We start from the raw sequence: 55,597 nt of genomic DNA, 5'->3' as shown, positions 1-55,597 counted from the left end.
GTACTGGCTCTACAGCTTCGGCTCGCTGATCGCGGTCGCCGGCTTCATCACCCCGCAGGGCGCCGCGTCCTTCGGCTGGTTCGCCTACGCGCCACTCTCGAGCACGACGTTCTCGCCAGGGCTCGGCGGCAATCTCTGGGTCTTCGGCCTGGCACTGTCCGGCTTCGGCACGATCCTCGGTGCGGTGAACTTCATCACCACGATCATCACGATGCGCGCCCCCGGCATGACGATGTTCCGCATGCCGATCTTCACCTGGAACATCCTGGTGACGTCGATCCTCGTGCTGCTGGCCTTCCCGGTCCTCGCGGCGGCGATGTTCGCCCTCGGTGCCGACCGCGTGTTCGATGCGCACATCTACGACGCGGCCAACGGCGGCGTGCTGCTCTGGCAGCACCTGTTCTGGTTCTTCGGCCACCCTGAGGTGTACATCATCGCGCTGCCGTTCTTCGGCATCGTCTCCGAGGTCTTCCCGGTCTTCAGCCGCAAGCCGATCTTCGGCTACAAGACGCTGATCTACGCGACCATCGCGATCGCCGCCCTGTCCGTGACCGTGTGGGCGCACCACATGTACGTCACCGGCTCGGTCCTGCTGCCGTTCTTCTCGCTGATGACGATGCTCATCGCGGTCCCGACCGGCGTGAAGATCTTCAACTGGATCGGCACCATGTGGCGCGGATCGGTGACGTTCGAGACCCCGATGATCTGGGCGATCGGCTTCCTGATCACCTTCACCTTCGGTGGCCTCACCGGCGTCATCCTCGCCTCGCCGCCGCTGGACTTCCACGTGTCCGACTCGTACTTCGTCGTCGCGCACTTCCACTACGTGGTGTTCGGCACCGTCGTGTTCGCGATGTTCTCGGGCTTCTACTTCTGGTGGCCCAAGTGGACCGGCAAGATGCTGAACGAGACCCTGGGCAAGTGGCACTTCTGGCTGCTGTTCATCGGCTTCCACACCACCTTCCTCATCCAGCACTGGCTCGGAGTCGTGGGCATGCCCCGCCGCTACGCGAGCTACCTGCCCGAGGACGGCTTCACCTGGATGAACCAGCTGTCGACGATCGGCGCGATGATCCTCGCGGTCTCGCTCATCCCGTTCTTCCTCAACGTGTACATCACGGCCCGCAAGGCGCCGAAGGTCACCGTGAACGACCCGTGGGGCTTCTCTCGCTCGCTCGAGTGGGCGACCTCCTGCCCGCCGCCCCGGCACAACTTCACCTCCATCCCGCGCATCCGCAGCGAGGCTCCGGCCTTCGACCTCAACCACCCCGAGGCCGGCATCCCCGTCGGCATCGGCCCGGCGAAGGACGCTCCGGACGCCCCCACGTACGACAAGTCCGAAGGCACGGTGAAGTAGGGCCATGCGCGCCAACGTCAATCTGTTCTGGCTGCTCGCCGGGTTCTTCCTCCTCGCGGACGTCACCTACATCCTCTGGTCGCTGATCGACACCGGCCAGGTCGAGTGGGTCGGCACCGTGGGCATCGCGCTCTCGTCGGTGCTGGGCGGCTTCATCGCCTTCTACGTCGGCCGGGTGCACAAGGCCCAGGGCGCCGAGCTGCCCGAGGACCGCCTCGACGCCGACATCGACGACGGAGACCCCGAGCTGGGCTTCTTCAGCCCGTGGAGCTGGTGGCCGCTGATCCTCGGCGGCTCCGCCGCGCTGGCCTTCCTCGGCCTCGCGGTCGGCTTCTGGATCACCTACATCGCGGTCGGCCTCTTCCTGGTCGCCATCGCCGGCTGGGTGTACGAGTACTACCGCGGGTACTTCGCCCGCTAGGCGGACTGCACGGCTCCGAGGGCCGGGTGCAGGAGGTTTCGACCTCCGGCACCCGGCCCTTTCGCGTGGGGCGAGGGCGCCCGCGGGGCGGGTGCGGGCGTCTGTGGTCTGCCTCGGGCGTCCCGACACCGCGAACGGGCGTGAAACGGGCTCTGAAGGGCCCCCTGAGGCCGCCCCGAGTCCACTCGTGCTATCGCTGGGCCGCGAACGGACCCGTCACGGGCCTCAGCCGACTGCCTGCGTCCGTTCCGGAGAGTCTCGAAGGGCGGAGCACCCTTCATGCTGGTCGAGTAGCCCCGCAGCGGCGTATCGAGACCCGGCTTCCTCAGGAGGGCGGGTCTGCAGAGTCGTGTTCTGACGGTGGTGGATCTCGATACGCCCGCTGTGCGGGCTACTCGATCAGCATGAGGGCGGCGGTGCTGTCCATGCTGGTCGAGTAGCCCCGCAGGGGTGTATCGAGACCCGGGGTCCTCAGGAGGGCGGGTCTGCAGAGTCGTGTTCTGACGGTGGTGGATCTCGATACGCCCGCTGTGCGGGCTACTCGATCAGCAGGAGCGCGGCGGTGCTGTTCTTGCTGGTCGAGTAGCCCCGCAGGGGCGTATCGAGACCCGGCGACCTCAGGAGGGCGGGTCTGCAGACTCGCGTTCTGACGATGGTGGACCTCGATACGCCCGCTGTGCGGGCGACTCGATCAGCATGAGGGCGGCCGTGCTCTCCATGCTGGTCGAGTAGCCCCGTAGGGGCGTATCGAGACCAGGGGTCCTCAGGAGGGCGGGTCTGCAGACTCGCGTTCTGACGGTGGTGGATCTCGATACGCCCGCTGTGCGGGCTACTCGATCAGCAGGAGGGGGCGGGCTCTGCTGTGCGGGGGTGCCGCTCGATCGGTGGTGTTCTGCGCTCTGTGAGGGGTGGTCGAACTGGGGACGACGAAGGGCCCGGACGCTGTGCGTCCGGGCCCTTCGGGAGAGGGAGTCAGTGCTCGCTGTGCGAGCTCGCGAGCTCCTTCTGGGTGACGGGGGTGATCCGGTCCTCGAAGAACCAGCGGGAGAGGCCGGCGCGCACGCGCTCCGGGGCGGTGATGCGACCACGGGAGTCCGGGCGGATCATGAGGGGCTCGTACTCCTCCTGGCCGACCAGCTTCCAGCGCTCGTACGCGTCGAGCTGCTGGTGCACCTCGATGAACTCGCCGCCGGGAAGGCGGACGATGCGACCGGACTCGAAGCCGTGCAGGGCGATCTCACGGTCCTTCTTCTGCAGGGCGAGGCAGATGCGCTTCGTGACGAAGTACGCGATGACCGGACCGGCGAAGAGGAGGAACTGCAGGGCGTGGATGACGCCCTCCATCGTGAGGTGGAAGTGCGTCGCGATGATGTCGGAGGACGCCGCAGCCCAGAGGACGGCGTAGAACGTGACTCCGGCGGCACCGATCGCGGTGCGGGTCGCGGCGTTGCGCGGGCGGTCGAGCAGGTGGTGCTCGCGCTTGTCACCGGTGATCCAGGCCTCGAGGAACGGGTAGAGCAGGACGACGACGATGAACAGCCCGACCACGGAGAGCGGCAGGAGGATGTTGAACGAGATCGTGCCGAGGCCCGGGATCGCCCACTCGAGTCCCGGCGGGACCAGACGCAGGGCACCGTCGGCGAAGCCGATGTACCAGTCGGGCTGGGTGCCGGCGGAGACGGGGGAGGGGTCGTACGGGCCGTAGTTCCAGATCGGGTTGATCGTGAACAGCGAGGCGATGAGGACGACGACACCGAAGACGATGAAGAAGAATCCACCGGCCTTGGCGGCGTAGACCGGGAGCACCGGGTAGCCGACGACGTTCTGCTCGGTCTTGCCCGCACCGGGGAACTGGGTGTGCTTGTGGACGACCACGAACACGAGGTGCAGGGCGATGAACGCGAGCACCAGCGCCGGCAGCAGCAGGATGTGCAGGGTGTACAGGCGGCCGACGATGTCCGTGCCGGGGAACTCGCCGCCGAAGAGGAGGAACGAGACCCAGGTGCCGACGATCGGGATGCCCTTGACCATGCCGTCGATGATGCGGAGGCCGTTGCCCGAGAGCAGGTCGTCCGGGAGGGAGTAGCCGGTGAAGCCCTCGGCCATCGCGAGGATGAAGAGGACGAAGCCGATGACCCAGTTGATCTCGCGAGGCTTGCGGAACGCACCGGTGAAGAAGATGCGGAGCATGTGCAGGCCGATCGAGGCCACGAACAGCAGGGCCGCCCAGTGGTGGATCTGGCGCATCAGCAGGCCGCCGCGGATGTCGAACGAGATGTCGAGCGACGAGGCCATCGCCGCGGACATCTCGATGCCCTTGAGCGGCAGGTAGCTGCCCTCGTAGTGCGTCTCGACCATGGAGGCCTGGAAGAAGAAGGTGAGGAAGGTGCCCGAGAGCAGGATGATCACGAAGCTGTAGAGCGCGACCTCGCCGAGGAGGAACGACCAGTGGTCCGGGAAGATCTTGCGGCCGAACTCCTTGACGACCGCCGAGATGCTCGTGCGCTCGTCGATGTAGTTGGAGGCCTTGCCGACGTATCCCTTCTGCAGCTTGCCGCTGCCGAGGATGACGCCGTCGCCGGGCTCCGCGGGCGACGCCGCGGGGCGGGAAGGTGTGGTGGTGGACATGTGTGTCATCGCTCCCAGAAGGATGGTCCGACCGGCTCCGTGAAGTCGCTGCGAGCGACCAGGTATCCGTCGGCGTCGATGGTGATGGGGAGCTGCGGAAGCGGGCGCTTCGCAGGACCGAAGATGACCTCGGCCTCGCGCTTGATGTCGAACTGCGACTGGTGGCACGGGCACAGGAGGTGGTGGGTCTGCTGCTCGTACAGCGCCACGGGGCAGCCGACGTGCGTGCAGATCTTGGAGTAGGCGACGATGCCGTCGTAGTTCCAGGTCTCGCGACCCTCGCTGACGGTCAGGTCCTCGGGCTTCAGGCGCATCAGGAGGACGGCGGCCTTGGCCTTCTCCTCCAGCTTGCCCTCGACCTCGTCGAGTCCCTCGGGGATGACGTGGAAGGCGGAGCCCAGCGTGACGTCCGATGCGAGGATCGGCGCTCCGGAGGGGTCCAGGGTGAGCCGCGTGCCCTCGCGCCACATCGTGGTCTTGAGGAGGGCGACGGGGTTCTGGTCCTGCGGTCCGAGGCCTCGGAACAGGATCACGGCGGGCAGGGGGAAGACGATCAGCGAGCCGATGAGGCTGTTGCGGATCAGCGAGCGCCGGCCGAAGCCGGACTCCTTGTCGGACTGGTCGAAGATCTCGAGCGCGCGGGCACGGGTGTCCTCCGCGCTGCGGACGGGGTGGCGGATGTCGATGCCCTCGTGGTCGGACATCAGCTGCTTGCCCCAGTGGACGGCGGCGATGCCGATGCCCAGGAGTGCCAGCGACATGCCGAGGCCGATGAACAGCGTGTTCAGCCGGACCGACTCGATGTTCTCCGTGATCGGGAACGCCATGTAGGCGGCCACCGCGAAGATCGAGCCCGCGAAGGAGAGGTAGAAGAGCGTGTAGACCGTGCGCTCGGCCCGCTTCGCGACCTTGGGGTCGACGTCGGTCATCCGGGGGCGGTGCGGCGGGAGGCCCGGGTCCTGGACGCGGTCCCGCGTCACGACCGCGGTGCCGGCCGGAGCACTCCCGTGCCCGGTGGCCGACGAGGTGGCGAGGTCGGTGCCACCCTCATCGTGCTCTGCCATGGTTCTCCTTTTCACGCCGTGTCGACGCCGCTCGGCGTCGTGGGGGTCGAGCGCCCGCCAGGGCGCCGGTGTCTGCTAGTTGGATCGTGCGGTGATCCACACCGTCAGGGCGACGATGGAACCGAGTCCGAAGATCCAGAGGAAGAGGCCTTCGGCGACGGGGCCGAGGGAGCCCAGGGCGAATCCGCCCGGGGAGGGGTTGGCCTCGATGTACTTGAGGTAGGAGATGATGTCGCGCTTGTCTTCCGGCGAGATGTTGAGGTCGTTGAAGACCGGCATGTTCTGCGGGCCGGTGACCATCGCCTCGTAGATGTGCGCCTCGGTGACGCCGCCCAGCGGGGGAGCGAACTTGCCCTCGGTCAGGGCGCCGCCGGCGCCGGCGACGTTGTGGCACATCGCGCAGTTGATCCGGAAGAGCTCGGCGCCGTTGGCCGAGTCGCCCTGGGCGTCGAGGACCTCGCCGCTGGGGATGGCGGGGCCGGGCGCCAGCGAGGCGACGTAGGCCGCCAGCTCGGCGACCTGGTCGTCGGTGAACTGCACCGGCTTCTCGAGGGCCTGCGGGCCGTGCATCTGCATCGGCATGCGGCCGGTGCCGACCTGGAAGTCGACCGAGGCGGCGCCGACGCCGATCAGCGACGGGGCGTTGTCGGTGCCCGCGGCGTCGAGGCCGTGGCAGGTGGCGCAGTTGGCGGCGAAGAGCTTCGAGCCCTCGTCGATCGTCTGCTGGCTGGTGGCCGAGGTCTCCGCGGAGGCGGAGGTCGCGACGCCGACGGCCGCGTAGGTGCCGCCGGTGAGGCCGAGGCCGATCGCGATCAGGGCCAGCGTGGCCAGGGGGTGACGGCGACCCTTCTTGGCGCGGCTCTTCGTCTTCGGGGAGGCCATCGAGGCAACCTTCCTGCGGGGTTCGGGAGTGTGGTGGGGCATGGAGGCGGCTGGCCTCACTTCAGGAAGTAGATGACGACGAAGAGGCCGACCCAGACGACGTCGACGAAGTGCCAGTAGTAGGACACGACGATCGCGCTGGTCGCCTCCTTGTGGCCGAAGTTCTTGACGGCGAAGGCGCGGCCGATGACGAGCAGGAAGGCGATGAGCCCGCCGGTCACGTGCAGGGCGTGGAAGCCGGTGGTGAGGTAGAACGCGGAGCCGTAGGCGTTGCTCGAGAGGGTGACGCCCTCCGAGACGAGGGTCGCGTACTCGAGGACCTGGCCGCAGACGAAGACCGCGCCGAGGGCGTAGGTGAGGAAGAACCACTCGACCATGCCCCACTTGAACGGGCTGAGCCCGGTGGACCGGGGCTGCAGGCGCTCGGCGGCGAAGACGCCGAACTGGCAGGTGAACGACGAGGCGACCAGGATCACCGTGTTGACGCTCGCGTAGGGGACGTTCAGGATGCTGGTCTCGGCCGACCACAGCTCCGGTGAGGTGCTGCGGAGGGTGAAGTAGATCGCGAACAGGCCCGCGAAGAACATGACCTCGCTGCCCAGCCAGACGATCGTTCCGACCGCGACCGGGTTGGGTCGGTTCACTGCGGGCACGGTGGCCGTGGGGGAGAGAGAGGTGCTCGTCACACAGACCATTATGGACGATCGCAAGGGGGGGAACTCGCACTTCCCGTGGGGCCTTCGTAGTCGCATAATCTGAGAGCCATGTCGGAAACCCTGTCCTGGCCGCTCATTCTCGGCTCACTCCTCGACTCCTCCGATCTCTCGGTGTCGGAGGCGACCTGGGCCATGGAGCGGGTGATGCAGGGTGAGGCCACGCCGGCGCAGCTCGCGGGCCTGCTGATCGCGCTGCGCGCCAAGGGCGAGACGGTCGACGAGATCGTCGGCTTCCGCGACGCGATCCTCGAGCATGCGGTGCCGCTGGACGTGGATCCGATGGCCCTCGACATCGTCGGGACCGGCGGGGACCGCTTCGGCACGGTCAACATCTCCTCCACCGCGTCGATCATCGCGGCGGCCGCGGGAACGCCGGTCATCAAGCACGGGAACCGCGCGGCGTCCTCCTCATCGGGCTCCTCCGACGTGCTCGCGGCGCTCGGCGTCGATCTGACGCTCTCCGCCGACCGGGTGGCCGAGGTGTTCCGCCGGACGGGCATCGCCTTCGTCTTCGCCGCGATGTTCCACCCGGGGTTCCGCCACGCCGGGCCGGTGCGGGCCGAGCTGGGCGTGCCGACCGTCTTCAACTTCCTCGGGCCGCTCTGCAACCCGGCGCGGCCGGAGGCGTCCGCCGTCGGGGTCGCGCACCTGGACCGGGTTCCGCTCTTCGTCGGGGTGTTCCAGACCCGCGGCGCGACGGCGCTCGTCTTCCGCGGCGACGACGGCCTCGACGAGCTGACGACCACCGGGCACAGCCACATCTGGGAGGTCTCGCGCGGCTCGGTCGTCGAGCACGACCTCGACCCGCGCGACCTCGGCCTGCGCCGCGCGAGCATCGACCAGCTCCGCGGACGCGACGCCGCCTACAACGCGCAGGTCGTCCGCTCGGTCCTGGCCGGTGAGGAGGGGCCGGTGCGGGACATCGTGCTGCTGAACGCGGCGGCGGGACTGATCGCGTTCGATCTGGCGCGCGACCCGGGGCTGATCCGGACGGCGATCCTCGACCGCCTCCGCTCGGCGCTCGACCGCGCCGCGCAGGCGGTCGACTCGGGTGCCGCGACGGCGAAGCTGGACCAGTGGGTCGAGGAGACCCGGCGCGGCGCCTGAGCCGCGCTGCCGGGCCTGCGCGAGCCGGGACGGCGGGCGTAACGTGGAGCCGCTGTCCGCGACGGAGCGGAGCGCCCTGGAGGAGACCTCGATGAAGAAGCTCATCAACGACCCGAAGAACGTCGTCGCGGAGTCCGTGGCCGGATTCGGCCTCGCGCACGCCGACCTGGTGCGGGTCGAGCCCGATCCGCTGTTCGTGGTGCGCGTCGACGCTCCGCGGCAGGGGAAGGTCGGCATCGTCAGCGGCGGCGGCAGTGGGCACGAGCCCCTGCACGCCGGCTTCGTCGGGATCGGCATGCTCGACGCCGCGGTGCCCGGGCCGGTGTTCACCTCGCCCACTCCCGATCCGATCGTCGCCGCCACGAAGGCGGTCGACGGCGGTGCGGGCGTCCTGCACATCGTGAAGAACTACACCGGCGACGTGCTCAACTTCGAGACGGCGGCCGACCTGGCCCTCGCCGACGACGTGGAGGTCCGCTCGGTGATCGTCGACGACGACGTGGCGGTGAAGGACTCCCTCTACACGGCGGGCCGCCGCGGCGTGGCCGGGACCGTGATGGTGGAGAAGATCGCGGGAGCGGCGGCCGAGCGCGGCGACTCGCTGGACGAGGTGGCGGCGATCGCCGAGACGGTCGTCGCGAACGTCCGCTCGATGGGCGTCGCGCTGCGGCCCTGCACGGTGCCGCACGCGGGGGAGCCGAGCTTCGAGCTGGCCGAGGACGAGATCGAGATCGGCATCGGCATCCACGGCGAGCCCGGCCGCGAGCGGATCCCGCTCGAGCCGGCCGACCGGATCGTCGACCGCCTGCTCGCGCCGATCCTCGAGGACCTGCCCTTCTCCTCCGGCGACGACGTGCTCCTCTTCGTCAACGGACTGGGCGGCACCCCGCAGGTCGAGCTCTACCTCGTCTACCGCCGGGCCGCGGAGGTGCTGGCCGAGAAGGGCGTGACGGTACGGCGCAGCCTGGTCGGCAGCTACGTCACCTCGCTGGAGATGCAGGGCGTCTCGATCACGCTGCTGAAGCTGGACGACGCGCTGACGGAGCTCTGGGACGCACCGGTGCAGACCGCCGCGCTGCGCTGGGGACGCTGAGAGGCGTCGAGCAGAGGGCGGGCGCCCGGCCCGGACAGCGGCGCGCACACGACGACACGACCGCACGACGACACGACCGCACGACGACACGGCGACACGACGGTCGCAGAGGCGACACAGGAAAGAGGACGGATCGATGCAGGACGGACAGGGAGCACTGGGGCTCGACGCGGCATGGGCTGTGGCGTGGATCCGGGCCGCGGCGCAGGCGGTCTCGGAGCACCGGGTGGAGCTGATCACACTCGACCGCGCGATCGGCGACGGCGACCACGGCGAGAACATGGACCGCGGCTTCCAGGCCGTGGTCGCGAAGCTCGACGCGGCTGCCGAGCTCGCGACTCCGGCCGAGGTGCTCAAGCTGGTGGCGACCACGCTGATCTCGACGGTGGGCGGAGCCTCCGGGCCGCTGTTCGGCACCGCGTTCCTCAAGGCGTCCGGCGCGGTCACCGGGCAGGAGTCGCTCGACGGTGCCGCGGTCGCGGCCCTGCTCGCGGCGGCGCGCGACGGGATCGTGCTGCGCGGCAAGGCCGAGGTCGGCGACAAGACGATGGTGGACGCGTGGACGCCGGCGGTCGAGGCCGCGCAGGCCGCCTCGGCCGACGGCTCCTCGGCGGCCGCCGTGCTCGCCGCGGCAGCGGACGCGGCACAGGGCGGAGCGGAGTCGACCGACCCGCTCGTCGCACGGAAGGGCCGGGCGAGCTACCTGGGCGAGCGGGCCGTCGGGCACCGCGATCCGGGCAGCGTGTCGAGCGTCCTGCTGCTGCGCGCCGCGGCCGAGGCGGCGGCGTGAGCGTCGGGCTCGTCCTCGTCTCGCACAGCGCGCGACTGGCCGAGGGACTTGTGGAGCTGGCGGCGCAGATGGCGCCCGACGTCGCGCTGATCGCCGCGGGCGGCACGGACGACGGCGGGATCGGGACGAGCTTCGAGCGGATCACCGCGGCGCTGGCCGAGGCCGACTCCGGCGAGGGCGCCGTGGTGCTCTGCGACCTCGGCTCGGCGATCATGACCGCGGAGACCGCGGTGGAGTTCCTGGACGACGAGGCGCGGGAGCGGGTCCGGATCGCGGACGCGCCGCTCGTGGAGGGTGCCGTGGCGGCGGCCGTGGCGGCGGGCACCGGTGCCGCGCTGGCGGACGTGCTCGCGGCGGCGGAGTCGGCGCGGGGCGCGCTGCTCGCCGAGTCGCCCGCGGCCCCCGCCGAGTCGGCGAGCGTGCGGCGGACGGTGCGGCTGATCAACCCGAACGGGCTGCACGCCCGGCCGGCGGCCGACTTCGTCACCCTCGCCACCCGCTTCGACGCGCGGATCGACGTGAACGGCAAGGACGCGACGAGCCTGCTCGGCGTGATGTCGCTCGGGCTCGACCGCGGTGACGAGGTCGCGATCTCGGCCACCGGTGCCGAGGCGGAGGAGGCCGTGGGGCGGCTCGCCGACCTGGTCGAGTCGGGCTTCGGCGAGGTCTAGCCGCCCAGGGCTCAGGGAGTCGCGGAAGGCGCCTCCTACCCTGGAGGCATGCCTCTGCGCGGAACCCGACCCCCGTCCGTCCTGCTCCGGCGCGTCCTCGCGGTGCCGCGCGCCGTGCGCCGGGCCGATGCCCGCGCCGCCCGGAAGCTCAACGCGCGCCGTCCGGTGCCGCTCGTGGACGGAGCGCTGGTCGGGCTCTCGCGCGCCGCCGATCACGGGGTGCTCTGGTTCGGGCTCGGGGCGCTGCTGCTCCTGGCCGGCCGGCCCCGCGAGGCGGCGCGGGGAGCGGCGTCGCTGGCGGTGGCGAGCGCCGCGGCGAACCTCGTCGGCAAGCAGCTCTTCGGCGGGGTCCGGCCGCTCGTGGTGGACGTGCCGGTGGGGCGGCGGCTCGCCCGCGTGCCCACCTCGCCGAGCTTCCCCTCCGGCCACGCGGCGAGTGCCGCCGCCTTCGCCGCCGGGGTCGCGCTCGAGAACCCGCGGGTGGGACTCGCCGTCGCGCCGCTCGCCGCGGCCGTCGCCTTCTCGCGCCTGCACGTCGGGGTGCACTGGCTCTCCGACGTGGTCGGCGGAGCGGCGCTCGGCGCGGTCGTCGCGGGCCTCGGGAAGGTGCTGGTGCCGGCGCGCCCGCGGCACGTCCCCGTCTCGGAGCGGACGAGCCGGCCGCCGGTCGACGTGCGTCCTCTCGGCGACGGAGCCGAGCTGCTGGTGGTGCTCAACCCGAGCGCCGGGCGCGACTCGCACCGGCCGGATCCGGAGCCGCTGATCCTGCAGCGCTTCCCCGCGGCGCGGGTGCACCGGCTGGCCGAGGGCGAGGACCTCGGCGACGTGGTGCGCTCGGCGCGCGCCGGCGACGCTCCGCCCGAGGTGCTGGGCGTCTACGGCGGCGACGGGACGATGGCGGTCGGCGCGGGGCTCGCGCGGGCCGAGGGGATGACGCTCCTGGTGCTGCCGGGCGGGACGATGAACCACTTCGCCAAGGCGCTGGGCCTGGTGACGATCCAGGACGCGCTCGACGCGGCGGCGCACGGCGAGCGCCGCGACGTCGACGTGGCCGAGGTGACGGCCGGGGACGCCGAGCCGGTCACGGTGCTGAACACCGTCTCGATCGGGCTGTACCCGGAGTTCGTGGCCGCGCGGGAGAAGCGCGAGAAGGTGATCGGCAAGCCGCTCGCCGCGGTCCTCGCCGCCTTCGAGGTGGTGCGCTCGACCGACCCGTTCGAGCTGCGGCGCGACGGGCGGACGGAGCTGGTCTGGTCGTACTTCGTCGGGGTGAACCGGGAGCACCCGCGCACCGCGACGCCGCTCGCCCGCCGGCGCCTGGACGACGGGCAGCTCGACATCCGCGTGCTGCACTCGGGACGGACGCCCCGGACCCGCGGCGCGGTGTCGCTGGCGCTCGGGCGGGGCGCGACGCCGGTGGTCGGGCGAGTGCCCGGCTGGCGCGCTCCGGTGGTCGAGTCGGCCAGCACCGCGGGCGTCGTGGTGGGCGCGCGGCGACCGGCCGGCGTGGACCCGGAGTGGGCGCACGACGGCGAGAGCGAGGTGTTCGACGGCGAGCCGGACGGGTTCCACGAGGCGAGGGTCCGGATCGTGCCGCTGGCGCTGCGGGTCTACTCGGCGGCCGACGACCGCGGGCACGGCGAGGGCGGTGCCGGGAAGTAAAGCCCCCGGCGGATGTCCGTCGATCCGCCTGCGCGCCGGGGAGCGCGTGCCACCCTGGGGAGGGAGCCGGCCGGGCTCTCCTGCAGCCGGCCGCTCCGCCGACTGAAGGAGTCCGCCGTGCGACGCATCCACTACGCCGAGGGGAGCGTCCTCACCGGGGACGACATCGCGGACGCGGTGCTCGAGTACGCCCGGATGCTCGCCTCGACGGCGACCGCGGCCACGGTGGAGATCCCCGTTCGGCGCGGTGGCGGCGTGCTGACGGCCCGGCTGCTGCTCGGACCGTCGAGCCAGATGCTCGTCGAGGACGAGCCCGAGGACGCCGCGGAGATCGTCGACGAAGCGCTGGTTGCCGAGCTGGCCGACCGCGCCCGCCGGCTCGGCCGGCCCGTGCCGATGGCGACCGACGACGACCTGGCGATCCCGCTGGACGTCCTCGACTACTGAGCCGAGTCCTGCGCGTCCGGGCGCTGGGCCGCCGGTCGGTCCGTCGCGGTCAGGGCCCGCTCGAGATCGTCGAGCGCGGGCACCTGCCCGGCGGTGATCTCCTCGCGGGCGCGCTCGAGCGGCAGCCACTCCGCACGCTCGATCTCCGGGTAGGCGCGGATCACTCCGGAGCCGCGCGGCCACTCGAGCTCGAAGGTGTTGCTGGCGACGAAGGCGATGTCGGCGGCGCACTCCGCGGCGAAGACGGTGACGGTCTTCCCGGAGCGCTGGCGGTAGGCACCGAGGAGCGCGTAGTCGAGGTCCGGGGCGGCGACGCCGATCTCCTCCTCGAATTCGCGCCGAGCGGCGTCGAACGGTGCCTCCTCGGGCGTGTGCAGGCCCTTGGGGATCGACCAGGCCCGCGGGCGGCGGGTCCACAGCGGGCCGCCCATCCGGCCGAGGAACACCTCGTGCTCGCCGTCACGCAGCCGGTGCAGGAGGATGCCCGCGCTCGTGTCTCCCGTCATCGCCGCGCTCCGCTCATCCGCCCATCCTGCCGCGTGACCGGGCCGCCGTGGAAGGATCGAGGGGCCGACCCGCTATCCGCCCGGAGTGACCCGCATGAGCAGCACCGAGACCAGCCGTACCGAGACCAGCGCCGCCGAGACCGTTCACACCGGAATCGGTGCCGAGGCCGTCGGCGGTGCGCTCGTCCTCCGGAGGCTGCGCGAGGAGCTCGGCGACGCGGTGACGACCGAGGGGCCGGACTTCGAGTCCGCGCACACCGACAAGTCGGGGTGGACCGCCGGCGGACGTGCGCTCGCGCTGGTCCGCGCGCGCTCGGTCGTCGACGTGCAGGCGACGCTCCGGCTCGCCACCGAGCACCGGGTGCCGGTCGTCCCGCGCGGTGCGGGGACGGGGCTCGCCGCGGGGGCCGTCGGGCGCGACGGCGCGATCGTGCTCTCGACGGCGGCCATGGACCGCATCCTGGAGATCTCGCTCGAGGACGAGCTCGCGGTCGTCGAGCCGGGCGTGCTCAATCAGGCGCTGTCGGACGCGGTCGCCGCGGACGGGCTGATCTTCCCGCCGGACCCGGCGAGCAAGGCGATCTCGAGCATCGGCGGCAACATCGCCACCAACGCGGGCGGGCTGCTCTGCGCGAAGTACGGGGTCACCCGCGAGGCGGTGCTCGGTCTGGCCGTCGTGCTGGCCGACGGGCGCCTGGTGCGGACCGGGCGGCGCAGCGTGAAGGGCGTCGCCGGCTACGACCTCACGGCGCTGCTGACCGGCTCGGAGGGGACGCTCGGGGTGATCGTCGAGGCGACGGTGAAGCTCCGGCCGATCCCCGCGGGCCGGGTGGTCACCGTCGGCGCGTACTTCCCGAGCGTCGTGGCGGCGGCGGCCGCCTCCGCCGCGATCACCGCCGCCCGCCTCCGACCGGCGGTGATGGAGCTGATGGACGAGGGGGCGCTCGCCGCGATCGGTCGCTACACGGGCGCGTCGCTCGACCGCGGCGCCGCCTACCTGCTCGTGCAGACGGACGGCGGGGGAGCGGAGGACGAGGCGCGCCGGATCCTCGCGATCGTCACCGGGGCCGGCGGGGACGCCGAGTCGACGGACGACCCGGTGGCGGGCGAGGCGCTGCTCGCGGTGCGGCGGGCCTTCCATCCCGCGCTCGAGGCCGAGGGCGAGGTGCTGATCGAGGACGTCTGCGTGCCGCGCTCGGCGCTGCCCGCGATGTTCGCCGCGATCCGCGGGATCGAGCAGCGCACCGGGCTGAGCATCCCGACCGTGGCCCACGCGGGCGACGGCAACCTGCACCCGAACTTCGTCGTGCCTGCCGGGTCCGACGGGGTCGGCCAGGAGGTCTGGGCGGCGGCGGGCGAGCTGTTCCGCACGGCGCTCGCGCTCGGCGGCACTCTCACGGGCGAGCACGGGGTGGGGCTGCTGAAGCGGCGCTGGCTCGCGGAGGAGCTCGGCGAGGACTCGATGGCGCTGCAGCGCGGGATCAAGGCGGTGTTCGATCCGCTGGGGATCATGAACCCGGGCGCGGTGTACTGAAGGCTCCCGCCCGGGGTCAGAGGAGCTCCTCGGCGAGCAGCCAGGCCGTCAGCACGATCGTGGCGGCCGACATCAGCCAGTAGAGGATCGTCTCGCGCCAGGAGCCGGCCGAGCCGAGGACGGGGATCGCGGCGTAGCCGCCGGACGTCCAGAGCCGCCGCAGCACGGGCGTGCGGCGCACCCAGCGCGGGGAGCGGATCCGCAGCGGCCAGAGCCAGTTGATCCCCTCGGTGGTGAGGGCGTCACCGGCGACGTGCACGAGGTAGCCGAGGGTCGCGGCGACCTGCAGCCAGGCCCAGGTGCCGTCGGCGAGGGTGACCAGCAGCACCGTCACGACGAGCGCGCCGGCCCAGGCGATCGGCCAGGAGGGCGCCGCCCTGACCGCCTTCGCGGCGAAGGCGATCGCCGGCAGGGTGAGCACGGCGGCCAGCGAGACCGGGCCGACGAGCGGCACGGGGAAGCGCAGGGCGACCAGGAGCGGGATCAGGTACCAGACGACGGCCACGGCGAGCAGGGAGTGCATCCCGTGCCGGTGGCCGCCGCTGATGCGGCCGGCGGTCGCGGTGAGGAGGGACGCGCCGGGTGCCGAGCGCGAGATCGTCGCCCGGGCGTGGTCGGCGTCCGGGACGAGCGCCCAGCCGGCGGCGACGCCGAGACCGACGAGCCGCAGGTCGAGCGGCAGGCCGGCGAGGCCGAGCGGCGCGGCGAGGGCCGGGACGGTCGTGACGAGGGACCAGGCGAGCGCGCCGGAGACGGCGTGGGAGCGACCCATCACGAGAGTGCCTCCGCGGTGTGGAGATGCGCGGGGTGGAGATGCGGAAGGTGGAGGGGAGGGAGGTGGTGGGCGATACCGGACTCGAACCGATGACCTCTTCCGTGTGAAGGAAGCGCGCTACCAACTGCGCCAATCGCCCTGACGGCCGTCTTGTGGACGACCCGAGAAACGATCGTAGCGGATCCGCGGCGCTCCGATGCACCGGGAACGGCGCGCCACGCCCGGGTGAACAGCGGGTTGCGGGCCGGATTCGCGCGGAACGACGCGGGTCCGGCGTCGCGGTGCACGAATCGGGGCGCCGTCGATTTGGAAGTTCGCGCGGCGTTCGGATACAGTCTTCTAGGTCGAGCCGGGCAGCGAAAGCGCCGGGGAGACAGGCAGGACCAGCAATCGGCAGCAAGACAGCAATACAACACATCATGCGGATGTGGCGCAGTGGTAGCGCATCACCTTGCCAAGGTGAGGGTCGCGAGTTCGAATCTCGTCATCCGCTCGAAGAACCGGCCCCCGGGCCGGTGTTTCACCTGGTCGGCCCCGGGAGCTCACGCTCCGAGGGGCCGCCGACACCGAATCCCGTACACGGTGGATTGGCCGAGAGGCGAGGCAGCGGCCTGCAAAGCCGTATACACGGGTTCGAATCCCGTATCCACCTCGATCGTTCACCGAGCGAGGCGCTCCTCCGGGAGCAGCGGGCGATTGGCGCAGCGGTAGCGCGCTTCCCTGACACGGAAGAGGTCACTGGTTCGATCCCAGTATCGCCCACCACGACGACACCCCCGGCCCCGGCCGGGGGTTCGTGCGTTAATGGACCGGATCGGTCTAGCCTCGCAGGGTGTCAGCCTCGATCGCCGTCGGTCACGGCACCGTCCTCCGCCTGATCGTCCGCGAGGACGGTCCCGCGCTCGCCGAGGCGTACCGCCGCAACCGGCGCCGCCTCGCGCCCTGGGAGCCGCTGCGGTCGGCGCGGTTCTTCGAGGCCGGCGGGCAGACCGACGCCATCGCCGACGCGCTGCACGGGTACCGGTCCGGGGCGCTGCTCCCGCTGGTGCTCGAGCGCGGCGACCAGCTCGTCGGGCGGGTGACGCTCTCGAACGTGGTGCGCGGCGCCTTCGACAGCGCGGACCTCGGCTACTGGGTCGACGCCGAGCTGGAGGGCCGTGGGGTGATGACCCGCGCGGTCGGCGCGACCCTCGGCCTCGCCCGTGACGAGCTGCGGTTGCACCGGGTGCAGGCGGGCACGCTGCTGCACAACGTCGGCTCGCAGACGGTGCTCGAGCGCAACGGCTTCGAGCGGATCGGCGTGGCCCGGCGCTACCTGCGGATCGCGGGGGAGTGGCAGGACCACCTGCTCTTCCAGGTGCTGCTCGAGGACGCCGCGACGACGCCGCTGCTGCCGCCGCAGCCCTCGCCGATGCGGCTCGTCTAGGGTGAGCGCGCCGACGCTCGCTCGGCGCGGGCAGCCGGAGGGACGACGGACGATGAGGCGCACGATCGGCGGACGCGGGTTCGACTTCGAGCGGGAGGTCGCGGTGATGGCGGTCGTGAACCGCACGCCGGACTCCTTCTACGACAAGGGCTCCACCTTCGCGCTCGACCGGGCCGTCGACGCCGCGGTGCGGGCCGCCGAGCAGGGCGCCGACTGGGTCGACATCGGCGGCGTCCCCTTCGGCCGCGGGCCCGCCGTCTCGCTGCAGGAGGAGCTGGACCGGGTGGTGCCGGTGGTCGCGGCCATCCATGGGCGCAGCGACGCGGTGATCTCGGTCGACACGACCCGCGCCGAGGTGGCCCGGGCGAGCATCGCCGAGGGCGCCTCCGTCGTCAACGACACCAGCGGGCTGCACGATCCGGGGATGCTCGCGGTGCTCGCGGGCTCCTCCGCCCAGCTCGTCGTCACCCACAGCGTCGGTGCGCCGCGCAGCGAGCCCACGGCGCCGCAGTACGACGACGTCGTGGCCGAGGTGATCGAGCACCTGCGCGTCCGGGTGGACCGTGCGCGGGCCGCGGGGATCCCCGACGACCGGCTGATCGTCGATCCCGGGCACGACCTCAACAAGAACACGCTGCACACGCTGGAGCTGACGCGGCGGCTGGGGGAGCTGTCGGTCCTCGGGCTGCCGGTGCTCGCGGCGGTGTCGAACAAGGACTTCATCGGCGAGACCCTGGACCGGCCGCAGGGCGAGCGGCTGGAGGGATCGCTGGCGGCGGCGGTGATCTGCATCCTGAACGGCGCGCGGATCGTGCGGATGCACGACGTGCGGCAGGCGGTGGACGCGGTGCGGCTGACGGAGGCGGTGCTCGGCTGGCGGCAGCCGGCGTATCTGCGGCACAACGTCGCGGCCGACGAGACGGCGGACCGCGCGTGAGCGCGGCGATCGACCGGCTCCGGCCGGCGCCCGCCCAGGACCTCGACGACGACCAGCTGCTCGCGGCCTACGCGGACGGCGCCGGTGACGCGTGGCTGCGGGTGAACTTCGTCTCGAGCATCGACGGCGCGGTGACCCGCGAGGGGGTCTCGGGGGCGCTGGGCGGCGAGGCGGATCTGCGGGTCTTCGACCTGCTGCGGCGCCTGGCCGACGTGGTGCTCGTCGCGGCGGGCACAGTGCGGACCGAGGGCTACGGGCCGATGGTGCTCTGCGACGAGGCCGCGGTGGCGCGGGCGGCGGCGGGGCTGCCTCCGCATCCGGTTTTCGCGATCGTGTCGGGGTCGCTGGACCTCGATCCCGGGTCGCGGATCTTCACGGAGGCGCCGGTGCGGCCGATCGTCGTGACGACCGGGGCGTCGCCGGAGCGGCGGCGCGCGGAGCTGGCCGAGGTCGCGGACGTGCTGGTCTGCGGCGAGGACGCGCTGGACGCGGGACGGATGCGCGCGGCACTCGTCGAGCGCGGACTCGGCCGGATCCACTGCGAGGGTGGTCCGGGCCTCCTCGGCACACTGCTGGCCGCGGACGCCGTCGACGAGCTGTGCCTGACGATCAGCCCGTCGCTCGAGTCGGGCGACGCCGGCCGCATCGCCCGCGGCGCTGCGACTCCGCGCGAGATGCGCCTGGCCCACGTGCTGGCTGCCGGCGACACCCTCCTCCTCCGCTACCTGCGCTGACCCCTCCCGCGAGATGCCACTTGTGCACAGGACACGCCGAGGATTGCGTGCACAAGTGGCATCTCGCGGGAGGGTGGGGGCATGAGCGGGCCGGATCTGAGCAGGCAGACGTCGATGGTCGGGGTGCGGGTGCCCGAGGTGGCGATCGCGCTCAACGGGGGAGTCGTGCCGGAGCTGGTGTGGCGGAACCAGCTGGACGGGCTGACCTTCCGGGTGCGGGACGGGTACCTGAAGTGGAATCCGCGGGCGAGCGGCGTCGACCTCGGGCGGGAGGCGGTACGGCTCGAGTGGCTCGCCGGACGGCATCCGGTGCCGCGGATCCTCGAGCGCGGGGAGGACGATGAGGCGCAGTGGCTGCTGACGGCGCCGCTCGATGGCGCGAGCGCGGTCGCTCCGGAGTGGATCGCGCGGCCGGAGGAGGCGGTGCGGGCGATCGCGGCGGGGCTGCGGGCGGTGCACGCACTGCTCGTGGCCGAGGTGCCCGCGGCGCTGCGCGGCGACTCGTGGTTCGATCGGCGCCCCGCGGCGCTCGGTGCGGCTCCGGCGCTGGACGAGCCCGTCGTCGTGCACGGGGACGCCTGCGCGCCGAACACTCTGATCGGCAGCGACGGCCGCTGGTGCGCCTCCGTCGACGTGGGCGATCTCGGCGTGGGCGATCGCTGGGCGGATCTCGCGGTCGCGGTGGTCAGCCTCGGCTGGAACTACGGCGAGGGCTGGGGGCCGCTGCTGCTCCGCGAGTACGGGATCGAGCCGGACGAGGAGCGGGCGCAGTACTACCGGGAGCTGTGGGGGCTCGAGTCGTGAACCGAGTGCGACTCGGGAGCTCGGCCCTGCTGATCGAGTAGCCCGCGGAGCGGGCGTATCGAGATCCGCCGGCGTCAGAACAGGGGTCTGCAGGCCGGCCGTGCTGAGGACGGTGGGTCTCGATACGCCCCTGCGGGGCTACTCGACCGGCATGGGCTCGTGACGCCGCCTTGCCCGACCAGCATGTCTGCGGCGGTTTCAGTCCTTCGCGGCCGCCTTCTCGGAGTCCTTCGCGGCCTCGTCGTCCTGCGAGGGGCCCTTCTGGCCGCGGTTCTCGCTGGAGAGGCGCAGCCAGCGGCCGTCGCGCACGTCCTTCTCGTGCACGGCGGCCTTCTTGTCGCTCGCGGCGGTGTCGCGCGGGGGCAACTGGATGGTCTCCTCCGCCTCGATGCCGGCCTGGAGCTCGCGGCCGCGCTCGAGCTCGGCGTCGAACTCGGCGCCGAAGAGCAGGGCGATGTTGGTGATCCAGATCCAGAGCAGGAAGACGATCACGCCACCGAGCGAGCCGTAGGTCTTGTTGTAGTTGGAGAAGTTGGCGACGTAGAACGCGAAGCCGACCGAGGCGAGCAGCCAGATCGCGAGCGCGAGGATCGAGCCGACGCTGATCCAGCGGAACTTCGGCTGGCGGATGTTCGGCGCCCAGTAGTAGAGGATCGCGATGGTCAGCACCGCGATGATCACCAGCACCGGCCACTTGGCGATGTTCCAGACCGACAGCGCGGCGGGGCCGAGACCGACGACGTCGCCGACGGCGGTGGCGACCGGGCCGCTCAGCACCAGGATGAGCGCGGCGACGACGATGAGGATCACGGTGACGACGGTGACGCCGAGCATGGTCGGGCGCAGCTTCCAGAACGGGCGGCCCTCGTCGATCTCGTAGACGCGGTTCATCGCGCGGCCGAAGGCGCCGACGTAGCCGGAGGCGGACCAGAGCGCGCCGACGAGACCGGTGACGAAGGCGACGCCGGCGGCCGGCGAGTTGACCAGCGACTGGATCGGGTCGCGCAGCAGGTCGACGACCTCGGCGGAGGCCAGGTTGCCGACCAGGTCGAGCACGGTCTGCGTGGTCGCCTGCGCCTGGCCGAAGAGGCCGAGGACGGAGACGATGGCGAGCAGCGCCGGGAACAGCGCCAGCACGGCGTAGTAGGTGAGGGCGGCGGCGAGGTCGGTGCACTGGTCGGCGCCGAACTCGCGGCCGGTCTTCTTCAGGACGTAGAACCAGGAGCGCTTGGTGATGTCGGTGACGTCGTCGGGCTTGCGCGCGTCGTCGGGCTCGGGCGCGGTCTTCTCGCGGGTCGTGCTCTTCTCGGCCATGCCGCCACGCTATTGCCCTGGGCGAGAGAACGGTGGCCCCTTGACGCCGAGCCGCCCGATCCGGGAGGGGAGCGCTCTCAGACGGGCCCTCGATCCGGGGTCCGCGGCCGTGCTCCCGCGCCGGTGCCTCAGGCGGTGCGGCCCTGACGGCTCGCGGCGAGGATCCCGAAGGCGAGGAAGGAGCAGGTCGCGGTGAGCACGATCAGCAGCGGGGCGTCCCAGCCGCCGCTGACGTCGTGCGCGAGGCCGACCACGGTCGGGGCGGTGGCGGCGACGGCGTAGCCGAGGCCCTGCACGGTGGCGGAGAGCCGCGAGGCGTGCCGGTCGGAGCGGGAGAGGCGCACGAGCAGGACGAAGACGACGGTGATCCCGCCGCCCTGCGCCGCGCCGCCGAGCAGGCACCAGAGCGCCCAGAGTTGCGGGGCGAGCAGCAGGCCGAGCGGGACGGTGCACCAGAGCACGCCGATCAGGACGATGCTGCCGAGCGGCCGGAGCCGGCGCACCACCAGCGGGACGCCGATCGCGCCGATGATCGCGGCGATCTGGAAGACGGAGGAGCTCGCTCCGGCCGCCTCGATCGAGAAGCCGTTGCGGTCGACCAGGAGCGAGGGCAGCCAGGCGGTGACGCCGTAGTAGGAGAAGGCCTGACTGGCGAAGCAGACCGCGAGCGCGAGCACGGTGGCGCTGCGCCAGATCCGGGGCGCCGGCTCCTGCGGTCCGCGCGCGGCCGGCGGGCGCGGGGCGGGGCGGAGGGCCCGGGCGGGTCCGCGGGCGAGCAGCCAGCCGGCGACGGCCAGGACGTTGAGCACCAGCCAGGCGAGCAGGGCGCCGCGCCAGCCGAGGACGAGGGCGAGCGGCGCGGTGCCGAGCGAGGTGATGGTCGAGCCGATGTTGAGCGCGGCGGTGTAGACGCCGGTCGTGAGGTCGACGCGCTCGGGTGCGACGTCGCGGCGGATGACGACGGGGACCACGACGTTGCCGATGGTGATGAAGACGCCGATGAGGACGGTGCCGGCGACGACGGAGACCACGTCGCCGGCCGAGCGCAGGATCGTGCCGAGGGCGACGCCGAGCACGGTGACGGTCACCGCGGCGTCCGGCCCGACCCGGCGGATCACGAGCAGGGCCAGCGGCGTGGCCAGGGCGAAGCAGAGCACCGGGATGCTGGTGAGGACGCCCGCCTGGCCGGAGGAGAGCGCGAGGTCGCCGCGGATCGCGTCGATGACGGGAGCCACGGCCACGATCGGGCCGCGGAGGACCAGCGCGACCAGGGCGACGGCGACGACGAAGAGCCAGGGGGCGCTCCGCCGCGTCACGCCGGTCAGCTGGAGAGCCCGGCGGCGCGTGCCAGGAAGGACAGCACTCCGAAGACGATGCCGATGACACCGGTGATCAGGCCCGCGGTGGCGAAGCCGCGGCCGCCGAGCTGCGCGGAGGCGGCCCGGCCGCGGACGCCGAAGACGATCGCGAGGATCGACGGGACGAGGAGCGGGTTGATCAGGATGCTGGCGATGCCGAGGACGAGGCTCGCGATCGCGAGGGAGTTGCGGCGTGCGGGGGCGGCGCCGTAGCCGGCGGCCGGGCCGTAGCCGGGGGCCGGTCCGGAGCCCGGGGTGACCGGGTACTGCGGGGCGGCTCCGTAGCCGGGGGTGGCCCCGTACCCGGGCGCGGCTCCGTAGCCGGGGGTGGCGGGCTGCTCGGGCTCGGGCGTCCCGTAGGCGGGAGCGGGCGGCACGGCGGGGCGCGAGCGATCCGTCCAGGCCGCTCCGTCCCAGTAGAGCTCGGCACCGAGGTCGGCGGGGTGCGGGTACCAGCCGGGCGCGGGAAGAGGGGCGGAGTCGTCGGGCATGCGCTGATTCTAGGACGGCGGCGCGGAGCAGTGCGGCCGGGCGGCGGGACCGGGTGCGCGGTCCCGCCGGGTCGCCGCGGGGTGCGGGACCGCGGCGCAGGGCAGGATGGACCCGTCGAGCGGGCTCGCCGCGCGGTCGCCGGAGGAGGAGCCATGGGCTGGAGCATCGTCGAGGTCGAGTGGGCGGACCCCCGGGCCGAGAGCCTGCGGGCGGCGCAGCGGGTCGAGCTGGACGAGCGCTACGGCTCGGACGACCACGAGCCGGGGACGCCGCCGTCCGCCGACGACGTCCCCGTGTTCCTCGTCGCCGTCGACGAGGGCGGCGCGGCCGTGGCCTGCGGCGGGCTGCGCCCGCTGCCGGACTCGGTGCTCGGGCCGGACGTCGTCGAGGTGAAGCGGATGTTCGTCGACCGGTCCGCCCGCGGCTCCGGAGTCGCCGCGGCCGTGCTCGCCGCGCTGGAGGACAGGGCCCGCGAGCGCGGGGCGGTCCGCCTGGTGCTGGAGACGGGCACGCTGCAGCCGGACGCGATCCGGTTCTACACGCGGCAGGGCTACGCGCCGATCCCGCTGTTCGGCTCCTACCTCGGCTCGGAGCACTCGGTCTGCTTCGGGCGCTCGCTGCGGCCGGCGCGCGTCGAGGCGTCGGCGGACGTCGATCCGCGCGCCGAGGTCGGCGACGGGACGCTGGTCTGGCACCTGGCCCAGGTGCGCGAGCGGGCCCGGGTGGGCCGGGACTGCGTGATCGGCCGGGGCGCGTATCTCGGCCCGGGTGTCGTGGTGGGCGACCGCTGCAAGATCCAGAACCACGCGCTCGTCTACGAGCCGGCCGTGCTCGGCGACGGGGTGTTCGTCGGCCCCGCCGTGGTGTTCACGAACGACCTGCGGCCCCGCGCCGTCACTCCGGACGGGGCGCTGAAGTCGGCGGACGACTGGCACGCCGTCGGGGTCGTGGTGGAGGAGGGCGCGGCGATCGGCGCCCGAGCCGTCTGCGTCGCTCCGGTGCGCATCGGCGCCTGGGCGATGGTCGCGGCCGGCGCCGTGGTGGCCGCCGACGTGCCGCCCTTCGCCCTCGTGGTCGGCGTGCCCGGCCGGCGGGTCGGCTGGGTCGGGCGGGCCGGTGCGCGACTCGAGGCGGCCGGCGCCGGTGCGGACGGCGCTCTCTGGCGCTGCCCGGAGACCGGCGAGGAGTACGTCGAGCGCGACGGGGTGCTGAGCCGGGTCTGAGTCCCGGGCCTGCCCGGCACCGGGCCCGGCCCGCACCGCGTCCGGCGCCGCGGTCCGCTCAGCTGCGGTGCGAGGTGAGCCCGCTCCGCTCGGGGACGGGGTCGCGGTGCCGGACCAGGGCGGGCGGGGTGCTGTGCCCGGCGTGCGGGGCGGCGCGGAAGGCGGGCGGGGCGTCGTGCGCGGAGGTCGTCGCGCTCGGCGCGGCGATCGGGAGGCGCGGAGACGGTACCGCCGCCGTCGAGGTGCCGGCCGGGGCGCCCCGTCGTCCCGCGCGCCGGCCGTCGACGGCGCGGGCGATCGAGATCGCGCCGAAGAGCAGCACCACGCCGCCGACGGCGACCATGATCACCGCGCGGAGCCGGTCCGAGATCTGCTCGACCGCCTTGCCGGGCGTCTGCACCTCGAGCGCGGTGAAGAGGTAGCGGTCGTCCGCGCCGTTGATGGTCTGCATGCTGCGCAGCGTGTCGACGAGCCGGTCGCCGAGCGCCGTCGTCGTGGCGAGCGAGCCGTCGGCCGTCGGGGCGTCGGCGGTCACGCTCAGCAGCAGCCCCTGGCCGGCCCAGGCCGACCGCTCGACGGCGAACTGGGTGCTGAGACCCTGCGCGGCGAGCGCGTCCGCGGTGTCGTCGCTGTTCATCACGGTGACGAGCACCTGGGCGGCGAGCGAGTTGTCCGAGGAGCGCAGGTACGGATTGTCGGAGTTCAGCGCGGCGAGGGCCGGGTCGGCCTCCAGCTCCGCCGTGGAGGGCAGCTTCGGATTGACCAGCGCGTAGGTCGCGGTCGAGGCGTAGGTGCGCGGTGAGAGCACGAGGACGTACGCCATGGCGGCGACGGTGAGCACGAGGACGACGCCGGCGAGGAGCCGGTGGCGCCAGAGGGTGCGGAGAACGGAGACGGGGTCCATCAGGACAGCCTTTCTGGGACGTGATCGATCGCGCCGCGGGCGGGGACGGTGGCGTCCGCGCTCAGGGCGGAGGGGAGTCCGAGCTCGGCGCGGACCAGGAGCCAGCAGCTCCCGGACAGGCCGAGCACGAACGGGTACAGCAGGGCGAACACCGGGAAGCCCAGTGAGTCGAAGGTGGCGGAGGCGACCGCGGCGACCGTCGCGGAAGCGGCGACGCTCCCGGTCAGGGCGCGCAGGCGCGGGTCCCGGGCGAACTGGGCGGCGATCAGCCCGAAGAGGGCCGGGACGCCGAAGTAGGCGAGCACCGCGACGGCGCCGAGGAGGCCGAGCGTGATGGCGGCGCCGAGGTACTGGTTGTCGAGGATGAGCAGGGCGCTGTCCGGGAGGTAGGTGCCCGGGCCGGTGCCCAGCAGGGGCTGGTGCGCGACGAGGGCCGCCACGCGCGGGTAGTTGTCGAGGCGGTTGGTGATCGAGGAGTCGCTGGTGCCCGCGCCGATCGAGCCGGTGAGGGTGCCGAGCAGGCCCGGGGTGGTCACGAAGAACGCGGCGACGGCGACGGGCGCGATCACGTAGCCCCACCTCCTGGCGTAGGCGGGCAGGAAGACCGCGCAGACCACAGCGCCCACCACCAGGGAGAGCACTCCCGACCGCGAGACCGTCAGCGCCAGCGCGACGACCAGCAGCACGCAGGACGCGGCGCGGAGGAACCGCGGGGTCGTCCGGTCGTACAGCAGCCGCCAGACGGCGAGCGGCAGCAGCATCGCCGAGACGACCGCCAGCTCGATCGGGTGGAAGGTGGTGCCCGCCACCCGGGTGAGCCCGTCCCGGTCCTGGAACGGCGTGCTGCCGCCGTTGTCGACGAAGCCGACCATGACGCTCCGGATCCACTCGACCGGGTCGACGTGGGTGGTGAACTGGATGATCGCCACGATCGCGCAGATCGACGCCGCGTTCACGAGCGAGCCGAGCAGCACCCGCGCGTCCTCGAGGGTGCGCACGCTCTGGGTGGTGACCAGGGCGATCCCGGCGGAGGCGAGCAGCAGCAGCAGCCAGCGGTCGGCGCTGAGCTGCCCCTCGCCGGTGCGCGGGATGGTGTCGTTGACGGCGTAGCGGACGTAGGACGCGATGCTCACGAGCAGCAGCAGGGTGAGCGCGGCCCGCCCCGGGTGGCGCATCGGGATCGGGTCGTGCAGCCCCAGCAGGGCCGACGCCGCCCACGCGCCGGTGAGCAGCAGTGCGAGCACCATCGCGACCGAGCCGGACGCGCCCAGGGGAGCGAGCACCTGATCCGCGGGGAAGAGGAACAGCGCGTAGGCGACCAGGCGCAGCAGCGTCGGGGGCCCGGTCCGCTCGATCATCACGGCCACGGGTCAGGCCCCCGACTGCGCGGAGGAGGCCCGGCGGGTGGTCTCGTCGCGGGTCCAGCCCGCCGCCTGCCGCTCCGGCAGCCGGCTGGCGAGGGCGAAGCAGAGGTAGACGGCGGCGTCGGCGAGCTCGAGCGGACCCCGGGCGGCCCGCATCACCTGAACGGCTGTGCGGGACGAGCGGCGCTCGCCGCCGGGGGTCGCCGCCGCCAGCTGCGCGCTGCCGCGCTGGGTGCGGCGCAGGACGCCGAGCAGGCTGGTCGCGCTCCGGGGCACCTGCACCACCGCGGGGGCGGTGGCGACGACGGCGCGCTCGGCGACGGAGAACCGGCCGTCGACGAACTCGTCGTCGGCGATCAGCGCGGGGAAGGTCCCGATCCGCTCGTGTCCCGGGCCGCTGACGGCGTAGCCGCCGGCCCCCCAGAGCGCGGTGTGCAGCGAGGCCGTGCGCGAGCGGGCGCGGTAGTAGGCGCGGACCAGCGGGTCGGCTCCGGTCGCGTCGTAGACCGCCGTCGGCCGAGCGGCGAGCAGCCCGCCGCGGGTGACCGCGTCGAAGACGTTCCAGACCGCGTCCGCCGTGACGCCGACGTCCGCGTCGAGGTAGAGGCGCGGCCAGGTGGCGGCCACCGCGTCGCCCGCGTTGAGGGCCGCGGTCTTGGACGCCTCGGCGATCTCGACCACGGTGACGCCGGCGAAGCCGCGCGCGATCTCGGCGGTGGCGTCGGTGCAGGCGTTGCAGACGACGATCACCTCGAGGGCGCCGCTCGCAGCGGCGGCGGCCAGCGGCGCCAGGGTGCGGGCGATCACCGCCTCCTCGTCGTGCGCGGGGACGACGACCGAGCCGCTCGGGTGCGGTGCGGCGAGCGGGCGGGCGAGCGCGCCGGAGGGGAGCGAGGCGAGCCGGGCACCGACCGCGAGCGCGAGGGCCGCGTGCCGGTGCTCGCGGCCTCGGGCGCCGGGGAGGGCGCTGCGGGCGGACTCCGCCGCCAGCACGACGAGGCGGAAGGTGCTCGAGTACAGCGCGCCGTGGAACTTCTGCACGTAGCGCACCCGGTTCACGGCGAGCAGCGCGGCGAGGGCGGTGGAGGAGCCGGAGCCGCCGCCGTCGTGCACGACCCGCGCGGCGGGCTCGAACCAGGCTTCGGCGCCGAGGTCGCGGGCACGGCGGAAGTAGTCCGTCTCCTCGGAGTAGAGGAAGAACCGCTCGTCCCAGTCGCCGAGGCGGGCGGCGACCAGCGCGTCGATCAGCATCGCGGCGCCGGTCGCCCAGTCGATCCGGTGGGCGTGCCGGTAGCTCTCCGGGTCGCTGTCGGTCTCGCTGGAGAACGCGGGGCGGTCGAGGACCTTGTCGCCGAGCAGTGCGTCGCCGAGGGCGCGCAGCCGGGTCGGCTCGCGGCGGAGCGAGCGCGACGGGGCGCCCGCGGCGTCGAGCAGGAGCGGCACGACGATGCCCGCAGAGGAGGAGTCCATCCGCGCCAGCAGCGTCGAGACGGCGCCGGGCAGCACGACCAGATCGGGGTTCAGCACGAGCAGCGCACCCGCGTCGCCCGCGTGCCGCCGGGCGATGTTGATCGCGGCGGCGTAGCCGACGTTGGCCCCCGCGTCGACGGCGACGACGTCGGAGTGCGCCGCCGCGAGGGCGAGCGAGCCGTCGTCGGAGGCGTTGTCGACGACGACCACGCGGATCCGGACGCCGGTCGCGGCCTCCGCGCGCAGGCTCGTCAGCAGGCGCTCCATCGTCGCGGCCGAGCGGTAGCTGACGACGAGGGCGGCGACGTCGGCGCGCTCGCCGGCTCCGACGAAGCGGGCGCTCCCGCCGGGCAGGACCACGGGCAGCACGGGGGACGGCGCGGCGGGCTGCGCGGCCCTGCCGAGCACGGGGCCGCGCTGCGGGGTGGTCGAGCTGTGCCGGCGCAGGCTCGCGTAGGCGAGCGGCCCCTCGACGAGGTAGCGGCGCGCGAGGCGGCGCGGCTCGAGGGCGAGGCGCCAGAGCCACTCCACGCCGCGGTCGGCGACCCACTGCGGCGCGCGGCGGACGGAGCCGCCGAGGAAGTCGACGGCCGCGCCGAAGGCCAGCAGCACGTGCGCGCCGGTCCGCGGGCCGTGCTCGTCGATCCAGAGCTCCTGGCGGGGCTTGCCGAGTCCGACGATGAGCAGGTCGACCCGCGCGCCGCGGATCGACTCGACCAGCGCGGCGTTGGCGGCGGGGTCGGCGAGCTCGGCCCGGGAGGGCGACCAGAGTCCGGCCATCACCAGGTCGGGCCGCTCCTCGGACAGGCGGGCGCGCAGCCGGGACTGCGCGACCTCGGAGCCGCCGAGCACGCCGACGCGCACGCCGTCGGTCGCGGCGCGGTCCAGCAGCGGCCCGATCAGGTCGCTGCCGGCCAGGCGCGGCCAGGAGACGCCGGTGAGGCGCTCGGCCTGCTTGGCGATCGGGCTGCCGTCGATGAGCGAGAGCCACTCGACCGGGCGGGCCGGGACGTCCAGCGGCGCGTCGGTCCACTCGGTCTCGCCCTCGGCCACGGGGACCAGGACGAGGGTCGGCGCCTCGGCGACCGGCAGGGCGCGGCGCTCGAGCACGTGCTGCCAGCGTCCGCCGTGGCCGAAGTGGTTGACGTGGTCGACGTTCACGGAGAGGACGCCCAGCGGCGCGTCGTGCAGGGCGGCGGCGCGGTCCGCGATGGTGCGGACCGCCTCCTCGTGCCGGGCGAGATCGACGGGGCTGCCGCCGAGGACGACCCGGCGGTGGGTTTCGAGGGTCATGGGTCAGCTCTCCGATCGAGCGGGGGCGAGTGAGGGGACGAGTGCGGGGGCGGGGGCCGCGGCCGCGGTGCGTGCCGGGCCGGCGAGGGTCGTCCGGGCGAGCTCGTCGAGGACGACGCGCTCGACGACCTCCTGGGCGACGCCCCAGCCGTGCCGGACGCCGGCGGCGACCTCGCGGCCGGGCTGGGCGGCGTCGACCGCGCGGCCGAGCGCCTCCGCGATGCCCGCCGGAGTCGGGCGGGCCCAGCTCGCGCCGGGGTGCGGCAGGTCGGCGCGGGCGTCGGCGGCGTCGTTCACCACGGCGACGGCACCGCAGGCGAGCAGCTCCTCCGCCACCAGCGAGATGTTGGTGAAGGAGAGGGCGATGCCGGCCGAGCAGCGGTTGTAGAGGGCGGCGAGCTCGCTCGGCGCGAGGGTGCCGTGCTCGATCACCGGCACGTCCCACGCTCCGGGCGCCGTGCCGTAGACGTGGATCGGCACCTCGGGGTGCTCGGCGTGGAAGAGCGCGAGCGCCCGCCGGCCGAGCAGGTAGCCGCGCCGGTCGGCGGCGGGCTTGGCGTAGAACACCACGCCCGAGCGCTCGCCGTCGGGGTTGTCCAGCGTGTAGGTGGTGGTGTCGCAGCCGAACGGGGCGAGGTCGCTCGCGACGCCGAGCGCGTCGAGGTGCGAGCGCACCATCTCGCCGAGGGCGATGGTGCGGAATCCGAATCGGTAGCTGTCCTCCGCCAGGGCCGCGAGGGTCCCGCGCGGGTGGAAGAACGGCTCGTAGTCCTGCACGAAGTACAGCCGGGCCATCGGCGCCGTCCCGCGAGTGGCGAGCACGTGCGCGGTCTCCCAGGAGGTCGCCACGGCCGCGTCGACGCCGGTGACGCCGTCGTCGGCGCTGCGGATGTCCACGTCGAGCCACGGCCAGCCGGCGCGGATGATCGCGGCGCGGGTCTCGAAGTCGGCCCCGTGGCGGTCGTAGAGGAAGAGGGTGCAGCGGTGGCCGCGCTCGACCAGGCCCTGCACCATCCGGAACAGGGTGGTGTGGCCGCCGGAGCCGCGGTCGGGCGGGGTGCAGATCCAGCCGATCGATGCGGGGCCCTCGGCGCGGACCGGGGCGCCGGGCAGGTGGAGGAGACCGGAGTCGGCGATGTCGCCGGGGAGCAGCGGCATGTCGAGCTCGCGGACGCCGACGCGGTCGCCGAGCGAGCGGACGGCGCGCTGCAGCAGATCGCGGCCGCCGGTGCTGCGCAGGCGTCGGACGAGCTCGCGGGGGACGCGGGAGGCGCGCATCAGAAGCTCCCCTCGCGGTGCCAGCGGCGCCAGGACCGGTCGGTGCGCAGCCGCCGCAGCACCCGCTCCAGCAGGAAGCGCGGGGAGAAGCGGTCGCTCGGCGCGCTCAGCAGCCGCGACTGCAGGCGCTCCCACTCGGGCAGCCGGGCCGCGTCGCCGTAGACCTGGTGCGCGAAGCCGAGGTGCTCCTCGAGGTCCGCCGCGGTGGCGCCGCCGCTGTCGAAGCGCTGCGCGCCCTTGACGAGGGCGTCGCGGGCGAGGGCACGCCGGGCGAGGTGCTCGAGCTCGTCGCGCCGGTCGAGCGGTCCGCCGGGATCGGCGAAGAAGGTCTCGAAGGCGAGCAGGCGCTCGCGCAGGTCGTGCAGCGGCGTCACGGTGTCCGAGCGGCTGCCCGCGTGCTCGCGGTGCCAGGCCTGGTCGACGCCCTGGATGTAGGCGACGTCGGACGCGGCCGAGAGGCGCAGCCAGAGCTCCATGTCGTAGGTGTGCGGCAGCGGGCGGGGCCAGCCGACCCGGTCGAGGACCGAGCGGCGCACCAGCACCTCGGGCGAGGTGATCACGTTGAGCCCGGTGCGGCAGCGCTCGTGCAGCCAGTCGCCGCCGGACCAGAGCAGCCACGAGGTGGGAGTGGTCCGCGCCGCCGGCAGCACCGACCCGTCCGGGAAGTGCACGGGGTGGCCGTAGACCAGCCCGACCGACGGGTGCGCGCGGGCGACGGCGACCGCGCGGGACAGGGCGCCCGGGGCGATCACGTCGTCGGCGTCGAGGTACCAGGAGAACTCGCCGGTCGCCACGGCCAGCGCGGCGAGCACGCTGCCGACGGGGCCGAGGTTCCGCGGGTTCGCCAGCACCAGGACGCGGTCGTCGCCGGCCGCGATCGAGCGGGCCACCGCGAGCGAGTCGTCGGTGGAGCGGTCGTCGACGATCACCAGCTGCACGCGGACGCCCGTCTGGCCGAGGGCGCTCGCCGCGGCGGCGGGCAGGAACTGCGCGTAGTCGTGCAGCGGGATGAGGACCGAGACGGTGGCGTCGGAGGTGTCGATCTCCTCGACCGGCACCGTGCGACCGCGCCGGGTCCCCGCGGCGACGGCGGTCGTCACGACAGCACCCCCGCCGGGCTCGGGGCGGCGGAGGTCGTGCTCCGCAGCGCGGCGATCAGCGACTCCGCCACGTACTCCTGCTGCGCCGCCGTGATGCCGGGGAACAGCGGCAGCGTCAGCAGCTGCCCGGCGAACGCCTCGACGCGCGGCAGCGAGCGCGGGCGGCCGGAGGCGGGGAGGAACGGGGCCAGCAGGTGCACCGGGGTCGGGTAGTGCACTCCGGTCGCGACGCCGGCGTCCGCGAGCGCGGCGCGCAGGCGCTCCCGCTCCGGGGTGCGCACGACGTAGAGGTGGTGCACGTGCTCGTTGCCCGGCGCGGTGCGGGGGAGGACCAGCCCGTCGACGCCGTCCAGGAGCTCGGCGTAGCGCGCGGCGGCGTCGCGGCGCTGCTGGTTCCACTCGTCCAGGTGCGCGAGCTTCGCGCTCAGCACGACCGCCTGCAGCGAGTCGAGCCGGGAGTTCGTGCCGACGACGTCGTGCCGGTAGGCGCTGAGGCCGCCGTGGTTGCCGAGGCGGCGCACGGCCGCGGCGAGCTCGTCGTCGTCGGTCATCACTCCGCCCGCGTCGCCGTAGGCGCCCAGGTTCTTGCCCGGGTAGAAGCTCGTGCCGGCGATGGCGCCGAGCGAGCCCGCGCGGGCGCCGAAGCGCCGGGCGCCCTGGGCCTGTGCGGCGTCCTCGACGATCCGCACGCCCTCGCCGAGAGCGGCGGACAGGCGCTCCACCGGGGCGCACTGCCCGTAGAGGTGCACGGCCATCACCGCGCGGGTGCGGGGAGTGACGGCCTCCGCCGCCGAGTCGACGTCGATCAGGTAGTCGTCGTCGCAGTCGACGAACACCGGCCGGGCGCCGGCGCGGACGACGGCCTCGGCGGTCGCCACGAAGGTGTTCGCGGGGACGAGCACCTCGTCGCCGGGTGCGAGGTCGAGCGCCAGGAGGGCGAGCTCGAGCGCGTCCGTCCCGTTGCCGACGCCGATGGTGTGCCGCACGTCGCAGTACGCGGCGAACTCCTCCTCGAAGCGGGACACGTCCGGACCGCGGACGAACGACGAGTCCGCGAGCACGCGGTCGAAGCCCTCCCGGATCACGTCGGCGACGACGAGGTGCTGGAGGTGCAGATCGGCGAGCGGGACGATCGGCTCGGTGGTCATGACGGGTTCCTTCGGTCGGAGGTGAGCTCGCGGACCCGGCGCAGCAGCCAGGTCCGCAGGAGGAGGAGGTAGAGGACGCCGCCTATCGCGCCGCCCCCGAGGAGGGCGAGCCAGTCGGCGTCGAGGCCGACGGCGGCGAGGCCGATCGGGACGAGCAGCGCGGCACCGGCCGCGGCCGCCGCGGCGAGCGCCGGCGGCAGCAGGGAGCGGCCGACGGCGCGCAGGTCGACGTCGATCGAGCGCAGCAGCCAGGCGAAGACGGGACCGACCACGAGCGCGGCCACCCCGATCTGCGCCCAGGCCGCGCCGACGAAGCCGCCGCCCATCACCGCCGGGACGAGCGCGAGCGTGAGCGCCGCGAACCAGACGCCCTGCACGATCGCGACGCGACCGGAGCCGCCCTTCGCGAGTGCCGCCGAGCTGAAGAGATCGGCGACCACCCGCAGCGCGCCGACGACGCCGAGCAGTCCCAGCGCCGCCGCGGCGGGAGCCCAGCGCTCGCCGTAGACGACGTGCACGAGCGGGGCGGCCAGGGCGGCGAGCAGCGCGCCGAGCGGAGCGGCGAGCGCCCAGGTCAGCCCGGTCGCCGCGGCGACGGGCAGGGGGCGGCCGTCCTCGTGCGCCCGGGAGAACGCGGGCAGAGCGACGGAGCGGACCACCTGGCCCACCGCGGTCATCGGCCAGGTCGAGATGTTGAACGCGAGGACGTAGTAGCCCAGCGCCACCGGATCGATCAGCCCGGCGATCACGACCTTGTCGGTGCCGAGCACGCCCCAGGAGATCAGGTTGGCGATCGCCACCGGCAGGCCGAAGCGAAGCGCGGAGGGGGCGATCGAGCGGTCCCAGCCCAGGCGCGGCCGCTCGCGGGCGGCGACGAAGAGCAGCACCATCGTGCAGGTCTGCGCGACGACGCGGGCGACGGCGAGCGCCAGCACCCCGGTCCCGGCGGCGAGCAGCGCGAGGGTGATCGCGGTGGAGACGACGAAGTCGACGGCGGCGATCAGGAAGAGCGGCCGCTGGGCGAAGCGGCGCTGCAGCGCGGCGTAGGGGACGACTCCTGCCCCGGCCAGCGGCAGGGTGATCGCGAGGACCGCCAGCACGCCGGCCGTCTCGGGCGAGCCCGTCGCCGCGGCGATCATCGGCGCCGAGGCCGCCATCGCCGCGCCGAGAGTCCCGCCGAGGACCAGGCCGAGCACGGCCACCGTCGGCGCGCGCCGCTCGGGCTCGCTCGAGCGGATTAGATCGGTGCTGAGTCCGAAGTCGGACAGCGCCATCAGCACCGACTGCACGGTGAGCGCGAGCGCGTAGACGCCGAACGCCTCGGGAGCGAGCAGCCGGGCCAGCACGACGCCCAGGGCGAGGCTGCCGAGCCGGAGCGCGATCGTGCTGAGCGCGCTCCAGCCCAGGGCCGACGCGATGCGGCTCCGGCCCGCGGAGACCGGAGGGGACTCGACGGCGGTCACGAGAGCGGCCTCCGCGCGCGCTCGCCGGCGCGGACGAACCGCCGCCACTCGGCCGTGTCGACGACCGCCGGCCAGCACTCGGCGGCGATCGAGGCGAAGCGGGCGCCCTCGGCCTGGTCCTCGGGGCGTGCCGAGGCGCGGCTGCGCAGCGCCCGGCCCATCGCCTCGTGGGCGAGGGCGCGGCCGGCGTTCGCGCGGCGGTCCCCGCCCTGCGCCCGGCGGCCGGAGGAGTCGTGCCCGGCGCTGGTGAAGAAGTGCTCGATGGTGCCGCGGCGCTCGCGCAGCTCCGCCAGCGGGTCGGTGCTCGGCTGCGGGTGGCAGCGGGTCTGGACGACGCCGCTGATCCGGCCGATTCCGCCGAGTGCCGCGAGCCGCAGCCCGTAGTCGAGGTCGGCGGTGCGGGGGAGGTCCTCGGCGTAGCCGCCGAGAGCGTCGGCGATCGAGCGGCGGACCAGCACGGCGTGGTCGACCAGGAGGTCGGAGCCGTGCCGGCTCGTGCGCTCGATCCAGTCGGCCCCGCTCCACAGCGTCCACTCCACGCGCCCGGTGGCCGCGGTCGCGGGCCGGACCGAGATCTCGGCGTCGCCGTGCACGGCGCCCACCCACGGGTGCGCGGCCAGCAGGGCCGCCGCCCGCTCGAGCGCCCCGGCGGTGAGAGCGTCGGTGCTCGGCAGCACCAGCACGGACTCGCCGCGGACGAGCGCGAGCCCGGCGTTGCGCGCGGCGATCGCGCCGAGGCCGGCGGACACCTCGAGCACGCGCACGCGCTCGTCCTCGACGACCGGATCCGCGTCCGTCACGACGACGACGTCCAGCCGGACGCCGCGCTGCGCGAGGACGCTCGCCAGCGCGGCGAGGGGAGATGCGCCGTCGACGGCCGCGATCACGACCGAGACGAGCGGCGCCGGGCCGGAGAGGGGGAGCACCGGCGACCGGTACCCGCGGACGGCGCTCATGCGGACGCTCCTTCGAGGGTGCTGTCCGCGCGCCGGACGGCGTCGGGCTCGATCCGCGGAGCCGCGGGCACGCCGAGCCAGGTCTCGCCGGCCGGCTGATCGCGCAGCAGCACCGCCCCCATGCCGAGCGTCGCCCGGCGGCCGATCCGAGAGCGCTCGCGGACGGAGGCGCCCATGCCCAGGTACGCCTCCTCGCCCACCCGCACCCCGCCGCCGAGGGTGACCCCGGCGCAGAGGGTGGCGAACGAGCCGATGCGGTCGCCGTGGGTGAGGGTCACGTTCGGCATGGCCACGACGTGCCGGCCGATCGCCACATCGGCGGTCAGCACGACGCCGGCGAGCAGGATGCTCCCCGCGCCGATCCGGCAGTCGTCCGGGACGTGGATGGCGGGGTGCACGATCCGGGCGTAGCGGTGGTCGTGCACGCCGAGCGCGCGGAGGCGGTCGACGATGCGCGCCCGGCCGCTGCCGTGGCCGACGCAGACGGCGATCTCGGCGCGGGGGTGCTCGGCGATCGCGTCGAGTCCGCCGATCACGGGGACTCCCGAGATCTCGGTGCCCCAGCGCGCGGCGCCGTCGTCGACCACGCCGATGACGCGGTGGCTGCCGCTCACGGAGAGGAGGGCGAGGGTCTCCCGCGCCAGTCCGCTCGCGCCGACCAGGATCAGCTCACGCACGGAGGACCGCCGTCTCGTGCTCGCGGGCCAGGCGCGACGGGGCCAGAACGGCCTCGATCACCCGGTCCTGGTCCTGCTCGGTGAGGGCGTGGAAGAGCGGCAGGATCAGCGTCCGGTCGGTCAGTCGCTCGGTGACGGGCAGTCGGTCCGCGTTCGGGTGGGCGCGGTACGGCGGCTGGCGGTGGGCCGCCATGATGCCGCGGCGGGCGGAGACGTCGCGGGAGGCGAGCTCGGCCATCAGGCCGTCGCGCTCGAGCGGGTAGTCGTCGCCGACCTCGATCCAGAACGACTGGAAGTTGCTCGTGCCGTGCTCCGGGTCCGTCACCGTGCGCAGGCCCGGGACGTCGGCGAAGGCCGCCGCGTAGCGGGCCGCGAGCGCCCGGCGGCGCTCGATCAGCGCCGGCAGCCGGCCGAGCTGCACGAGGCCGAGGGCGGCCTGCAGATCGGTCATCCGGAAGTTGAAGCCGACCTCGTCGTAGTGCTCCGGCGCCGCGAGCACGCTGCCGTGCCGGTCCGCCGCGGAGACGGACATCGAGTGCTCGCGGAGGCGGCGGGCGCGGGCCGCGAGGTCCGCGTCGTCCGTCGTGAGCATCCCGCCCTCACCCGTGGTGAGGAGCTTGCGCGGGTGGAACGACCAGGCCGTCAGCGCCGCGCCGGCGCCGACGGAGCGGCCGCGGTACCGAGAGCCCGCGCCGCAGGCGGCGTCCTCGAGCACGAGGATCCCGAGCGGGTCGCAGAGCGCGCGGATCGGCTCGAGGTCGACGGGCACGCCGCCCTGGTCGACCGCGATCACCGCGCGGGTGGCCGGGGTCAGCGCCGCGGCGATCGTCTCCGCGGTGACGTTGCCCGTGACCGGGTCGACGTCGGCGAAGACGGGCCGGCCGCCGGCGTGCACGACCGCGTTGGCGGTCGCGATGAAGGAGAAGGAGGGGACCACGACGTCGTCCCCGGCGCTCACGCCGCCGACCACGAGCCCGAGGTGCAGGGCCGTGGTGCAGCTGGACAGCGCGACCGCGTGGCCGACGCCCATCGCCTCGGCGAACTCCGCCTCGAAGCGCGCGACCCGGGGGCCCTGCGCGATCCAGCCGGAGGCGATCACCTCGGCGAGCGCGTCGCTCTCCTCGGTGCCCAGCCAGGGGCGCATCACGTCGATGCGCCCGGTGCTCGCCGCGCCGGTGCTCGCCGCGCTCATCGGGTCGCTCCGCTCAGGACGGCGGCGTCGAGCCGCTCGGCGCGCCACCACTCGACCAGGGAGCGCAGACCGCTCTCCAGGTCGTACGCGGTGACGAAGCCGAGCTCGTCCCGCGCCGCCCGGGTGTCGGCCAGGCGGCGGGTGACGCCGTTGACCGAGCGCGCCGGTGCGAAGACGACGTCGAGGTCGGACTCCATGACGTGCAGCAGCGTGCGGGCGAGCTCCAGCAGGCTGGTCTCAACCCCCGTGCCGATGTTGAAGGCGCCGTCGCGGCCCGCCGTCGCCGCGACCACGTTGGCCCGCGCGACGTCGTCCACGTGCACGAAGTCCATCGTCTGCGCGCCGTCGCCCATGATCAGCGGCGGGACGCCCGCCTCGATCCGCTCCATCCAGCGCACGAGCACCTCGGTGTAGAGGCCGTGCACGTCCATCCGCGGTCCGTAGACGTTGAAGTAGCGCAGCGCTGTCGAGCGCAGGCCGTTCATCGCGCCGAAGCTGGTGAGCATGCCCTCGGAGAAGGCCTTCGCCGCGCCGTAGATCGTGTCGTTGGCGTAGGGGTTGTTGCTCTCGGGAGTGGGGAACTGCGTCGCGAGTCCGTAGACGGAGGCGCTGGACGCGGCCACCACCCGGCCCACGCCGTGCGCCGCCGCCGCCTCGAAGACGGTGAAGGAGCCCTGGGCGAGGACGTCGAAGGCCAGGCGCGGGTCCTCCGCGCACTGGGTGATCCGGATCGCCGCCTGGTGGAAGACGACGTCCTTGCCGCGGACGACCGAGTCGACCGTCGCGCGGTCGCGGATGTCGCCCTCGATCAGCCGGACCCTACCGTCCGCGAGCGCGTGCTCGAGGTTCTGCCGGCGCCCGCGGACGAGGTTGTCGAGGACGTCGACCCGGCTGACGCCGGTGTCGAGGAGGCGATCGACGATCGTCGAGCCGATGGTGCCGGCACCGCCGGTCACCAGGACCTCGGCGCCCTCGAGCGAGACGGGGGAGGGGGTCAGCTCAGCCACGACGCCTCCTCCAGGCGGACCGCCGGAGCGGTGGTGCGGCTGACCTGGCCGGCGTCGAGCAGCCGGTCGCTGACCTGCTCCAGGACGCTGAGGACGCGCAGGGCGGCGCGGCCGTCGGTGCGGGGCGCGCGGCGCTCCGAGATCGAGGTCGCGAACTCCGTGACCATGTCGGCGAGCGGCTCGCGCTCGGGCAGGGCGGGCGACCAGGTGTCGCCGAGGCGGTAGGAGATCGCCGCGTCGTGGCGGGAGGTCCCGCCGCGGAGCGAGGTGCCGAGGTCGACGCCGCGGTCGAAGACGCTGAGGCGCTGCTGCGGGTTCACGTCGTCCCAGACCAGCGTGCGCCGCGAGCCGCCGATCACCATCCGGCGGATCTTCGTCGGGCTGAGCCAGTTCACGTGCACGTTGGCGATGGCGCCCTGGCCGAGCGGGACGGTCAGGTAGCCGACGCAGGCGCGGCCGGAGCCGAGCGGGTCGGAGCCCTGGGCGGCCACGTTCCCGGGGCGCAGGCCGCCGGGGATGATGAAGTCGAGGATCGACAGGTCGTGCGGGGCGAGGTCCCAGAACACGTCGACGTCGGGCTGGATCAGACCGAGGTTGATCCGCACCGCGTCGACGAAGAGCACGTCGCCGAGCGAGCCGGCGGCGATCAGCTCCTTCATCTTCAGCACGGCGGGCGTGTAGCAGTAGGTGTGGTCGGCCATCAGCACGACACCGGCGCGCTCAGCGGCGTTCACCATGTCGATCCCGAGCACGCTCGAGTCGGCGAGCGGCTTCTCGACCAGCACGTGCAGCCCCGCGGCGATCGCCGCCATGGCGATGGCGTGGTGGGTCCGCGCCGGGGTGGCGATGGCGATCGCGTCGAGCCCGGGCAGGTCGAGGACGTCCGAGAGCGAGCGCAGCACCGGCACGGAGCCGTTGGCGCGGGAGACGGCTTCCGCGCGGACCGGGTCGAGGTCGCAGATCGCGACCAGGTCCCAGTCGGCGCTGGCGGAGAAGTTCCGGGCGAGGTTCGGGCCCCAGTAGCCGGCGCCGACGAGCGCGACGCGGAGCCTCCGGGAGGGGATGGTGGTGGTCATGGCGGGTTCCTTCGGGTGAGGAGGGCGGCATGCGGGCACGCCGAGGGGACCGGGCGCTCCGACCAGGGAGAAGGAGCGCGCGGACGGGTGGGGACGGCGCGTCAGGGCGCGCCGAGGGAGGGGACGGCGGGGAGAGCGCCGGAGGGGAGGAGAGAGGAAGGAGGGGAGCGGCCGTGCGTCAGTACGCGCCGACCGGGCGCAGCATCACGCGCAGGGTCCGCCAGAGGATGAGCAGGTCGCCGGCCAGCGACCAGTTCTCGACGTAGTAGAGGTCGAGTCGGATCCCGTCCTCCCAGTCGAGCTCGGAGCGACCGCCGGTCTGCCAGAGGCCGGTGATGCCGGGCTTGATGTAGAGGCGGCGGTTCACGACGTCGTCGTAGCGCTCCACCTCGCTCAGCAGCGGCGGGCGAGGGCCGACCAGGCTCATGCTGCCGCGCAGCACGTTCCAGAACTGGGGCAGCTCGTCGAGCGAGTACCGCCGCAGCACGCGGCCGAGCGGGGTCACCCGCGGATCGTCGCGCAGCTTGAACAGCAGGCCGGAGCCCTCGTTCGCCGCGCTCAGCTCCGCCAGCCGCGACTCCGCGTCGATGCTCATCGAGCGGAACTTCAGCATGGTGAAGAGGTGCCCGGCGCGGCCGACCCGCTGCTGCCGGAACAGGGCGGGCCCGGTGCTGTCGCGCCGGATCATCACCGCGAGCACGGCCAGCAGCGGCGAGAGCACCAGCAGCGCGAGGGCCGAGACGCTCACGTCCAGCACGCGCTTGAGCGCGTGGCGCGGACCGGAGTAGCGCGGCGGCTCCACCCGCATCAGCGGGAGACCGTCCACCGGGCGCCAGTGGATGCGCGGTCCGGCGACACTGCTGAGCCCCGGTGCGAGCACCAGCTCGACCGCGAACGGCTCGAGCGCCCAGCAGAGCCGGCGGAGGTAGGCGTCGCCGCCGTCCACCTGACCGGCCACGACCACCGCGTCGGCGCGCTGCTCGACGACCGCCTGGGCGATCGTGTCGATCGCTCCGACGACCGGGATCGAGCGGCCCCGGACGGTGATCGAGCGCCGCGGGTCGGCGAGGCGAGTGCGCTCACCGGCGGTCGAGAGCGCGACGCCGACGACGTCGTACTCGACGCGGCCGCGCCGGCGGTCGATCTGCGTGACGATGTGCGTCACGTCACCGGCGCTGCCGACGACGATCACCCGGGACAGGGCGCGGCCGGCCCGTCGCTCCCGGGCCAGGTGCCCGCGGCTGAGGGCGTGCGCCGCCAGCATCCCGCCGAGCCCGACGGGCAGGGCGATCAGCACGTGCACCCGCGGCAGGTCGACGTGGGTGAGGACCGAGGCGACGGAGGCGAGGCCGAACGTCGCGACCGTCGCCGAGAGCAGACGGCGGAACTCGTCCGCTCCCGCTCCGATGCGGTGCGCGAGGCGCCGCTGGGCGAGGAGGACGGAGCAGACCCAGAGGGCGCCGAGGACGCCGGCGACCACGAGGTCGGCCGAGCGCGCCTCGGCGGATCGCGCTTCGGCGGTCGAGCGCAGGCCGGCGGCCAGCGACACGGCCCCGAGCACGACCAAGACGTCCGCGGCCAGGACCCTCCGCGAGAATCGGCGTCGCCAGCTCGAAGCCTCCGCCGGCGGTGCCGGAACGAGGACGAGGGCGCGCGGATCGCGCTGAGGAGTCGGGGCCGCGGTGGAGACGGCGGTCACCGCGGTCTCCTGCTCTCACCGCCGCTCGTATGCCGGGTCGCCGGGGGGAGGCGACGGGGTCTCGAGGAGGGAGGGAGCCGTGTGGGCGCGCTGAAGGCGCGCACCAGTGGTGCATACAAAGGATCAACCTGCATTTCGGGTTTACAGGGAAGGGGGGTACTGCAGGGCGGGCTCGGAGGACGTCGCGGTTTCGGGGCCGCGATGCATCGTCGCCACGTCGGCACCGCTGTGACCGTCGTGCTCCCAGGATGAGCAGATCGGTCGAGGCGGGGCCTCGCGTCGGGGCGGCGCGGCACGACAGGGTTCGTGCGCTCCGGTCCCGGTGGTCGGGTGGTTCTCAGCCGAACATAGCGGTCCTGGCAACCCAGTGCGTGGCCCCAGTAAGGGGGTCGCACAGGGAGTGACATCCTCGATCTTCTCCCGGGCGTTCCTCAGCGATCCTCCTAGAATCGTCCCGGTGCCGGGAGTGCGATCGGGTCGCGCCCCGGTGCCAGGGGAGCACTGCCGCCCCCGATCGCCAGGAATCGAGACGGGGCGCGGGAATCCCTGCGCGGCCCGGGAGGTCACCTCCCGGGCCGCGTCGCCGCGTCGAGGCGGCCGCGCCGACGACTAAAGTCGAGGGGTCCCCCAGCCCCAGAGGAGCACCCGCGCGTGTCGAACGCATCGTCGAACGTCCCCGAATCGTCCCGTCCCACCGCCGACGCCGCCGTCGTCACCGAGGCCGGCACGGGGTTCACGCACTTCACCGACCGGGCGGTCGTCGCGATCCGCGTCAACGGCGAGCTGAAGGACCTGGCCGCCGACGTCGTCCCCGGCGACAGCATCGAGCCCGTCCTGATCTCCTCGCCCGACGGCCTGAGCATCCTCCGCCACTCCGCCGCGCACGTGCTCGCGCAGGCCGTGCAGCAGAGCAACCCGGAGGCGAAGCTCGGAATCGGCCCGCCCGTCACCGACGGCTTCTACTACGACTTCGACGTCACCGAGCCCTTCACGCCCGAGGCCATGAAGGCGCTCGAGAAGGCGATGGACCGCATCATCCGCCAGGGCCAGCGCTTCGTGCGCCGCGTCGTCACCGAGGACGAGGCGCGCGCCGAGCTGGCCGCCGAGCCGTACAAGCTCGAGCTGATCGGCCTCAAGGGCGCGGGCGCCGACGGCGAGTCGGTCGAGGTCGGCGGCGCCGAGCTCACCATCTACGACAACGTCGACCCCCGCACCGGCGAGACGGTCTGGAAGGACCTCTGCCGCGGCCCGCACCTGCCCAACACCCGGATGATCGGCAACGGCTACGCGCTGACCCGCAACGCCGCGGCCTACTGGCGCGGCTCGGAGAAGAACCCGCAGCTGCAGCGCGTCTACGGCACCGCGTGGCCCACGAAGGACGAGCTGCGCGCGCACCAGGCCCGCCTCGAGGAGGCCGCCCGCCGCGACCACCGCAAGCTCGGCCACGAGCTCGACCTCTTCTCGTTCCCGGACGAGATCGGCTCCGGCCTCGCGGTCTTCCACCCCAAGGGCGGCATCATCCGCTACGAGATCGAGCAGTACATGCGCGAGCAGCTGCTCGCCCACGACTACGAGCTCGTCTACACGCCGCACATCACCAAGGGCGACCTCTTCATGACCAGCGGCCACCTGCAGTGGTACGCCGAGGGCATGTTCCCCCCGATGCACCTCGACGAGCTGCAGGACGAGGACGGCACCGTCACCCGCCAGGGCCAGGACTACTACCTGAAGCCCATGAACTGCCCGTTCCACAACCTGATCTTCCGCTCGCGCGGGCGCAGCTACCGCGAGCTGCCGCTGCGCCTGGCCGAGTTCGGCACCGTCTACCGCTACGAGAAGAGCGGCACCCTGCAGGGCCTCACCCGCGTCCGCGGGCTGACCCAGGACGACGCGCACATCTACGTCACGCAGGAGGACGTGTCGGCCGAGCTGACCCGCAACCTCGAGTTCGTGCTCCAGGTCCTGCGCGACTACGGTCTCGACGACTTCTACCTCGAGCTCTCCACCAACGAGGAGGGCAACCCGAAGTTCGTCGGCGACCCCGAGCAGTGGGAGTCGGCGATCGAGTCGCTGCGCGCCGTCGCCGTCGAGTCCGGCCTCGAGCTGGTCCCCGACCCGGGTGGAGCCGCGTTCTACGGCCCGAAGATCTCGGTCCAGGCCCGCGACGCCATCGGCCGGACCTGGCAGATGTCGACCATCCAGCTCGACTTCAACCAGCCCGAGCGCTTCGAGCTCGAGTACACCGCCTCCGACGGCTCGAAGAAGCGCCCGGTGATGATCCACCGCGCCCTCTTCGGCTCGATCGAGCGCTTCTTCGCGATCCTCACCGAGCACTACGCCGGAGCGTTCCCGGTCTGGCTCTCGCCGGTGCAGGTCGTCGGCATCCCGATCGCCGACGAGTACCTGCCCTACCTCGAGGACGTCGTCGGTCAGCTGAAGAAGGCCGGCGTCCGCGCCGAGATCGACTACTCCAGCGACCGGATGCAGAAGAAGATCCGCAACGCGACCCTGCAGAAGGTCCCGTTCCAGCTGATCGTCGGCGAGAAGGACCGCGACGCCGGAGCGGTCAGCTTCCGCTTCCGCGACGGCACCCAGGAGAACGGCATCCCCGTCGCCGACGCCGTCGCCCGGATCCGCGAGGCCATCGCGACCAAGGCCCAGGTCTAGCGGTGGGGGAGCCGTTCGACGACGCCGTCCCCGAGAGCGCCGAGTCCTCCGCGCACCTCGCCGGCGTCCCCGACGAGTTCCAGCGCCTGTGGACCCCGCACCGGATGGTCTACATCCAGAAGGGCCAGCCCGGCGACGACGACTGCCCGTTCTGCGTCGCGCCGACGCTGAGCGACGAGGAGGCGCTGATCGTCGCGCGCGGCGAGTACGCGTTCGTCCTGCTGAACCTCTTCCCGTACAACTCCGGCCACCTCCTGGTCTGCCCGTACCGGCACATCCCGCTCTACGACGAGGCCACTCCCGAGGAAGTGGCCGAGATCGGCGCGCTCACCCAGACGGCGATGCGCGTCCTCCGCGAGGTCTCGAACAACGACGGCTTCAACCTCGGCATGAACCAGGGCGCCGTCGCCGGCGCCGGCATCGCCGCCCACCTGCACCAGCACGTGGTGCCGCGCTGGGCGACCGACGCCAACTTCTTCCCGATCATCGCCCGCACCAAGGCCCTGCCCCAGCTCCTCGGCGACGTCCGCGCGAGCCTCGCCGCGGCCTGGCCCCGCCCCTAGCCGGGCCTCCCTGCGCCTGTCGAGCAGCCGCAGTGAGCAGCCGCGCAGCGGCTGCGCATCCTTCTCGGGCAGCTGCGCTGCTGCTGCCTATGTTGGTCGAGTAGCCCCGCAGGGGCGTATCGAGACCCACCGTCGTCAGCAGGCCGAGTCTGCAGACTCCAGTCCCGACGCCGGTGGATCTCGATACGCCCGCTCCGCGGGCTGCTCGATCAGCATGGACCGCCTCATGCCGCCCTCCTTGCCGGCCGCGCAGCCGCGTCTCGAGACCCGCCCCGCCCGCATGTCCAGCGCCGATGTCGGTCAGCCCCGTCTCGTAGACTGGACGCTGCCGTCGGCGGAAGTCGCCGCACAGAACAGGACTCGCGAACATGACCGACACCACCCCCACGTCCTCCTCCGCCTCGGAGCAGTTCGGCTCGAGCCGCGTCAAGCGCGGGCTCGCCGAGATGCTCAAGGGCGGCGTCATCATGGACGTCGTCAACGCCGAGCAGGCGCGCATCGCCGAGGACGCCGGAGCCGTCGCCGTGATGGCGCTCGAGCGCGTCCCCGCCGACATCCGCTCGCAGGGCGGCGTCGCGCGGATGAGCGACCCCGACCTCATCGACGGGATCGTCGCCGCCGTCTCCATCCCCGTGATGGCCAAGGCCCGCATCGGCCACTTCGTCGAGGCGCAGATCCTCCAGGAGCTCGGCGTCGACTACATCGACGAGTCCGAGGTCCTCTCGCCGGCCGACTACGTGAACCACATCGACAAGGGGAAGTTCACCGTCCCCTTCGTCTGCGGCGCCACCAACCTCGGCGAGGCCCTGCGCCGCATCACCGAGGGTGCGGCGATGATCCGCTCGAAGGGCGAGGCCGGCACGGGCGACGTCTCCGAGGCCACCAAGCACATCCGCACCATCTCCGCCGAGGTCAACCGCCTGAAGTCGCTGACGAAGGACGAGCTCTACGTCGCCGCGAAGGAGCTGCAGGCTCCCTACGACCTGGTCGCCGAGATCGCGCAGACCGGCAAGCTCCCCGTCGTGCTCTTCACCGCCGGCGGCGTCGCCACCCCGGCCGATGCCGCGCTGATGATGCAGCTCGGCGCCGACGGCGTCTTCGTCGGCTCCGGCGTCTTCAAGTCGGGCGAGCCCGCGAAGCGCGCCGCCGCGATCGTCAAGGCGACGACGTTCTTCGACGACGCCAAGGTGGTCGCCGAGGCGTCCCGCGGTCTCGGCGAGGCGATGGTCGGCATCAACGTGGCCGACGTGCCCGCGCCGCACCGCCTCTCCGAGCGTGGCTGGTAGCGGGAGCGCGCCCGTCGCGGGCGAGGACGAGACCCGGGGGTCCCTCGCGGGGCTCCGCGTCGGCGTCCTCGCCCTGCAGGGCGACTTCCGCGAGCACGCGCACGTGCTGCGCGAGCTCGGCGCCGAGGTGGTGCTGGTGCGCCGTCCGTCAGAGCTCGCGTCGGTCGCGGGTCTCGTGATCCCCGGCGGCGAGTCCACGGTGATGGACAAGCTCTCGCGCCTGTTCGGCCTCGCCGAGCCGGTGAATGCCGCGATCGCGGCGGGTCTGCCCGTCTACGGCACCTGCGCCGGGCTGATCATGCTCGCCGACCGCGTGCTCGACCGCATCGACGGCCAGAGCAGCTTCGGCGGCCTGGACGTGACGGTCCGCCGGAACGCCTTCGGCAACCAGCTGGACTCCTTCGAGACCGATCTCGACATCGACGGCATCGGCGATCCGCCGATGCACGCGGTCTTCATCCGCGCCCCCGTCGTCGAGGAGCTGGGGGAGCGGGCGCACGCCCTCGCCGCCCTCGCCGACGGCCGGGTCGTCGCCGTCGAGCAGGGCGCCCTGCTGGGCACCTCGTTCCACCCCGAGATCACCGGCGACTACCGGTTCCACGAGCTGTTCCTGCGCAAGGTCGCGGCCACCCGCTTCGGCGCCGACGCTTAGGGGCGCGCCGGTCTCCTCGGCCGCGGACCCGCTCGCACGGAGAGCGGGCCCGCAGGGACCGCTCAGACCTCGACGGTCGTGTTCCTCGCCGTGAGGTCGGATCCTCGGGTGTCCGCGGCGTCTCCGGAGGAGTCTTCCCGCGTCGCTGCCCGGGCGGAGTGGCGGCCCGACGATGCGCTCGACGGCGGGACGGACGCGGGGGCGCCGGGTGCGGCGGCGGTGGCGATCACCGGGCTCGCCGAGACGACCGCCGCTGAGGAGCGCCGCGCGACTCGGGGCGACGCCTTGCGGTCGACGCCGCTCTCGCAGCCGTCCGGATCTGACGTGCCTCGACAGATGTGGTCGGGGTGGTCGTGGTGGCGGCCGATCATCGTGGTGCTCCTCGTCGTGGGTCGTCTGCAGCGCGGTGCGAGCGCGCCGGGCCACCGAGAGCCTGACGGCTGAGCGCCTGCACCGACGAACCCGTGGCGCGGCCGATGTGCGCTGGCGGGATCCGACATACCGATGTGCGCCGTGCTCCTCTACTGCGACCATCGGCGGCTCCTCCTGAGGGTCGCCGCCGATCGCCTCGGCACGGCACAGTAGGGGGATGCCCGAACTCCCCGAAGTGCACGCGCTCGCCCGCGACCTCGACGAGCGCCTCGGCGGCCGCGTGCTGGAGCGACTCGACGTGTTCGCGATCTCCGCGCTGAAGACCGTCGCGATCCCGCCGTCCTCGCTCGCGGGGGAGACGGTGCACGGGGTGAGCCGGCACGGCAAGTTCCTCGATCTCGCGATAGGCGACGTGCACGTGCTGCTGCACCTGGCGCGCGCGGGCTGGGTGCGCTGGCGGCCCGAGCGGCCGACCGCGCCGGTGAAGCCGGGCCGCGGCCCGCTCGCCGCGCGCCTGATCCTCGACGACGGCTCCGGCTTCGACATCACCGAGGCCGGCACGAAGAAGAGCCTGGCGATCTCGATCGTGGCGGATCCGCGGGACGTGCCGGGCGTCGAGCGGCTCGGGCCGGATCCGCTCGACCCCGAGTTCACCCGTGAGATCCTCGGCGCGATCCTGGCCACCGCCGGTCGCGCCCAGCTCAAGGGCGTCCTCCGCGACCAGTCCCGGATCGCGGGCATCGGCAACGCCTACTCCGACGAGATCCTGCACGTCGCGAAGATGTCGCCGTTCAAGCCGGCGACACTCACGCCGGACGAGCTCGACCGCCTGTTCACCGCCCTGCACTACACCCTGGAGGAGGCGCTCGGCCGTGCCGAGGGCCTGCACGCCGCCGATCTCAAGCGCGAGAAGAAGCTCGGGATGCGCGTGCACGGCCGCACCGGCGAGGCCTGCCCGGTCTGCGGCGACACGATCCGCCAGGTGATCTACTCCGACTCGACGCTGCAGTACTGCCCCACCTGCCAGACCGGCGGGAAGCCGCTGGCCGACCGGGTCCTCTCCCGCCTGCTGAAGTAGCGCGCCATCGGCTCGACGCGCTCGCCGCCGAGGACGTCCTCCTCGGCTCGGCTCGGAGCGGAGGAGCTCCGGTCAGACGTCGATGGTGCTGGTGGCGGACGGCAGACCCCATCCTCGGGTCGCGGAGGGATCCGGGCCCGGGAAGACCGGCCCTCGCACGATGGCGATCGTCGCGGAGAACGCGCCCGTCGGACTGGCACTGAGGCGTGTCACCGGGGGCCTGGAGGAGAAGGAGACCCAGATGAGAGTGGTGCCGAAGGGGTAGCTCTCGATGGCCGGGTACGATCCGGCGGGGAACAGGAAGCGCCCGGAGCGGGGTCCCTCGGGTACGACGCCGGTCCCCCAGGACTCGACGTCGTGTTCGACCGTGATCCTGACCTCGACGTCCTCCGCGAGCACGATCTGCCCGGTGGCGGTCCGGTCCCCGTTCACGATGACCCTGGTCTGGAAGCTGCGGGGGTAGACCCTCGACAGGATGAGGCCGGCGAAGGTCCCGGTGCCTACCGGTGCGGGTGACGCGGTGGCGCCGGGAGCCGCGACAGCGGCGGCGACGACCGGGGTGGTCCATGCGGCGGCGACGGCGGTGCGGCGCGCGATGCCCGGGGGCTGAGACGAGCGGAGACCGTCGTCGTGGTGGTGGTCCTGCGTCATGGTGTGTCCTCGTCCTCATTCGAATCGCGGGGCCGCGCGGAGCGTTCCTGCGCCTGCATCACCTTCCCGAGGGGAGAGGGCGAGCGGCGAATCTCTGGCATCGATCGTGCCGCCTGGCGGGATCCGCCGCGGGCGCGGCCTCGGCGGCGACTCCGGCCGTTCGCCCACAGCCTCTTCGTGGAGGACCGGACCTCCTCCGATCGACGCCGCAGGACCGCTCGCTCGGCCCGACCTGCCAGACCGGCGGGAAGCTCCTGGTCGACCGGGTCCTCTCCCGCCTGCTGAAGTAGCGCGAGGTCAGTTCGGCACGCTCGCCGTGGAGGACGACGCTCCGAACTGCTGGGCGGCGCCGGGGTCGGGCCCGAGGTAGACGGGACCGCGCGTGACGGTGGCCGACACGGTGAATCTGCCTTTCGGCTCTGCGCTGAGGTTCGACGTGTACGTCTCATTGAAGGAGACCGAGGCGGTCTGGCCGCCGATCAGGTAGGTCCGGTCCACGCGGTAGGGGCCGACGGGGACGACCAGGCGGGCGGCCCGGGGGCCGATCGCCATGAGCCCGGTGTCCCAGTGCGAGACGTCCTGGTCGGTCGCGATGTCGACCCACGTCTCCTCGTTCAGCTGGACGGTCGACCCGGTGGTTCCGATCATGTTGATGTAGGCGGTGACGCCGAAGGTGCCGACGACGTATGTCGAGACCTTCACCCCGACGAAGGTGGAGGCGGTCACCGGCGCAGGTGACGCCGAGGCTCCGGGTGCCGCGACCGCGGCGGCGACCACCGGGGTCGTCCACGCGGCCATGACCGCGGTCCGCCGCGCGACTCCGGGCGAAGGGGGCGATCGGAGCTCGTCGTCGTGCGGGGGGTGCTCGTCGGGTGTCATCGGTCCTCGTTCTCGCTCGCGGCGACCGGACGGCAGAGAGCTGCCCGGCTCGCTGGCCACTCTGCCGACGAGGGGCCGTGAGCGCCGAATCGGTGGCGCAGATCGTGCCGGTGGCTCGATCGGACGATCCCGAGCGCGCGGATCCTGCACGTCGGTGCCAGGGGCCGCGGGGCGGACCTCGGGCTCGTGGAACATCCCCCGGCTCGCTGGATCGGTCCGTTCGGACGTGCCGGACGCAGCTCCTCGTGCCGGAGAGCCGCGCGGCTGATCTCCGGCGCGCGGAACACTCTCCGGCGTGCGGAATCGACCGGTTCGAGCGTGCCGGAACGCCTCTCAGAACGTGAGGACGGCCACCGCGGACGGGCGGCCGTGGATGCCGGTCGCGTACGGGTCGGGACCTCGGTAGGTGGGTCCCCGGGTCACCTTCGCCTCCACTGCGAATCGTCCCCGCGGATCGGCGGCGAGCTCGCACACGGTCTGAGGCCCCGGGTACGGGGCGGTGACCACCACGCTCCTGGTGCGGACCGTGTAGGTCTCGACGGTGGGGTAGACCCCGGCGGGGATCGTGATCGTGCCGGCCCGAGGCCCCTCGGGAACGATCCCGTCCGGCCAGACGGCGACGTCGTGGTCCGGTGAGTCGACGCGCACAACCGCGTCCTGGGGGAGGACGACCTGGGTCCCCGGAGTCCCGGTCCCGTTGAGGTACACCTCGACGCGGAAGGCCCGCGGGGACTCGCCGCCGAGGGAGGCGAGCCAGACGCCGAGGAAGGTGCCGTCCTCCTTCGGCGGCGGGGAGGCGGAGGCCGCAGGGGCGGCCACGGCGCCCGCGATCACCGGGACCGTCCAGGCGACCGCGAGCGCCGACCGGCGCCCGATCCCCGGTGGACGATCCCCGTCCAGTCCGGTCGTGTCGTCCCTCTGCGGGTCGTTCGTCATCGCGGTCCTCGTTCTCGTCTCGGCCGCGCGGCCCTGCGTCCTGGTGGGTCCTCGTCCTCGTTCGAACCGCAGGCGCCGCGCGGAGCGTTCCAGCGCCGGCATCACCTTCTCGGTGTGAGGGGACGAGGGGCGAATCTCTGGCACCGATCGTGCCGCCTGGCGGGATTGCCGCGGAGCGCGGCCTCGGCGGCGACTCCGGCCGTCCGCCCACAGCCTCCTGGCGGAGGACGGAATCCGATCCGATCGACGCCGCAGAGCTGCCCGCTCCGCCCGACCTTCCGGACCGGCGACGCGTCGGAGGCCGACCGCGTCCTCTCCCAGCTGCCGCGCTGACCGCCGGCGATCGTCAGACCGTGATCATGACGGTCTGCGACGGAAGCCCGTATCCCTGCGTGACGGACGGGTCGGGACCGGGGTAGACCGGTCCGCTCACCACAGCGACGGTCACGGGGAACGAGCCGGTCGGAGAGGCAGTGAGTCCGGAGGTCAGCTGTCCGAGCGGGGACGCGACCGAGATGCGTCGTCCGGCGATGTCGTAGATGGCGTCGACCGAGTACGAGCCCGCAGGGACGAGCAGGCGGCCCGCTCGGGGGCTCTCCGCCACGATCCCGGATCCCCAGTACGCGACGTCGTGCCCCGCCGTGATCCGGATCTCCGCGGCGCGCTCTAGCACGATCGGCGACAAGGACGTCTGAGGGACATTGAGGAGGACCGCCGTCACGAAGACACCGGAGCGGTAGCCCTGAAGAGTCACACCCAGGAACGCTCCGTCTCCCACCGGGGCGGGGGACGCCGAGGCGCCGGGAGCGGTGACCGCGGCGGCGACCACCGGGGTCGTCCACGCGGCCGTGACAGCGGTCCGCCGTGCGATGCCCGGTGGAGGGGAGGATCGGCGCTCGTCGTCGTGCGGGTGGCGCTCATCGGGTGGCATCGGTGTCCTCGTTCTCGTTCGCGTCGACTGGACGGCAGGGTGCGACCCGGCTCGCCGGCCACTCTGCCGACGACGAGCGGGCGGCGCCGCATCGCTGGCGCAGATCGTGCCGGTGGCTCGATCGGACGATCCCGAGCGCACGCCCCGACGATCGGGTCCGTGCCGGAGGGCCGCGCGATCGACCTCCGGCTCGTGGAACCCCCTCCGGCTCGCAGAACCGCCCGGTTCCGACGAGCCGGACGCGCTTCCCGGTGCCGAAGCCGCCCTGGCATGCGTCCTCGGGCCCTCGGGCGCGGCTCGGACCGCCCCGCCCGGCGCTCGATTACACTGGACCAGCCATCAGCGGCGCCCGAGGGAGTCGCACGAACGAGATTTCCGAGGGAGCACCGTGTCCGGGCATTCCAAGTGGGCCACGACCAAGCACCAGAAGGCGATCAAGGACTCGCGCCGCGCGAAGTCCTTCGCCAAGCTGATCAAGAACATCGAGGTGGCCGCCAAGATCGGCGGCGCCGACATGTCCGGCAATCCGACGCTCGTCGACGCCGTGCAGAAGGCGAAGAAGACCTCGGTGCCGAACGACAACATCGACCGCGCGATCAAGCGCGGCGCGGGCCTCACCGGCGAGGTCATCGACTACACGACGATCATGTACGAGGCCTACGGCCCGAACGGCATCGCGCTGCTCGTCGAGTGCCTCACCGACAACAAGAACCGCGCCGCGGCGGACGTCCGCACCGCGATGACCCGCAACGGCGGCACCATGGCCGACCCGGGCAGCGTCGCCTACAACTTCGCGCGCAAGGGCGTCATCACCGTCCCGCACGGCGACGGCGTGACCGAGGACGACGTGCTCGGCGCGGTCCTCGACTTCGGCGTCGACGACGTCATCGACCACGGCGAGTCCTTCGAGGTCCGCACCGAGGCCGCCGAGCTGGTCCCGGCGCGCACGGCGCTCCAGGAGGCCGGCATCGACTACGACGCCGCCGACGTCGAGTTCGTCGCGTCGCTGCAGGTCGAGGCCGACGCCGAGACGGCGCGCAAGGTCTTCCGCCTGATCGACGCCCTCGAGGACTCGGACGACGTGCAGAACGTCTACACGAACCTCGACATCACGGCCGAGGTCCGGGCCGAGCTCGAGAACGACGAGGAGTGACCCGGTGACCCCGGCTCGTCCCGGGCGGGCGCGCTGATGCGCGTCCTCGGGATCGACCCGGGGCTCACCCGGTGCGGCGTCGGCATCGTCGACGTCGGCCGCGACCGGCGCGCGACGCTCGTGCACGTGAGCGTCCTCCGGACCCCCGCCGACGCGCCGCTCGAGCGCCGGCTGCTCGCCCTCGGCGACGGGATCGAGGCGCTGCTCGACGAGCACCGGCCCGAGGCCGTGGCGATCGAGCGCGTCTTCGCCCAGAACAACGTCAGCACGGTGATGGGCATCGCCCAGATCAGCGGCGTCGCCCTGGTGGCGGCCGCCCGTCGCGACCTCGTCGTCGGCATGCACACGCCCAGCGAGGTCAAGGCCGCGGTCACCGGCTACGGAGCGGCCGACAAGCGCCAGGTCACGACGATGATCCAGCGCATCCTCCGGCTGGACGCCCCGCCGAAGCCGGCCGATGCGGCCGACGCCCTCGCCCTCGCCGTCTGCCACGCCTGGCGCGGGCCGATCGCCGCGGGCCCCGCCGCCGCCGAGGGGGAGACCGCGGCCCAGCGGGCCTGGCGCGCCGCGGAGGCCGCCACTCGAACGCCTGTTCGAGCCTCTAGACTGACGCGGTGATCTCCTCCCTCCGCGGCACCGTCCTCTCCGCTCGCGGGAGCCTCGCCGTCGTCGACGTCCACGGCGTCGGCTACGCGGTCAACGTCACGCCGCAGCACGCGCTCGAGCTGCGGGTCGGCGACGAGACCGTGCTGACGACGACGCTGATCGTCCGCGAGGACTCGCTGACCCTCTACGGCTTCCCGGACGAGGAGCAGCTCGAGATCTTCGAGCTGCTGATCGGCGTCACCGGCGTCGGCCCCAAGTCCGCGCTCGGCGTGCTCGGCTCGGTGGAGCCCGAGCGCATCGCCCAGGCCGTCGCCGACGAGGACGACGCCGTCTTCCGCAAGGTCTCCGGCATCGGTCCCAAGACCGCGAAGCTCATCATCCTGTCGCTCGCGGGCAAGCTCGCCGTCCGCCCGCGCGCCGCCCGCGGCTCCGGGCCGGGTGCGACGGCCGCGCAGAGCGTGCTCTCGGCCCTCGTCGGCCTCGGCTGGCCCGAGCGCGTCGCCGCCGAGGTCGTCGACGAGATCCTGCTCGACGCCCAGGCGTCCGACGCCGCGAGCGTGCAGTCCCTGCTCCGCCTCGCCCTGGCCCGGCTCGGTCCGGCGGCGCGCTCGTGAGCGGCGACGACGTGATGGGCCCCGAGGTCGCCTCCGAGGCCGAGATCGCCTTCGAGGGCGCGCTCCGCCCGAAGAACCTCGGTGAGTTCGTCGGCCAGCGCAAGGTCCGCGGCCAGCTCGAGCTGCTGCTCAAGGCGGCGGCGATGCAGGGCCGCACGCCCGACCACATCCTGCTGGCCGGCCCGCCCGGCCTCGGCAAGACCACCCTCGCGATGATCGTGGCGGAGGAGAGCTCCTCGCCGCTGCGGATGTCCAGCGGCCCCGCGATCCAGCACGCCGGTGATCTGGCCGCCGTGCTCTCCTCGCTGCTGCCCGGCGAGATCCTCTTCATCGACGAGATCCACCGGATGGCGCGCTCCGCGGAGGAGATGCTCTACCTCGCGATGGAGGACTTCCGGATCGACATCATGGTCGGCAAGGGCGCCGGCGCGACCTCCGTCCCGCTGGATCTCGCGCCGTTCACCCTCGTCGGCGCGACCACGCGCTCGGGCCTCCTGCCGAATCCGCTTCGCGACCGGTTCGGCTTCACCGCCCACCTCGAGTTCTACGCCGAGGACGAGCTGCGCCAGGTGCTCACCCGCGCCGCGCGGCTGCTCGACCTCGACATCGACGGCGAGGCGGTCGCCGAGATCGCCGGCCGCTGCCGGGGCACCCCGCGCATCGCGAACCGCCTGCTGCGCCGGGTCCGCGACTTCGCGCTCGTGCACGGCGGTCGCGCCGACGTCACCGCGGTCCGCGCCGCACTCGACCTCTACGACGTCGACGAGCTCGGCCTCGACCGCCTCGACCGCGCCGTGATGGACATCGTGCTCACCCGCTTCGACGGCGGACCGGTCGGCCTCAACACGCTCGCAGTCTCCGTCGGCGAGGAGGCGGAGACGGTCGAGGCGGTCGTCGAGCCGTTCCTCGTCCGGATCGGGCTGCTCACCCGAACTCCGCGCGGGCGCGTCGCGACCCCGGCCGCGTACCGGCACTTCGGCGTGGATCCGCGCGGGGGAGCCGCCTCGGCCTCCCAGCGGCCCCTGTTCGGAGATGACCTATAATCTTCAAGGCCCGACGGGCCGCTCGATCCGCATGCGCCACCCCTTGTGTGCGCGGCGGATCACCCTCAACTCCGGAAGGCTCACCCATGGATCCGACGATCATCCTGCTCGTCCTGCTTCTCGCCGTGATGATCATCTTCATGTTCCGCAACAACAAGAAGCGGCAGCGCGACGCGGAGAAGATGAAGTCCGGGCTGGTCCCCGGTGTCGAGCTGATGACCGGCTCCGGCCTGTTCGGCACCGTCGTCTCGATCGACGACGACGAGAACAAGATCGTCATCGAGTCGACCCCCGGGACGCTCCTGACGATCCACCGCCAGGCCATCGCCCGCCTCATCGACCCGACCGAGAACGCGGTCGTCGCCGACGAGGACGAGGCCGAGTCCGTGGCGGCCGTCGAGTCGCCCGCCTTCGGCGAGCGCGACGCCGCGCACACCGCCGACCCGCTGGTCGACCCGGTCGAGCGCGACCGCAGGCCCGACGCGCAGTAGTCTCCAGGGCGGGCAGGGTGCATCGGCACCCCGCCCGCCCTTCCACGTCCGGGGTGCGCCCCGGACCGAAGACCGTCGATCGGACGACAGGCGCGGCCCCCGGGGTCGGCGCCTGCGCGAGGATCGACGTCGACCGCAGAGCCAGCGTCGGCCGGAGAGCCGGCGCCGACCGAAGAAGAAGGTGAGCCCTGGGTGGCCGCATCAACCCCCGTCCGGAAGGCCCGGCGCTCGCTGAGCTGGCTCGGCGTCCTGATCCTCGCGCTCGTCGGCCTCAACGCCGCCGCCGTCGCCTTCGGCGGCGGCTCCTGGACGCCGAAGCTCGCGCTCGACCTCGAGGGCGGCACCCAGATCGTGCTCCAGCCCCAGCTCTCGGACGGCCAGACCGTCTCGTCCGAGCAGCTGACGCAGGCCGTCTCGATCATCCGCCAGCGGATCGACGCCGCGGGCGTCTCCGAGTCCGAGATCACGACCCAGGGCTCGAGCAACATCGTCGTCTCGATCCCGGGCACGCCGGACGACGCGACGCTGCAGCGCATCGAGGCCTCGGCGAAGCTCGACTTCCGCCCGGTGCTCGTCGCCAGCCAGGCGACCAACAGCTCGGTCGGCGGCGATTCGACCGCGTCGCCCACGCCGACCCCGGTCGACCCCTCCCTCGCCACCGAGCCGACGGCCGCGCCGACCAGCGCGAGCGACCTCGCCTACATCACGCCGGCGCTCGAGGCGCAGTACACCTCCTTCGACTGCGCGTTCCTCAACGACCAGGACCCGAACCTCGCGCCGGCCGATCAGCCCCTGATCACCTGCGACGACAACGACACGGCGAAGTACATCCTCGGCCCGGTCGAGATCACCGGCGAGGACATCTCCGACGCCTCGAACGGCCTGATGACGACGTCCTCCGGCGCCAGCACCGGCACCTGGGCCGTCAACCTCTCCTTCGACGACCAGGGCACCCAGGCCTTCGGCGACGTCACCTCGCGCCTCGTCGGCCTGCAGGGCGCGCAGAACCAGTTCGCGATCGTCCTCGACGGGCGTGTCATCTCGGCGCCGTCCACCAACGCGGCGATCACCGACGGCAACGCGCAGATCTCCGGCTCCTTCACCCAG

52 protein-coding genes, 4 tRNA genes and 1 pseudogene (2 of these 57 running past the window's edge) are annotated in these 55,597 nt (G+C 73.2%); 29 read left to right on the top strand and 28 right to left on the bottom strand.

Going from position 1 to position 55,597, the window contains the following annotated elements:
• A protein-coding gene (gene ctaD, locus EDF45_RS09235; RefSeq protein ID WP_123446153.1) for a cytochrome c oxidase subunit I crosses the window boundary here: on the top strand, positions 1-1,357 show its 3' portion. The gene continues 368 nt to the left of window position 1, outside the view; the window shows 1,357 of its 1,725 coding nt (coding positions 369-1,725); its start codon lies off the left edge, out of view; it ends in the stop codon at positions 1,355-1,357.
• A 4-nt stretch (positions 1,358-1,361) separates the two neighbouring features.
• The gene (locus EDF45_RS09230) at positions 1,362-1,778 is read left to right on the top strand and encodes a cytochrome c oxidase subunit 4 (RefSeq protein ID WP_123446154.1); all 417 of its coding nucleotides are present in this window, start codon (positions 1,362-1,364) and stop codon (positions 1,776-1,778) included.
• Positions 1,779-2,750: 972 nt separating this feature from the next.
• On the opposite strand, the gene EDF45_RS09225 is transcribed toward EDF45_RS09230, so the two are convergent.
• From EDF45_RS09225 to EDF45_RS09210, 4 genes are all read right to left on the bottom strand, one after another.
• Positions 2,751-4,406: a ubiquinol-cytochrome c reductase cytochrome b subunit gene (locus EDF45_RS09225; RefSeq protein WP_123735880.1), complete on the bottom strand. Its 1,656-nt coding sequence runs from the start codon at positions 4,404-4,406 to the stop codon at positions 2,751-2,753.
• A gap of 5 nt (positions 4,407-4,411) precedes the next feature.
• Positions 4,412-5,470, bottom strand: a complete 1,059-nt coding sequence (locus EDF45_RS09220) for a ubiquinol-cytochrome c reductase iron-sulfur subunit (RefSeq protein ID WP_123735879.1) — start codon at positions 5,468-5,470, stop codon at positions 4,412-4,414.
• Between the two features lie 75 nt (positions 5,471-5,545).
• Positions 5,546-6,352, bottom strand: a complete 807-nt coding sequence (locus EDF45_RS09215) for a c-type cytochrome (RefSeq protein WP_123735878.1) — start codon at positions 6,350-6,352, stop codon at positions 5,546-5,548.
• A 56-nt stretch (positions 6,353-6,408) separates the two neighbouring features.
• Positions 6,409-7,047: a heme-copper oxidase subunit III gene (locus EDF45_RS09210; protein WP_123446158.1), complete on the bottom strand. Its 639-nt coding sequence runs from the start codon at positions 7,045-7,047 to the stop codon at positions 6,409-6,411.
• 69 nt (positions 7,048-7,116) lie between these two features.
• Between EDF45_RS09210 and trpD the strand changes: the two genes are divergently transcribed.
• The 6 genes from trpD (at position 7,117) to EDF45_RS09180 (ending at position 12,838) form a co-directional block, all read left to right on the top strand.
• Positions 7,117-8,175 carry an anthranilate phosphoribosyltransferase gene (trpD, locus tag EDF45_RS09205; RefSeq protein WP_123735877.1) on the top strand — a complete coding sequence of 353 codons (1,059 nt, stop codon included), beginning with the start codon at positions 7,117-7,119 and terminating at the stop codon, positions 8,173-8,175.
• 91 nt (positions 8,176-8,266) lie between these two features.
• Complete coding sequence (gene dhaK, locus EDF45_RS09200) at positions 8,267-9,268, top strand: dihydroxyacetone kinase subunit DhaK (protein ID WP_123736006.1); 1,002 nt, start codon at positions 8,267-8,269, stop codon at positions 9,266-9,268.
• A gap of 136 nt (positions 9,269-9,404) precedes the next feature.
• Positions 9,405-10,058 (top strand): dihydroxyacetone kinase subunit DhaL, encoded by a 654-nt coding sequence (gene dhaL / locus EDF45_RS09195; RefSeq protein WP_185019968.1) that lies wholly within the window; start codon positions 9,405-9,407, stop codon positions 10,056-10,058.
• Positions 10,055-10,729 carry a dihydroxyacetone kinase phosphoryl donor subunit DhaM gene (gene dhaM / locus EDF45_RS09190; RefSeq protein ID WP_123733009.1) on the top strand — a complete coding sequence of 225 codons (675 nt, stop codon included), beginning with the start codon at positions 10,055-10,057 and terminating at the stop codon, positions 10,727-10,729. The genes dhaL and dhaM overlap by 4 nt, the downstream gene beginning before the upstream one ends.
• Before the next feature lie 48 nt (positions 10,730-10,777).
• Positions 10,778-12,391 carry a bifunctional phosphatase PAP2/diacylglycerol kinase family protein gene (locus tag EDF45_RS09185; RefSeq protein ID WP_123735876.1) on the top strand — a complete coding sequence of 538 codons (1,614 nt, stop codon included), beginning with the start codon at positions 10,778-10,780 and terminating at the stop codon, positions 12,389-12,391.
• Between the two features lie 117 nt (positions 12,392-12,508).
• Complete coding sequence (locus EDF45_RS09180) at positions 12,509-12,838, top strand: hypothetical protein (protein WP_123735875.1); 330 nt, start codon at positions 12,509-12,511, stop codon at positions 12,836-12,838.
• Here EDF45_RS09180 and EDF45_RS09175 read toward each other — a convergent pair.
• Positions 12,832-13,344, bottom strand: a complete 513-nt coding sequence (locus tag EDF45_RS09175; protein ID WP_123735874.1) for an NUDIX domain-containing protein — start codon at positions 13,342-13,344, stop codon at positions 12,832-12,834. The genes EDF45_RS09180 and EDF45_RS09175 overlap by 7 nt on opposite strands.
• Before the next feature lie 94 nt (positions 13,345-13,438).
• On the opposite strand from EDF45_RS09175, the gene EDF45_RS09170 reads away from it, so the two are divergent.
• Complete coding sequence (locus tag EDF45_RS09170; RefSeq protein ID WP_123735873.1) at positions 13,439-14,878, top strand: FAD-binding oxidoreductase; 1,440 nt, start codon at positions 13,439-13,441, stop codon at positions 14,876-14,878.
• 16 nt (positions 14,879-14,894) lie between these two features.
• Here EDF45_RS09170 and EDF45_RS09165 read toward each other — a convergent pair whose 3' ends face one another.
• Positions 14,895-15,650, bottom strand: coding sequence for a metal-dependent hydrolase (locus EDF45_RS09165; protein WP_123735872.1), 756 nt, complete (start codon positions 15,648-15,650; stop codon positions 14,895-14,897).
• A gap of 66 nt (positions 15,651-15,716) precedes the next feature.
• Positions 15,717-15,792, bottom strand: a tRNA-Val gene (locus EDF45_RS09160).
• Between the two features lie 282 nt (positions 15,793-16,074).
• Here EDF45_RS09160 and EDF45_RS09155 point away from each other — a divergent pair.
• From EDF45_RS09155 to EDF45_RS09125, 7 genes are all read left to right on the top strand, one after another.
• Positions 16,075-16,146 (top strand) — tRNA-Gly (locus EDF45_RS09155).
• Positions 16,147-16,234: 88 nt separating this feature from the next.
• A tRNA-Cys gene (locus tag EDF45_RS09150) sits at positions 16,235-16,305 on the top strand.
• Positions 16,306-16,343: 38 nt separating this feature from the next.
• Positions 16,344-16,418 (top strand) — tRNA-Val (locus EDF45_RS09145).
• A gap of 67 nt (positions 16,419-16,485) precedes the next feature.
• Positions 16,486-17,079 (top strand): GNAT family N-acetyltransferase, encoded by a 594-nt coding sequence (locus tag EDF45_RS09140; RefSeq protein WP_123735871.1) that lies wholly within the window; start codon positions 16,486-16,488, stop codon positions 17,077-17,079.
• Between the two features lie 52 nt (positions 17,080-17,131).
• Entirely contained in the window at positions 17,132-18,016 is an 885-nt protein-coding gene (folP, locus tag EDF45_RS09135; RefSeq protein WP_123735870.1) for a dihydropteroate synthase, read from the top strand.
• On the top strand, positions 18,013-18,750 hold the full coding sequence (locus EDF45_RS09130; RefSeq protein WP_123735869.1) for a pyrimidine reductase family protein: 738 nt from the start codon (positions 18,013-18,015) through the stop codon (positions 18,748-18,750). Before folP ends, EDF45_RS09130 begins: the two co-directional genes overlap by 4 nt.
• An 81-nt stretch (positions 18,751-18,831) precedes the next feature.
• Positions 18,832-19,554 carry a phosphotransferase gene (locus EDF45_RS09125; RefSeq protein ID WP_221181097.1) on the top strand — a complete coding sequence of 241 codons (723 nt, stop codon included), beginning with the start codon at positions 18,832-18,834 and terminating at the stop codon, positions 19,552-19,554.
• Between the two features lie 198 nt (positions 19,555-19,752).
• Here EDF45_RS09125 and EDF45_RS09120 read toward each other — a convergent pair whose 3' ends face one another.
• The 3 genes from EDF45_RS09120 to EDF45_RS09110 all read right to left on the bottom strand — a co-directional run bounded on the left by EDF45_RS09120 (position 19,753) and on the right by EDF45_RS09110 (position 22,717).
• Entirely contained in the window at positions 19,753-20,868 is a 1,116-nt protein-coding gene (locus tag EDF45_RS09120) for a YihY/virulence factor BrkB family protein (RefSeq protein WP_123735867.1), read from the bottom strand.
• Positions 20,869-20,996: 128 nt separating this feature from the next.
• Positions 20,997-22,184, bottom strand: a complete 1,188-nt coding sequence (locus EDF45_RS09115) for a CynX/NimT family MFS transporter (protein WP_311316337.1) — start codon at positions 22,182-22,184, stop codon at positions 20,997-20,999.
• Positions 22,185-22,189: 5 nt separating this feature from the next.
• Entirely contained in the window at positions 22,190-22,717 is a 528-nt protein-coding gene (locus EDF45_RS09110) for a DUF4190 domain-containing protein (protein ID WP_123735865.1), read from the bottom strand.
• A 153-nt stretch (positions 22,718-22,870) separates the two neighbouring features.
• On the opposite strand from EDF45_RS09110, the pseudogene EDF45_RS21575 reads away from it, so the two are divergent.
• Both EDF45_RS21575 and EDF45_RS21570 read left to right on the top strand, forming a co-directional pair.
• Positions 22,871-23,263: pseudogene (locus EDF45_RS21575) on the top strand (GNAT family N-acetyltransferase); the annotation flags it as partial.
• A gap of 72 nt (positions 23,264-23,335) precedes the next feature.
• Positions 23,336-23,941 carry an acyltransferase gene (locus EDF45_RS21570; protein ID WP_221181103.1) on the top strand — a complete coding sequence of 202 codons (606 nt, stop codon included), beginning with the start codon at positions 23,336-23,338 and terminating at the stop codon, positions 23,939-23,941.
• A 58-nt stretch (positions 23,942-23,999) separates the two neighbouring features.
• On the opposite strand, the gene EDF45_RS09100 is transcribed toward EDF45_RS21570, so the two are convergent.
• The 13 genes from EDF45_RS09100 to EDF45_RS09045 form a co-directional block, all read right to left on the bottom strand.
• Entirely contained in the window at positions 24,000-24,845 is an 846-nt protein-coding gene (locus EDF45_RS09100) for a chain-length determining protein (RefSeq protein ID WP_123735863.1), read from the bottom strand.
• Positions 24,845-26,203, bottom strand: coding sequence for an O-antigen ligase (locus EDF45_RS09095; RefSeq protein WP_148060252.1), 1,359 nt, complete (start codon positions 26,201-26,203; stop codon positions 24,845-24,847). The genes EDF45_RS09100 and EDF45_RS09095 overlap by 1 nt, the downstream gene beginning before the upstream one ends.
• A 12-nt stretch (positions 26,204-26,215) precedes the next feature.
• Positions 26,216-28,972 carry a WecB/TagA/CpsF family glycosyltransferase gene (locus EDF45_RS09090; RefSeq protein ID WP_123735861.1) on the bottom strand — a complete coding sequence of 919 codons (2,757 nt, stop codon included), beginning with the start codon at positions 28,970-28,972 and terminating at the stop codon, positions 26,216-26,218.
• Positions 28,973-28,975: 3 nt separating this feature from the next.
• The gene (locus EDF45_RS09085) at positions 28,976-30,250 is read right to left on the bottom strand and encodes a glycosyltransferase family 1 protein (RefSeq protein ID WP_123735860.1); all 1,275 of its coding nucleotides are present in this window, start codon (positions 30,248-30,250) and stop codon (positions 28,976-28,978) included.
• Positions 30,250-31,350, bottom strand: a complete 1,101-nt coding sequence (locus EDF45_RS09080; protein WP_123735859.1) for a glycosyltransferase family 2 protein — start codon at positions 31,348-31,350, stop codon at positions 30,250-30,252. The genes EDF45_RS09085 and EDF45_RS09080 overlap by 1 nt, the downstream gene beginning before the upstream one ends.
• Positions 31,347-32,498: a DegT/DnrJ/EryC1/StrS aminotransferase family protein gene (locus EDF45_RS09075; RefSeq protein WP_123735858.1), complete on the bottom strand. Its 1,152-nt coding sequence runs from the start codon at positions 32,496-32,498 to the stop codon at positions 31,347-31,349. Before EDF45_RS09075 ends, EDF45_RS09080 begins: the two co-directional genes overlap by 4 nt.
• Entirely contained in the window at positions 32,495-33,961 is a 1,467-nt protein-coding gene (locus EDF45_RS21215; protein WP_185020136.1) for an oligosaccharide flippase family protein, read from the bottom strand. Before EDF45_RS21215 ends, EDF45_RS09075 begins: the two co-directional genes overlap by 4 nt.
• Positions 33,958-34,917, bottom strand: a complete 960-nt coding sequence (locus tag EDF45_RS21210) for a glycosyltransferase family 2 protein (protein ID WP_185020135.1) — start codon at positions 34,915-34,917, stop codon at positions 33,958-33,960. The genes EDF45_RS21215 and EDF45_RS21210 overlap by 4 nt, the downstream gene beginning before the upstream one ends.
• Complete coding sequence (locus EDF45_RS09065; protein WP_123446179.1) at positions 34,914-35,594, bottom strand: NeuD/PglB/VioB family sugar acetyltransferase; 681 nt, start codon at positions 35,592-35,594, stop codon at positions 34,914-34,916. The genes EDF45_RS21210 and EDF45_RS09065 overlap by 4 nt, the downstream gene beginning before the upstream one ends.
• Positions 35,587-36,786 (bottom strand): DegT/DnrJ/EryC1/StrS aminotransferase family protein, encoded by a 1,200-nt coding sequence (locus EDF45_RS09060; protein ID WP_123735856.1) that lies wholly within the window; start codon positions 36,784-36,786, stop codon positions 35,587-35,589. Before EDF45_RS09060 ends, EDF45_RS09065 begins: the two co-directional genes overlap by 8 nt.
• A complete protein-coding gene (locus EDF45_RS09055) occupies positions 36,783-37,793 on the bottom strand; it encodes an NAD-dependent epimerase/dehydratase family protein (RefSeq protein WP_243587121.1) in 1,011 nt (336 codons plus the stop codon). Before EDF45_RS09055 ends, EDF45_RS09060 begins: the two co-directional genes overlap by 4 nt.
• Positions 37,781-38,869 carry a Gfo/Idh/MocA family protein gene (locus EDF45_RS09050; RefSeq protein WP_123733029.1) on the bottom strand — a complete coding sequence of 363 codons (1,089 nt, stop codon included), beginning with the start codon at positions 38,867-38,869 and terminating at the stop codon, positions 37,781-37,783. Before EDF45_RS09050 ends, EDF45_RS09055 begins: the two co-directional genes overlap by 13 nt.
• 178 nt (positions 38,870-39,047) lie before the next feature.
• The gene (locus tag EDF45_RS09045; RefSeq protein WP_123735855.1) at positions 39,048-40,568 is read right to left on the bottom strand and encodes a sugar transferase; all 1,521 of its coding nucleotides are present in this window, start codon (positions 40,566-40,568) and stop codon (positions 39,048-39,050) included.
• Positions 40,569-41,219: 651 nt separating this feature from the next.
• Between EDF45_RS09045 and thrS the strand changes: the two genes are divergently transcribed.
• From thrS to pdxT, 4 genes are all read left to right on the top strand, one after another.
• Positions 41,220-43,235: a threonine--tRNA ligase gene (gene thrS / locus EDF45_RS09040; protein ID WP_123733031.1), complete on the top strand. Its 2,016-nt coding sequence runs from the start codon at positions 41,220-41,222 to the stop codon at positions 43,233-43,235.
• A gap of 2 nt (positions 43,236-43,237) precedes the next feature.
• Positions 43,238-43,798: an HIT domain-containing protein gene (locus tag EDF45_RS09035; protein ID WP_123735854.1), complete on the top strand. Its 561-nt coding sequence runs from the start codon at positions 43,238-43,240 to the stop codon at positions 43,796-43,798.
• Positions 43,799-44,166: 368 nt separating this feature from the next.
• Positions 44,167-45,084 carry a pyridoxal 5'-phosphate synthase lyase subunit PdxS gene (gene pdxS, locus EDF45_RS09030; RefSeq protein ID WP_123735853.1) on the top strand — a complete coding sequence of 306 codons (918 nt, stop codon included), beginning with the start codon at positions 44,167-44,169 and terminating at the stop codon, positions 45,082-45,084.
• Positions 45,085-45,157: 73 nt separating this feature from the next.
• Positions 45,158-45,736 carry a pyridoxal 5'-phosphate synthase glutaminase subunit PdxT gene (gene pdxT, locus EDF45_RS09025; protein ID WP_260312159.1) on the top strand — a complete coding sequence of 193 codons (579 nt, stop codon included), beginning with the start codon at positions 45,158-45,160 and terminating at the stop codon, positions 45,734-45,736.
• A 62-nt stretch (positions 45,737-45,798) separates the two neighbouring features.
• Here the strand turns inward: pdxT and EDF45_RS21030 are convergent, their stop codons facing one another.
• Complete coding sequence (locus tag EDF45_RS21030; RefSeq protein ID WP_148060251.1) at positions 45,799-46,107, bottom strand: hypothetical protein; 309 nt, start codon at positions 46,105-46,107, stop codon at positions 45,799-45,801.
• A gap of 218 nt (positions 46,108-46,325) precedes the next feature.
• On the opposite strand from EDF45_RS21030, the gene EDF45_RS09015 reads away from it, so the two are divergent.
• Positions 46,326-47,186, top strand: a complete 861-nt coding sequence (locus EDF45_RS09015) for an Fpg/Nei family DNA glycosylase (RefSeq protein WP_123733035.1) — start codon at positions 46,326-46,328, stop codon at positions 47,184-47,186.
• A gap of 72 nt (positions 47,187-47,258) precedes the next feature.
• On the opposite strand, the gene EDF45_RS09010 is transcribed toward EDF45_RS09015, so the two are convergent.
• The 4 genes from EDF45_RS09010 to EDF45_RS08995 form a co-directional block, all read right to left on the bottom strand.
• Positions 47,259-47,837, bottom strand: coding sequence for a hypothetical protein (locus EDF45_RS09010; protein ID WP_123735850.1), 579 nt, complete (start codon positions 47,835-47,837; stop codon positions 47,259-47,261).
• Positions 47,838-48,134: 297 nt separating this feature from the next.
• The gene (locus tag EDF45_RS09005; RefSeq protein WP_123735849.1) at positions 48,135-48,716 is read right to left on the bottom strand and encodes a hypothetical protein; all 582 of its coding nucleotides are present in this window, start codon (positions 48,714-48,716) and stop codon (positions 48,135-48,137) included.
• Between the two features lie 333 nt (positions 48,717-49,049).
• On the bottom strand, positions 49,050-49,652 hold the full coding sequence (locus EDF45_RS09000) for a hypothetical protein (RefSeq protein ID WP_123735848.1): 603 nt from the start codon (positions 49,650-49,652) through the stop codon (positions 49,050-49,052).
• Positions 49,653-49,998: 346 nt separating this feature from the next.
• Positions 49,999-50,583: a hypothetical protein gene (locus EDF45_RS08995; protein WP_123733040.1), complete on the bottom strand. Its 585-nt coding sequence runs from the start codon at positions 50,581-50,583 to the stop codon at positions 49,999-50,001.
• Between the two features lie 388 nt (positions 50,584-50,971).
• Between EDF45_RS08995 and EDF45_RS08990 the strand changes: the two genes are divergently transcribed.
• The 6 genes from EDF45_RS08990 to secD form a co-directional block, all read left to right on the top strand.
• Positions 50,972-51,736, top strand: coding sequence for a YebC/PmpR family DNA-binding transcriptional regulator (locus EDF45_RS08990; protein WP_123735846.1), 765 nt, complete (start codon positions 50,972-50,974; stop codon positions 51,734-51,736).
• A 36-nt stretch (positions 51,737-51,772) separates the two neighbouring features.
• Positions 51,773-52,354: a crossover junction endodeoxyribonuclease RuvC gene (gene ruvC / locus EDF45_RS08985; protein ID WP_123735845.1), complete on the top strand. Its 582-nt coding sequence runs from the start codon at positions 51,773-51,775 to the stop codon at positions 52,352-52,354.
• Positions 52,351-52,956, top strand: a complete 606-nt coding sequence (gene ruvA / locus EDF45_RS08980; protein WP_123446195.1) for a Holliday junction branch migration protein RuvA — start codon at positions 52,351-52,353, stop codon at positions 52,954-52,956. Before ruvC ends, ruvA begins: the two co-directional genes overlap by 4 nt.
• Before the next feature lie 14 nt (positions 52,957-52,970).
• Positions 52,971-53,999 (top strand): Holliday junction branch migration DNA helicase RuvB, encoded by a 1,029-nt coding sequence (gene ruvB, locus EDF45_RS08975; protein WP_123446196.1) that lies wholly within the window; start codon positions 52,971-52,973, stop codon positions 53,997-53,999.
• Positions 54,000-54,085: 86 nt separating this feature from the next.
• Entirely contained in the window at positions 54,086-54,490 is a 405-nt protein-coding gene (gene yajC / locus EDF45_RS08970) for a preprotein translocase subunit YajC (RefSeq protein WP_123735844.1), read from the top strand.
• A gap of 192 nt (positions 54,491-54,682) precedes the next feature.
• Positions 54,683-55,597, top strand: the 5' portion of a protein-coding gene (gene secD, locus EDF45_RS08965; protein ID WP_123733042.1) for a protein translocase subunit SecD. It continues 828 nt past the right edge of the window; only the first 915 of its 1,743 coding nucleotides appear in the window; the start codon lies at positions 54,683-54,685; the stop codon falls past the right edge of the window.

Source organism: Rathayibacter sp. PhB186 (assembly GCF_003751825.1).
In the GTDB taxonomy this organism is placed as follows: domain Bacteria; phylum Actinomycetota; class Actinomycetes; order Actinomycetales; family Microbacteriaceae; genus Rathayibacter; species Rathayibacter festucae.
The sequence above is the reverse complement of the archived record's forward strand: the minus strand, read 5'-3'. Positions and strand labels throughout refer to the sequence as shown.

Excerpts from the sequence above, each read along its gene's own strand:
- EDF45_RS09230 (WP_123446154.1), top strand. The coding sequence starts at position 1,362 with ATGCGCGCCAACGTCAATCTGTTCTGGCTGCTCGCCGGGTTCTTCCTC.
- EDF45_RS09225 (WP_123735880.1), bottom strand. The coding sequence starts at position 4,406 with ATGTCCACCACCACACCTTCCCGCCCCGCGGCGTCGCCCGCGGAGCCC.
- EDF45_RS09220 (WP_123735879.1), bottom strand. The coding sequence starts at position 5,470 with ATGGCAGAGCACGATGAGGGTGGCACCGACCTCGCCACCTCGTCGGCC.
- EDF45_RS09215 (WP_123735878.1), bottom strand. The coding sequence starts at position 6,352 with ATGGCCTCCCCGAAGACGAAGAGCCGCGCCAAGAAGGGTCGCCGTCAC.
- EDF45_RS09210 (WP_123446158.1), bottom strand. The coding sequence starts at position 7,047 with ATGGTCTGTGTGACGAGCACCTCTCTCTCCCCCACGGCCACCGTGCCC.
- trpD (WP_123735877.1), top strand. The coding sequence starts at position 7,117 with ATGTCGGAAACCCTGTCCTGGCCGCTCATTCTCGGCTCACTCCTCGAC.
- dhaK (WP_123736006.1), top strand. The coding sequence starts at position 8,267 with ATGAAGAAGCTCATCAACGACCCGAAGAACGTCGTCGCGGAGTCCGTG.
- dhaL (WP_185019968.1), top strand. The coding sequence starts at position 9,405 with ATGCAGGACGGACAGGGAGCACTGGGGCTCGACGCGGCATGGGCTGTG.
- EDF45_RS09185 (WP_123735876.1), top strand. The coding sequence starts at position 10,778 with ATGCCTCTGCGCGGAACCCGACCCCCGTCCGTCCTGCTCCGGCGCGTC.
- EDF45_RS09175 (WP_123735874.1), bottom strand. The coding sequence starts at position 13,344 with ATGACGGGAGACACGAGCGCGGGCATCCTCCTGCACCGGCTGCGTGAC.
- EDF45_RS09170 (WP_123735873.1), top strand. The coding sequence starts at position 13,439 with ATGAGCAGCACCGAGACCAGCCGTACCGAGACCAGCGCCGCCGAGACC.
- EDF45_RS09165 (WP_123735872.1), bottom strand. The coding sequence starts at position 15,650 with ATGGGTCGCTCCCACGCCGTCTCCGGCGCGCTCGCCTGGTCCCTCGTC.
- folP (WP_123735870.1), top strand. The coding sequence starts at position 17,132 with ATGAGGCGCACGATCGGCGGACGCGGGTTCGACTTCGAGCGGGAGGTC.
- EDF45_RS09125 (WP_221181097.1), top strand. The coding sequence starts at position 18,832 with ATGAGCGGGCCGGATCTGAGCAGGCAGACGTCGATGGTCGGGGTGCGG.
- EDF45_RS09120 (WP_123735867.1), bottom strand. The coding sequence starts at position 20,868 with ATGGCCGAGAAGAGCACGACCCGCGAGAAGACCGCGCCCGAGCCCGAC.
- EDF45_RS09110 (WP_123735865.1), bottom strand. The coding sequence starts at position 22,717 with ATGCCCGACGACTCCGCCCCTCTTCCCGCGCCCGGCTGGTACCCGCAC.
- EDF45_RS09100 (WP_123735863.1), bottom strand. The coding sequence starts at position 24,845 with ATGGACCCCGTCTCCGTTCTCCGCACCCTCTGGCGCCACCGGCTCCTC.
- EDF45_RS09095 (WP_148060252.1), bottom strand. The coding sequence starts at position 26,203 with ATGATCGAGCGGACCGGGCCCCCGACGCTGCTGCGCCTGGTCGCCTAC.
- EDF45_RS09090 (WP_123735861.1), bottom strand. The coding sequence starts at position 28,972 with ATGACCCTCGAAACCCACCGCCGGGTCGTCCTCGGCGGCAGCCCCGTC.
- EDF45_RS09085 (WP_123735860.1), bottom strand. The coding sequence starts at position 30,250 with ATGCGCGCCTCCCGCGTCCCCCGCGAGCTCGTCCGACGCCTGCGCAGC.
- EDF45_RS09075 (WP_123735858.1), bottom strand. The coding sequence starts at position 32,498 with ATGACCACCGAGCCGATCGTCCCGCTCGCCGATCTGCACCTCCAGCAC.
- EDF45_RS21210 (WP_185020135.1), bottom strand. The coding sequence starts at position 34,917 with ATGAGCGCCGTCCGCGGGTACCGGTCGCCGGTGCTCCCCCTCTCCGGC.
- EDF45_RS09060 (WP_123735856.1), bottom strand. The coding sequence starts at position 36,786 with ATGAGCGCGGCGAGCACCGGCGCGGCGAGCACCGGGCGCATCGACGTG.
- EDF45_RS09050 (WP_123733029.1), bottom strand. The coding sequence starts at position 38,869 with ATGACCACCACCATCCCCTCCCGGAGGCTCCGCGTCGCGCTCGTCGGC.
- pdxS (WP_123735853.1), top strand. The coding sequence starts at position 44,167 with ATGACCGACACCACCCCCACGTCCTCCTCCGCCTCGGAGCAGTTCGGC.
- EDF45_RS21030 (WP_148060251.1), bottom strand. The coding sequence starts at position 46,107 with ATGATCGGCCGCCACCACGACCACCCCGACCACATCTGTCGAGGCACG.
- EDF45_RS09015 (WP_123733035.1), top strand. The coding sequence starts at position 46,326 with ATGCCCGAACTCCCCGAAGTGCACGCGCTCGCCCGCGACCTCGACGAG.
- EDF45_RS09010 (WP_123735850.1), bottom strand. The coding sequence starts at position 47,837 with ATGACGCAGGACCACCACCACGACGACGGTCTCCGCTCGTCTCAGCCC.
- EDF45_RS09005 (WP_123735849.1), bottom strand. The coding sequence starts at position 48,716 with ATGACACCCGACGAGCACCCCCCGCACGACGACGAGCTCCGATCGCCC.
- EDF45_RS09000 (WP_123735848.1), bottom strand. The coding sequence starts at position 49,652 with ATGACGAACGACCCGCAGAGGGACGACACGACCGGACTGGACGGGGAT.
- EDF45_RS08995 (WP_123733040.1), bottom strand. The coding sequence starts at position 50,583 with ATGCCACCCGATGAGCGCCACCCGCACGACGACGAGCGCCGATCCTCC.
- ruvC (WP_123735845.1), top strand. The coding sequence starts at position 51,773 with ATGCGCGTCCTCGGGATCGACCCGGGGCTCACCCGGTGCGGCGTCGGC.
- ruvB (WP_123446196.1), top strand. The coding sequence starts at position 52,971 with ATGGGCCCCGAGGTCGCCTCCGAGGCCGAGATCGCCTTCGAGGGCGCG.
- yajC (WP_123735844.1), top strand. The coding sequence starts at position 54,086 with ATGGATCCGACGATCATCCTGCTCGTCCTGCTTCTCGCCGTGATGATC.